Source organism: Marinobacter nanhaiticus D15-8W (assembly GCF_036511935.1).
Taxonomy (GTDB): domain Bacteria; phylum Pseudomonadota; class Gammaproteobacteria; order Pseudomonadales; family Oleiphilaceae; genus Marinobacter_A; species Marinobacter_A nanhaiticus.
This window is the reverse complement of sequence record NZ_AP028878.1, coordinates 575,347-633,017: the sequence shown is the minus strand read 5'-3', so window position 1 is coordinate 633,017 and position 57,671 is coordinate 575,347. Positions and strand designations below refer to the sequence as shown.

The 57,671-nt window shown below is 59.4% G+C and carries 50 protein-coding genes (2 of these 50 only partly in view); 22 read left to right on the top strand and 28 right to left on the bottom strand.

Annotation, left to right across the window (positions count from 1 at the left end; translation table 11 throughout):
• The 3 genes in view from fdhF to RE428_RS02790 are tightly spaced (each overlapping or abutting the next) and all read left to right on the top strand, a layout consistent with a single transcriptional unit that may run on beyond the window.
• A protein-coding gene (gene fdhF / locus RE428_RS02800) for a formate dehydrogenase subunit alpha (protein WP_040882276.1) crosses the window boundary here: on the top strand, positions 1-496 show its final stretch. It extends 2,393 nt beyond the left edge of the window; the window shows 496 of its 2,889 coding nt (coding positions 2,394-2,889); its start codon lies beyond the left edge, outside the window; the stop codon is at positions 494-496.
• Positions 471-1,349: a formate dehydrogenase accessory sulfurtransferase FdhD gene (gene fdhD / locus RE428_RS02795; RefSeq protein WP_040882278.1), complete on the top strand. Its 879-nt coding sequence runs from the start codon at positions 471-473 to the stop codon at positions 1,347-1,349. Before fdhF ends, fdhD begins: the two co-directional genes overlap by 26 nt.
• Entirely contained in the window at positions 1,346-1,576 is a 231-nt protein-coding gene (locus tag RE428_RS02790) for a formate dehydrogenase subunit delta (RefSeq protein WP_004579060.1), read from the top strand. The genes fdhD and RE428_RS02790 overlap by 4 nt, the downstream gene beginning before the upstream one ends.
• Here RE428_RS02790 and RE428_RS02785 read toward each other — a convergent pair.
• From RE428_RS02785 to RE428_RS02770, 4 genes are all read right to left on the bottom strand, one after another.
• Entirely contained in the window at positions 1,573-2,385 is an 813-nt protein-coding gene (locus RE428_RS02785) for a hypothetical protein (RefSeq protein ID WP_004579061.1), read from the bottom strand. The genes RE428_RS02790 and RE428_RS02785 overlap by 4 nt on opposite strands.
• Positions 2,386-2,521: 136 nt before the next feature.
• Positions 2,522-4,117: a solute:sodium symporter family transporter gene (locus RE428_RS02780; RefSeq protein WP_004579062.1), complete on the bottom strand. Its 1,596-nt coding sequence runs from the start codon at positions 4,115-4,117 to the stop codon at positions 2,522-2,524.
• A gap of 87 nt (positions 4,118-4,204) precedes the next feature.
• Entirely contained in the window at positions 4,205-5,230 is a 1,026-nt protein-coding gene (locus RE428_RS02775; RefSeq protein ID WP_004579063.1) for an SMP-30/gluconolactonase/LRE family protein, read from the bottom strand.
• A gap of 34 nt (positions 5,231-5,264) precedes the next feature.
• Positions 5,265-6,044: an IclR family transcriptional regulator gene (locus tag RE428_RS02770; RefSeq protein ID WP_004579064.1), complete on the bottom strand. Its 780-nt coding sequence runs from the start codon at positions 6,042-6,044 to the stop codon at positions 5,265-5,267.
• Positions 6,045-6,416: 372 nt separating this feature from the next.
• Between RE428_RS02770 and RE428_RS02765 the strand changes: the two genes are divergently transcribed.
• Genes RE428_RS02765 through RE428_RS02750 form a run of 4 tightly spaced genes read left to right on the top strand, consistent with a single transcriptional unit; the run spans position 6,417 to position 11,255 of the window.
• Positions 6,417-8,144, top strand: a complete 1,728-nt coding sequence (locus tag RE428_RS02765; RefSeq protein WP_004579065.1) for an IlvD/Edd family dehydratase — start codon at positions 6,417-6,419, stop codon at positions 8,142-8,144.
• Position 8,145: 1 nt separating this feature from the next.
• Complete coding sequence (locus RE428_RS02760; protein WP_004579066.1) at positions 8,146-9,084, top strand: 2-dehydro-3-deoxygalactonokinase; 939 nt, start codon at positions 8,146-8,148, stop codon at positions 9,082-9,084.
• Positions 9,085-9,099: 15 nt separating this feature from the next.
• Positions 9,100-9,735 (top strand): 2-dehydro-3-deoxy-6-phosphogalactonate aldolase, encoded by a 636-nt coding sequence (locus tag RE428_RS02755; RefSeq protein WP_004579067.1) that lies wholly within the window; start codon positions 9,100-9,102, stop codon positions 9,733-9,735.
• 41 nt (positions 9,736-9,776) lie between these two features.
• Positions 9,777-11,255, top strand: a complete 1,479-nt coding sequence (locus RE428_RS02750; protein WP_004579068.1) for a DUF3336 domain-containing protein — start codon at positions 9,777-9,779, stop codon at positions 11,253-11,255.
• Positions 11,256-11,297: 42 nt separating this feature from the next.
• Here the strand turns inward: RE428_RS02750 and RE428_RS02745 are convergent, their stop codons facing one another.
• Positions 11,298-11,750 (bottom strand): Hsp20/alpha crystallin family protein, encoded by a 453-nt coding sequence (locus RE428_RS02745; protein ID WP_004579069.1) that lies wholly within the window; start codon positions 11,748-11,750, stop codon positions 11,298-11,300.
• A gap of 163 nt (positions 11,751-11,913) precedes the next feature.
• On the opposite strand from RE428_RS02745, the gene RE428_RS02740 reads away from it, so the two are divergent.
• Complete coding sequence (locus RE428_RS02740; RefSeq protein WP_004579070.1) at positions 11,914-12,894, top strand: MBL fold metallo-hydrolase; 981 nt, start codon at positions 11,914-11,916, stop codon at positions 12,892-12,894.
• Positions 12,895-12,919: 25 nt separating this feature from the next.
• Here the strand turns inward: RE428_RS02740 and RE428_RS02735 are convergent, their stop codons facing one another.
• Positions 12,920-13,567 carry a phosphoribosyltransferase gene (locus RE428_RS02735; RefSeq protein WP_004579071.1) on the bottom strand — a complete coding sequence of 216 codons (648 nt, stop codon included), beginning with the start codon at positions 13,565-13,567 and terminating at the stop codon, positions 12,920-12,922.
• A gap of 224 nt (positions 13,568-13,791) precedes the next feature.
• On the opposite strand from RE428_RS02735, the gene RE428_RS02730 reads away from it, so the two are divergent.
• Complete coding sequence (locus RE428_RS02730; RefSeq protein ID WP_004579072.1) at positions 13,792-14,133, top strand: DUF805 domain-containing protein; 342 nt, start codon at positions 13,792-13,794, stop codon at positions 14,131-14,133.
• Positions 14,134-14,411: 278 nt separating this feature from the next.
• Here RE428_RS02730 and RE428_RS02725 read toward each other — a convergent pair whose 3' ends face one another.
• Positions 14,412-14,780 carry a gamma-glutamylcyclotransferase family protein gene (locus RE428_RS02725; RefSeq protein WP_004579073.1) on the bottom strand — a complete coding sequence of 123 codons (369 nt, stop codon included), beginning with the start codon at positions 14,778-14,780 and terminating at the stop codon, positions 14,412-14,414.
• Positions 14,781-15,022: 242 nt separating this feature from the next.
• Here RE428_RS02725 and RE428_RS02720 point away from each other — a divergent pair, with 242 nt between their 5' ends.
• The 8 genes from RE428_RS02720 (at position 15,023) to RE428_RS02685 (ending at position 27,116) form a co-directional block, all read left to right on the top strand.
• Positions 15,023-16,435 carry an alanine/glycine:cation symporter family protein gene (locus RE428_RS02720; protein WP_004579074.1) on the top strand — a complete coding sequence of 471 codons (1,413 nt, stop codon included), beginning with the start codon at positions 15,023-15,025 and terminating at the stop codon, positions 16,433-16,435.
• A gap of 140 nt (positions 16,436-16,575) precedes the next feature.
• On the top strand, positions 16,576-18,249 hold the full coding sequence (locus tag RE428_RS02715) for a VRR-NUC domain-containing protein (protein ID WP_004579075.1): 1,674 nt from the start codon (positions 16,576-16,578) through the stop codon (positions 18,247-18,249).
• Entirely contained in the window at positions 18,249-20,564 is a 2,316-nt protein-coding gene (locus tag RE428_RS02710) for an ATP-dependent DNA helicase (protein WP_004579076.1), read from the top strand. The genes RE428_RS02715 and RE428_RS02710 overlap by 1 nt, the downstream gene beginning before the upstream one ends.
• A gap of 401 nt (positions 20,565-20,965) precedes the next feature.
• Positions 20,966-22,426: an undecaprenyl-phosphate glucose phosphotransferase gene (locus tag RE428_RS02705; RefSeq protein ID WP_004579077.1), complete on the top strand. Its 1,461-nt coding sequence runs from the start codon at positions 20,966-20,968 to the stop codon at positions 22,424-22,426.
• A gap of 71 nt (positions 22,427-22,497) precedes the next feature.
• On the top strand, positions 22,498-23,781 hold the full coding sequence (locus RE428_RS02700) for a UDP-N-acetylglucosamine 1-carboxyvinyltransferase (protein WP_004579078.1): 1,284 nt from the start codon (positions 22,498-22,500) through the stop codon (positions 23,779-23,781).
• Between the two features lie 6 nt (positions 23,782-23,787).
• Complete coding sequence (murB, locus tag RE428_RS02695; protein ID WP_004579079.1) at positions 23,788-24,804, top strand: UDP-N-acetylmuramate dehydrogenase; 1,017 nt, start codon at positions 23,788-23,790, stop codon at positions 24,802-24,804.
• Positions 24,805-24,832: 28 nt separating this feature from the next.
• Positions 24,833-25,825, top strand: coding sequence for a glycosyltransferase (locus tag RE428_RS02690; protein WP_004579080.1), 993 nt, complete (start codon positions 24,833-24,835; stop codon positions 25,823-25,825).
• 133 nt (positions 25,826-25,958) lie between these two features.
• Positions 25,959-27,116 carry a porin family protein gene (locus tag RE428_RS02685; protein WP_004579081.1) on the top strand — a complete coding sequence of 386 codons (1,158 nt, stop codon included), beginning with the start codon at positions 25,959-25,961 and terminating at the stop codon, positions 27,114-27,116.
• A gap of 78 nt (positions 27,117-27,194) precedes the next feature.
• Here the strand turns inward: RE428_RS02685 and RE428_RS02680 are convergent, their stop codons facing one another.
• The 9 genes from RE428_RS02680 to RE428_RS02640 form a co-directional block, all read right to left on the bottom strand.
• Positions 27,195-28,685, bottom strand: coding sequence for a lipopolysaccharide biosynthesis protein (locus RE428_RS02680; protein ID WP_004579082.1), 1,491 nt, complete (start codon positions 28,683-28,685; stop codon positions 27,195-27,197).
• A gap of 97 nt (positions 28,686-28,782) precedes the next feature.
• Positions 28,783-29,544, bottom strand: coding sequence for a WecB/TagA/CpsF family glycosyltransferase (locus RE428_RS02675; protein WP_004579083.1), 762 nt, complete (start codon positions 29,542-29,544; stop codon positions 28,783-28,785).
• Complete coding sequence (locus tag RE428_RS02670; RefSeq protein WP_040882281.1) at positions 29,541-30,719, bottom strand: GumK N-terminal domain-containing glycosyltransferase; 1,179 nt, start codon at positions 30,717-30,719, stop codon at positions 29,541-29,543. Before RE428_RS02670 ends, RE428_RS02675 begins: the two co-directional genes overlap by 4 nt.
• Positions 30,720-30,763: 44 nt before the next feature.
• A complete protein-coding gene (locus RE428_RS02665) occupies positions 30,764-31,882 on the bottom strand; it encodes a glycoside hydrolase family 5 protein (RefSeq protein ID WP_004579085.1) in 1,119 nt (372 codons plus the stop codon).
• A 2-nt stretch (positions 31,883-31,884) separates the two neighbouring features.
• A complete protein-coding gene (locus RE428_RS02660) occupies positions 31,885-33,003 on the bottom strand; it encodes a glycosyltransferase family 4 protein (protein ID WP_004579086.1) in 1,119 nt (372 codons plus the stop codon).
• Positions 33,003-34,145: a polysaccharide biosynthesis protein GumE gene (locus RE428_RS02655; RefSeq protein WP_154660720.1), complete on the bottom strand. Its 1,143-nt coding sequence runs from the start codon at positions 34,143-34,145 to the stop codon at positions 33,003-33,005. The genes RE428_RS02660 and RE428_RS02655 overlap by 1 nt, the downstream gene beginning before the upstream one ends.
• A 183-nt stretch (positions 34,146-34,328) precedes the next feature.
• On the bottom strand, positions 34,329-35,219 hold the full coding sequence (locus tag RE428_RS02650) for a polysaccharide biosynthesis tyrosine autokinase (protein ID WP_004579088.1): 891 nt from the start codon (positions 35,217-35,219) through the stop codon (positions 34,329-34,331).
• Positions 35,220-35,236: 17 nt separating this feature from the next.
• Positions 35,237-36,595: a chain length determinant protein EpsF gene (gene epsF / locus RE428_RS02645; RefSeq protein WP_004579089.1), complete on the bottom strand. Its 1,359-nt coding sequence runs from the start codon at positions 36,593-36,595 to the stop codon at positions 35,237-35,239.
• Between the two features lie 158 nt (positions 36,596-36,753).
• Positions 36,754-37,566, bottom strand: coding sequence for an SLBB domain-containing protein (locus RE428_RS02640; RefSeq protein WP_040882820.1), 813 nt, complete (start codon positions 37,564-37,566; stop codon positions 36,754-36,756).
• Between the two features lie 961 nt (positions 37,567-38,527).
• Between RE428_RS02640 and RE428_RS02635 the strand changes: the two genes are divergently transcribed.
• Positions 38,528-39,310, top strand: coding sequence for an SDR family NAD(P)-dependent oxidoreductase (locus RE428_RS02635; protein ID WP_004579091.1), 783 nt, complete (start codon positions 38,528-38,530; stop codon positions 39,308-39,310).
• A 66-nt stretch (positions 39,311-39,376) separates the two neighbouring features.
• Entirely contained in the window at positions 39,377-40,321 is a 945-nt protein-coding gene (locus tag RE428_RS02630; protein WP_004579092.1) for a ketopantoate reductase family protein, read from the top strand.
• Between the two features lie 12 nt (positions 40,322-40,333).
• On the opposite strand, the gene RE428_RS02625 is transcribed toward RE428_RS02630, so the two are convergent.
• The 3 genes from RE428_RS02625 to RE428_RS02615 form a co-directional block, all read right to left on the bottom strand.
• On the bottom strand, positions 40,334-40,897 hold the full coding sequence (locus RE428_RS02625; RefSeq protein WP_004579093.1) for a nucleoside 2-deoxyribosyltransferase: 564 nt from the start codon (positions 40,895-40,897) through the stop codon (positions 40,334-40,336).
• 29 nt (positions 40,898-40,926) lie between these two features.
• The gene (locus RE428_RS02620; RefSeq protein WP_004579094.1) at positions 40,927-41,721 is read right to left on the bottom strand and encodes an SDR family oxidoreductase; all 795 of its coding nucleotides are present in this window, start codon (positions 41,719-41,721) and stop codon (positions 40,927-40,929) included.
• A 77-nt stretch (positions 41,722-41,798) separates the two neighbouring features.
• On the bottom strand, positions 41,799-42,197 hold the full coding sequence (locus RE428_RS02615) for a nuclear transport factor 2 family protein (protein WP_004579095.1): 399 nt from the start codon (positions 42,195-42,197) through the stop codon (positions 41,799-41,801).
• Positions 42,198-42,434: 237 nt separating this feature from the next.
• On the opposite strand from RE428_RS02615, the gene RE428_RS02610 reads away from it, so the two are divergent.
• A complete protein-coding gene (locus tag RE428_RS02610; protein WP_004579096.1) occupies positions 42,435-43,661 on the top strand; it encodes an amidohydrolase family protein in 1,227 nt (408 codons plus the stop codon).
• A gap of 29 nt (positions 43,662-43,690) precedes the next feature.
• Here the strand turns inward: RE428_RS02610 and RE428_RS02605 are convergent, their stop codons facing one another.
• A complete protein-coding gene (locus RE428_RS02605; protein WP_004579097.1) occupies positions 43,691-44,389 on the bottom strand; it encodes a GntR family transcriptional regulator in 699 nt (232 codons plus the stop codon).
• Between the two features lie 364 nt (positions 44,390-44,753).
• Between RE428_RS02605 and RE428_RS02600 the strand changes: the two genes are divergently transcribed.
• Complete coding sequence (locus tag RE428_RS02600; RefSeq protein WP_004579098.1) at positions 44,754-45,296, top strand: YaeQ family protein; 543 nt, start codon at positions 44,754-44,756, stop codon at positions 45,294-45,296.
• Positions 45,297-45,396: 100 nt separating this feature from the next.
• On the opposite strand, the gene RE428_RS02595 is transcribed toward RE428_RS02600, so the two are convergent.
• The 7 genes from RE428_RS02595 to RE428_RS02565 all read right to left on the bottom strand — a co-directional run bounded on the left by RE428_RS02595 (position 45,397) and on the right by RE428_RS02565 (position 53,484).
• The gene (locus RE428_RS02595) at positions 45,397-45,861 is read right to left on the bottom strand and encodes an META domain-containing protein (protein WP_004579099.1); all 465 of its coding nucleotides are present in this window, start codon (positions 45,859-45,861) and stop codon (positions 45,397-45,399) included.
• 59 nt (positions 45,862-45,920) lie between these two features.
• Entirely contained in the window at positions 45,921-46,193 is a 273-nt protein-coding gene (locus tag RE428_RS02590) for a YebG family protein (RefSeq protein ID WP_004579100.1), read from the bottom strand.
• 159 nt (positions 46,194-46,352) lie between these two features.
• Entirely contained in the window at positions 46,353-47,705 is a 1,353-nt protein-coding gene (locus RE428_RS02585; protein WP_004579101.1) for a sigma-54-dependent transcriptional regulator, read from the bottom strand.
• Positions 47,702-49,507: a sensor histidine kinase gene (locus RE428_RS02580; protein ID WP_004579102.1), complete on the bottom strand. Its 1,806-nt coding sequence runs from the start codon at positions 49,505-49,507 to the stop codon at positions 47,702-47,704. The genes RE428_RS02585 and RE428_RS02580 overlap by 4 nt, the downstream gene beginning before the upstream one ends.
• A 124-nt stretch (positions 49,508-49,631) precedes the next feature.
• Positions 49,632-51,827 (bottom strand): TRAP transporter permease, encoded by a 2,196-nt coding sequence (locus RE428_RS02575; protein WP_004579103.1) that lies wholly within the window; start codon positions 51,825-51,827, stop codon positions 49,632-49,634.
• 120 nt (positions 51,828-51,947) lie between these two features.
• Complete coding sequence (locus RE428_RS02570) at positions 51,948-52,925, bottom strand: TAXI family TRAP transporter solute-binding subunit (protein WP_040882822.1); 978 nt, start codon at positions 52,923-52,925, stop codon at positions 51,948-51,950.
• Positions 52,926-53,211: 286 nt separating this feature from the next.
• Positions 53,212-53,484, bottom strand: coding sequence for a hypothetical protein (locus RE428_RS02565; RefSeq protein ID WP_154660721.1), 273 nt, complete (start codon positions 53,482-53,484; stop codon positions 53,212-53,214).
• A 272-nt stretch (positions 53,485-53,756) separates the two neighbouring features.
• Here RE428_RS02565 and RE428_RS02560 point away from each other — a divergent pair, with 272 nt between their 5' ends.
• Positions 53,757-56,006 (top strand): NADP-dependent isocitrate dehydrogenase, encoded by a 2,250-nt coding sequence (locus tag RE428_RS02560; protein ID WP_004579105.1) that lies wholly within the window; start codon positions 53,757-53,759, stop codon positions 56,004-56,006.
• A gap of 484 nt (positions 56,007-56,490) precedes the next feature.
• Here the strand turns inward: RE428_RS02560 and RE428_RS02555 are convergent, their stop codons facing one another.
• Positions 56,491-57,671: the 3' portion of a PhoX family protein gene (locus RE428_RS02555; protein ID WP_004579106.1), read on the bottom strand. Its footprint extends 829 nt past the window's final position; 1,181 of the gene's 2,010 nt are visible here — the last part of the coding sequence; its start codon lies off the right edge, out of view — the gene reads right to left on this strand; it ends in the stop codon at positions 56,491-56,493.

Here is a 57,671-nt window from a genome sequence, read left to right as displayed (position 1 = left end):
GCATTTCGCCATCACCGATTACGTGGCCACCGAGGAGCGCACCAACCGGCGCTATCCATTGCTGCTCACCACTGGACGCATCCTCAGCCAGTACAACGTGGGCGCCCAGACCCGGCGGACCGAGAACAGCCAGTGGCATCATGAGGATGTATTGGAGATCCATCCCAGCGATGCGGAATTGCGCGGTATCAAGGAAGGCGACTGGTTGGGTATTACCAGCCGTGTCGGCCAGACAGTGTTACGCTGTAAGATAAGTGGTCGCATGCTGCCAGGGGTGGTCTACACGACATTCCACCATCCGGGCAGCGGTGCTAATGTGATCACTACGGATAACTCCGACTGGGCCACCAATTGTCCCGAGTACAAGGTGACCGCCGTACAGGTGGAAAAGGTCACCCAGCCCTCGGCATGGCAGAAGCACTTCCACCATTTCGACGAACTACAGCAGGCGTACCTTGAGCAAACCTCCGATGAATCAAACTTTGCGCTCAAGTGACCTGAACGCGGCCGCCGACAACGAGGCCGCGCCCTCGCCCCTGTTCCAGACCCGCGTCGACGAGCGCGGTACGGGACGGGCCAGCGAGGGAGATGACGTCGTCGCCGAGGAAATCCCGGTGGCCATGGTCTACAACGGCATCTCCCATGCCGTGATGATGGCCACCCCGGTGGACCTGGAGGATTTCGCGCTGGGCTTCAGTCTTTCCGAAACCATCGTCCGCAGCCTAGATGAAGTCTACGAACTCGAACTGGACTACGGCCCGGACGGCGTGACCGCAGAAATGACCATCGCCACCGAGCGCCTGTTCGCCCTCAAGGAACAGCGCCGCAATATGGCCGGCCGCACCGGCTGTGGTTTGTGCGGCACCGAGTCGCTCGCCCACGCGATCCGTAAAATACCGAAAGTTGGAGCCCACCCGGCGATCAGCGACCAAGCGATCCAGGCTGCGCTGACAGAGCTCAAGCAGCATCAACCTTTACAGGCGCAAACCGGCGCCACACACGCTGCCGCGTGGTGCGGCGTCGATGGGTCGATTATCGCCGTCCGCGAGGATGTGGGTCGACACAACGCCCTGGACAAACTGATAGGCCATCGCCGGCGCACCGGCAACACCTTCGAGAGTGGCTTTGCCCTGATTTCCAGCCGGGCCAGCTTCGAGATGGTCCAGAAGAGCGCCACGGTAGGCATTGGCTGCCTTGTCGCCGTATCCGCACCGACGGGACTGGCCATTCGAGAAGCCCGCAAGGCCGACATGAGCCTGATTGGATTCGCCCGTCCGGGGCGCCACGTGATCTACCACCAGGGTCAGACCACGCACATTGTCGAAGCAGTCCAGGAGAACAAGACGTGAGTGACCAACTGCACCACCTGATCAAGATGATCAACCAGATCAGCACCAACCTCGACCATGGCGACAAGCACAAGGCGGCCGAAGCGGTCGCGGCTCATATCAAGAAGTTCTGGGCGCGTAGTATGAAGCAGCAGATTATCGAGTATGAGGACATTGATGGGAGTGAGCTGAATCAGGTTTCCAGGTTGGCGGTGGCGCAGCTGAAGGAGTTGCGCCAGGCCAGCTAGTCAGCCCGCACATAAACCCAATTGGTCGCCACATCATCACAGACGATAACAGCACGTCCGGCCCAAGCGCACTCCTGTATGCGTTTTGGCAGCTCATCGGTCAGTCGCCCACTCACCGCCAGGTTCTGCTTGTCCTCTTTGAGATAGCGGAACGTTGATTCCATCCGTTCGGCAAAGTCGACCCCCTCTGTTTCATGGCGGTGAAAGCTATTGTAGAAGCGGGTGAAGCTCATGGTCGCACCGCCCAAACCAATCTCCACCATCTTGGCGATATAGCGGTCGTAGGCGTTCGAGAGGTATCGGCGCACAGCCGCTTCGTCGTTCAGGCCGCCCGAAAAGCTTTCCAGGGCCAATGTGTTTGATTCACCGAGTACGCCCTCCCCTAGTGCGCTATTGGGCTGGTTCGTGGCCAGTCGATAGATTCTGCCTGAGCAGAGAATGACCTTTCCCTTTAATACGCAGTTGTCCATGCCTGCTGGGGTCGGCGAGGTCTCGGGTACAGCCGTCTCTGGTTCGGGCTGGGATCGATGTTCGTCATCTGCGGTAGGGGCCATAGCGTTGGCAGCAGGTTTGGGTATTTCGATACCCAGACGCTGGGCGGGGCGTTTTAGTAGCAAGGCCTGGACTTGGGGGGCGTTGCGCCGAAAGTCCTCAAAGGAAGGCAGCGTGGTGCCACCGCCCTTGGCCTTGATTTCACAGTAGATTTGCTCGTAGTCGCCAGCCGGATGAGCAGGGCAGGCTGCATTCGCCGGGCCAACGAGACCAAGAAGGCTAACTAGGAAGATTGAGCGGCAGAGAACAGCGGGCATGGAGCAAACCATTAGGCAGACTTGGAGATGAACAGTAATTCAATTCGGCAAACCCCGGCAATGCACCCACCAGAAAACAAAAGGCGTCGCCGGTATGGCCGACGACGCCTTTTCAATGGACTACAGCGACTACTGGTTACCCCGCAAACGCCACATAGATCGAGATCACAAGAATCACCAGCACAATGCCTGACGGCACAGCGCCCTTCCACGGTGTCAGGTCGACCTGGCCGGCATCTTCATGGACCCATGCTGTGGGCCGCGGGCTGACCTTGCCGAGAATCAACATGATAGCTACAAGGATGACGAAGACGAGAGCAACAAAGTGGAAGTCATGGATTACGTCCAGCAGGCCGGTGAACGGCGGCACGAAGTAGACCAGGCCAATAATGGCGCAGCCGCCGATCAACGCGATCTTCGCACCGATGGCCGGAACGCGCTTGGACAGCAGGCCGACCAGCACCACCGCCAGGATGGGGATGAAGTACATCGCGTTCATCTTTTGCAGGTAACCGAACAGGCTGTCCTGACCCGCCAGCAGCGGCGCAATCGTCATCGCGGCAATAGCCATGATCCAGCCGAAGACCTTGCCCGATTTGACCACCTGCTCCTCAGTCGCGTTCTTGTTGATCACGCCCTTGTAGAGGTCAAGACTGAACAGCGTGGTGGTACTGTTCAGCGCGGAGTTGAAGGACGACAGGATCGCCCCAACCATGACGGCGGCGAAGAAGCCGGTCAGGTACGGCGGCAATACGTTGAACACCAGGTGGCCATAGGCTTCGTCGGCGCGGATGTCGTCACCGGCATAGAGATGGAAGGCGATAATACCTGGCAGCACCAGATAGAGCGGCCCGAGCAACTTGAACAGACCGGTCAGCAGAACGCCTTTCTGTCCTTCCGCCAGGGTCTTGGCAGCAAACGTCCGTTGGATGATCTGCTGGTTGGTCGTCCAGTAGAACAGGTTGATCAGCAGGACGCCGGTAAACAGTGTCGCGAACGGAACCTGTTGGTCACTGCCCCCTATGGAGTTTAGCTTATCCGGGTTCGCTTGCTTGAGCGCATCCCAACCGGCCATCACACCGTTGCCATCGCTCGCCGCCTGAAGGCCAAAGTAAACAATCACGAAACCGCCGATCAGCAGACCAATACCATTCAGGGTGTCCGAGAATGCAACCGTACGCAAACCACCGAACAGCGCATAGATCGAGCCGATAATGCCTACAACCCAGACTGTGCCCCAAAGCAGCGCCGTATCCGACTGGATACCCGTCAGCCCCGGCAGATCCAGCATACCCTGCAGACCCACTGCGCCCGAGTAGAGGATAATCGGCAGCAGGATCACCGCGTAGGCGATCAGGAAGATGATGTTACAGATCAACTGCGTCGTTGGATCGAAACGGATCCGCAACAACTGGGGCACGGTGGCAATCCCGCTTCGCAGGAAGCGCGGCAGGAAGAACAACGCCAGGGCGACCAGCGCGATAACCGCGACGATCTCCCACGCCATCACACTCAGCCCGTCGGTAAAGGCGGCGCCGTTGAGCCCGACCATCTGTTCGGTGGACAGGTTGGTCATCAGCAGCGAACCCGCAATGAACGGGAAGGTCAGGTTGCGCCCGGCCAGGAAGTAGCCCCGGGTGCTGCTATGGTCATCACTGCGGGTGTACCACCAGGTGACCAGTGCGACGAGGCCCGTAAAGAACAGGAACGAGATCAGGGTGAGGGCATGCATACATTGTCCTTGTTGATGCGTTGGCGAGCGTCTGGCAAAGCCCGTTCTGCGGCGAATCACTGCGTTGCTCGGTGCTCAGATACTCGTCTACCAGTAGGTATGCCTCGTATCTTGCGCTCCGTGCGCCTTGCGTTTCATCCACAGCCCGAACTTTGTCAGACGCTCGTTAGTTATTGGCACCGGGCGCGATAGCCGCAGACATAAGACGCGCCCTTCTGGGTGTATGTCAGCCGGCGAACGGAGAACAGGCCTGGCCGGTGACATCGGTTCGGGCCACAAGCAGGGCCCCATCCAACTCACCGCGTTCCGCCGAATCCAGGCCGAAGTGCGCGGTGGTGACATACAGGGTGCGCCGATCCTCCCCGCCGAATACACAGCTGCTGGGGCATCGGGCGGGTACATCGATAATGCGATCGATACGCCATCCGGCCGGTAACGGATAATGCAGCCGGCGCCCCAGCGGGCGTTCCAGAGGCAACCTTCCTCGTCCATCGCCGAGCCGTCCGGGTTGCCGTAGCCCTGGGTATCCGCAAAGACGCGGCGATTGGACGCATGCCCGCTATCCGCATCCCAGTCGTAGACCCAGATGACGCTCTTGAGGGTATCGGCGAAATACATCTGCTTGTGGTTCGGGCTCCACACCAGGCTGTTACTGATGCCGATCTCCGACTCCACCTGCCGCAGGCTCTGGTCGGTATCGATGCACCAAAGCATGCCGGTGCTCTTGTCGACGGGGAGGCTCTCGGCGTTAGGGCCGATATTGTTTTCCATGGAGGCCAGCCAGAAACGGCCACGGGGATCGACGCGGGCCTCGTTGGTACGGTTGCGGGGATGTTCTTCGGCCGGCTCGGCGACCGGGGTCAACCGGCTCGTCTCGGGATCGAGGTCGTAGGCACCGCGGCCTGTGGCCACCAGATAGTGCCCGTTGGTCCGCGGCACGATGGCGCTGACCGGCTGATCGAACGCCCAGCGACGAAGCCGGTCGGTATCGGGATGCCAGGCGTAGGCAATTTGCCCGGCGATATCCACCCAGAGTAGTTCCTGCTTTGCTCCGTCCCAGTGAGGCCCTTCGCCCAGGATGAAGCGGTCGTTGCTGATTGGCCGGAAGTTCATCCATTCCCCCTAACCGCGGTTGTTCTTGTATTGGTCAGCCCGCCGTTCGGCCCGGGCCGTCGTTGTTGGGCATGAAGCCCAGTTCCCGGGAAATTCCCCGGGCAATCTCCAAGACCAACGGCTGCAAGTCCTGCAGTCGCGTGTTCGTCATGCGCGAGGTCACCGAGGTGACGCTGATACCCGCCACCACATCACCGCGGAAATTGAAGATCGGCGCTGCCACACAGCGAATGCCCTCTTCGTGCTCTTCCATGTCCAGCGCGCAACCCCGTACCCGAATATCGGCCAACGCCTGGCGTAAAGCGCGGGCATCGGCAAGCGTATGCGCCGTATGCCGCTGGAAAGCCGTCTGGGCGATGATCTCGTCCTGCCGTTCGGGACTCAGGTAGGCCAGGATTGCCTTGCCTACGCCGGTACAGTACATCGGTCCGCGTTTGCCGATCGCCGAATACAGGCGCACGGTCTTCGGACTTTCCAGCTTATCGACGTAGATAATCTCATTACCGTCGACTACCGCCAGGTGCACGGTTTCGCCCGCCTCATGCAGCAGGCGCTGCATGTAATCCTTTGCCGCGCGCGGAATCTCCAGGCCTGACCAGGTTCTCTGGGCCAGCGTCAGCAGCCGGTAACCCGGCGTATAACGCTGCTCCTCCCGGTCATAGCGAACCAGGCCCTGTTCCAGCAGTGTGGTCAATAACCGATGAGCCGTCGATTTGGGCAGATTGAGGCTCGCCACCAGATCGGTGAACCGAACTGGCTCCGCGCTATCACAGACCGCCTCAAGCACTTGAATCGCCTTATCTATCGACGACATCCATACACTCCTTCCTGAAAACTACCAGATCGTTCCGATATGGAGGATTAAAGTTCCACAATATGGACCCATCATTTTGCCCAGGTCAAGGAAACGGGCTAATGTATCAACCTTGTTACAAAAGACCCCGCTTGACACCCGATCAAACTAAACATCAAACTGATCCATATGTGGAACTTGAGTTCCATAATATGGAACTTCATGCAGATCTTGTTGGTTCCCGCCAGATCATTACCGACCTGACCGCTACACTTGAAGTGAAGATATGACTTGAAGTGAAGACGTGGCCAGGCATCCGGTCAGAATGAGACATTCTGAACGATCAGCACCCATTTCAATAAGGGGCTTAAACCGAACACTGGAGAGAACGAGTTGAGCAGCAACAAAGACCGTAAGCTTCGCAGCCAGCAGTGGTACGGCAAGCTGGACCGCGACGGGTTTATCCACCGCAGCTGGATGAAGAGTCAGGGGTTCCCGGACCACGCGTTCGACGGTCGCCCGGTGATCGGGATCTGCAATACCTGGTCTGAGATCACCCCCTGCAACTCACACCTCCGCGACATTGCCGAATTCGTCAAGAGAGGCGTCTGGGAGGCCGGTGGCGTGCCGCTGGAATTCCCCGCCATGTCCCTCGGCGAAACCCAGATGCGCCCCACCGCCATGCTGTTCCGCAATTTGCTGAGCATGGAGGTAGAGGAATCGATCCGCGCCAACCCGCTGGACGGCGTGGTACTGCTGGGCGGTTGCGACAAGACCACGCCTGGCCAGGTGATGGGTGCGGCCAGCGTCAACCTGCCCACGGCGGTCATCTCTTCCGGCCCGATGCTTAACGGCAAGTACCGCGGCCGCGATATCGGCTCCGGTACCGACGTCTGGAAGTTCAGCGAACAGGTGCGCGCGGGCACCATGAGCCTGCCGGAATTCCTCAATGCGGAAAGCTGCATGTCCCGCAGCGTCGGCACCTGCATGACCATGGGCACCGCCTCCACCATGGCCTCGTTGATGGAAGCCATGGGCTTGGCCCTGCCTTTGAACGGTACGCTTCCCGCAGTGGATTCGCGGCGCCGCGTCCTTGCCCATCTCACGGGTAGGCGACTGGTCGAGATGGTCCACGAAGACCTGACGATCTCCAAAGTCCTCACCCGCGAAGCCTTCGAGAATGCCATCAAGGTAAACGCCGCCATCGGTGGCTCCACCAACGCCGTTGTTCATCTATTGGCCATGGCCGGAAGGCTGGGCGTCGACCTGACCCTGGAAGACTTCGATCGCCTGGGTCGGGAAATTCCGTTGCTGGTGAACCTGATGCCCTCGGGCAAGTACCTGATGGAAGACTTCCACTACAACGGCGGTGTACCGGTGGTACTGAAGCGTCTGTCGGACCAGTTACACCTCGACGCCCCGAGCATCTCAGGCGGCGCGATCGGCGAAGCGCTGGATGAGGTGGAATGCTTCGATGATGACGTCATTCGCCCGATGGACAATCCAGTCCGCCCGGCTGCCGGCATAGCCGTACTCAAGGGCAACCTCTGCCCCAACGGCGCCATTATCAAGCCTTCAGCCGCGAGTGAACCCTTACTCAAGCACCGTGGCAAAGCCGTGGTGTTCGAGACCATCGAGGACTTCAAGGCCCGCGTCGACGCTCCCGACCTGGATGTGGACGAAAACTCCATCCTGGTGCTCAAGGGCTGCGGCCCCAAGGGCTATCCGGGCATGCCCGAAGTCGGCAACATGCCGCTGCCACGTAAGCTGCTGGAGAAAGGCATCACCGATATGGTCCGCCTGTCAGATGCCCGAATGAGCGGCACCGCCTTCGGCACGGTCGTGCTGCACATCTCGCCGGAAGCCAACGAGGGCGGCCCGCTGGCCCTGGTCCGGAACGGCGACTGGATCGAACTGGATGTGGAAGCCCGCCAACTGCACCTGGATATCCCACCGGACGAACTGATCAAACGCCAGACCGAATGGGAAGCACCGGAAACGCCCCACGCCCGAGGCTACTATCGACTCTATATCGACCACGTGCTGCAGGCAGACCAAGGCGCGGACCTGGACTTCCTGGTCGGCGGCAGCGGTCACGTCGTGACGCGGGAGTCCCACTGATATGACCAGCGAGGGCATCGCGGACGGCAAACTGATCACCGTCGATTGGGGCACCAGCAATTTCCGCGCAGCGTTGCTCGACGCTTCTGGTGCGGCCCTTGATCGCATCCAGGCGCCGAAGGGTATGCTCCAACTGGAGAAGCCTGCGTTGGCCGCGACACTTACCGATCTGCTGGAACCCTGGCTCGCGACGCTACCCGATGCCCCTATCCTGATGGCCGGCATGATCGGTAGTGCCGATGGTCTGGTGGAGGTGCCCTATCTGGAATGTCCCGCGAGCCTCGACGATATTGCAGAGGCCTTGGCGCCCATTCCCGATCTTGAGCACGGCCGGCGCGGGTATATCGTACCGGGCCTGCGCGGGCGCTCGATCTCCGGCGCCCACGATGTCATGCGTGGTGAGGAAATACAGATCCTCGGCGCGCTCCAGCAAACAGATGCCGAGGCGCAAACAGTCTGCCTGCCAGGCACCCACTCCAAATGGGTGACGCTGGATGGGCGTAGAGTAACCGCCTTCAGCACCTGCATGACCGGCGATGTCTACGCCGCGCTATGCAGCCATACCCTGCTGAAGCGCTACGCCAACCAAGGCAGCCACGATCCGCAAGCCTTCCGCCAGGGCCTTGAGCACGCCGACCAGCCCGGCGGTTTACTACACCACCTCTTCAGCACGCGCACCGAAGTGTTGATTGGCGATATGCCGCCGAATGTTTCCGCTGCCTATCTGTCAGGCCTGCTCATTGGCTCGGAAGTCCGCGCCATGGTGGATGTGCTGAAGCCGCAAGGTACAGTCACGCTGATCGCAAACAGCCAGTTAACGGCCCTCTACGCCGAGGCCCTCGACATGCGAGGTATCGATACCCGGCGCGTGGACGGAGACACCGCGGCCACCACCGGCATGCATCATATCGCGCGCCGCGCCGACCTTATCCGGAACTGATCACAGGACACCACCATGCCGAGCACCGCGTTCACCCGTTACTTTGAAGAGATGCCCCTGGTCGCCATACTCCGCGGCATTCGCCCAGACGAAGCTATCGAACTGGGCAGCGAACTGATCGATGCCGGTTTCCGCCTGATCGAGGTTCCGCTGAACTCGCCCGATCCGTTCGGGAGCATCGCGGCGCTGGCCGAACGGTTTGGCGATCAGGCGCTGATCGGCGCCGGCACCGTAACCGGTGTCGACGACGTCGAGAAGCTCAAACACGCGGGCGGGCAATTGATGGTCATGCCCCACGCCGATCCGGAAATTATTAGCGCAGGTGTGGAGGCGGGCATGGACGTGCTGCCCGGCGTCATGACACCGACCGAAGCCTTCGGGGCGTTCAAGGCCGGCGCCGAAGCCCTGAAAATCTTTCCCGCAGAGCTGGTCGGCCCATCAGGAATCAAGGCCCTGCTTTCGGTGCTGCCTAGGGGAACAATCGTCGCACCCACCGGCGGCGTCACGCCGGACAACCTGGCGACCTTCGCCCATGCCGGCGCCAAAGGTTTTGGGCTGGGCTCAGGCCTCTACAAACCGGGGCAGGATGCGCGGTCACTGCGTGAAAATGCAGATGCCTACGTTTCCGCCTGGCGTCGACTGGGCACCTGACCCCCTACCTCAATCGCGTGGCTTGAGCTATCGTGTTCCTAATGAATACTAAAGCGAAAGTACGCAGACAGCTTAAACGCCAACTGGTCGAAGCCCAGTCCTTCGAGCAGTGGCGCGAGACCGCCGAAAAACTGGATGAGCTCGATGGCGTGCTCGATTGGCGCCAGGAAGGCGAGACGGAGATGCTGCACGAATCGCTGATCCGTGAGCATATCCAGTTGATGCGAAAGTACCGCCAGCAGGGCCAGACCGCGGCCCTGACCCGCGTGCTTCAGGAAAGCCTGTACCGCCACCTGGGCGAACTCTCCAACCCCGATCTCTACGCCGTCGCCCGCACGGGCACCAAGCTGGTGGTCTCCGAATTTCTCGCCGAAGTCCGTCTCGGGATGAACTACATCTGCGACCAGAAGCAACCACGGGTCTCCGCAGAGGAAAAACTGCAGATGTTCCGCCAGGCCGAGAAGGTCTTCGGTCACCCGGCCCTGATGCTCAGTGGTGGCGCCGCCTTCGGCATCTACCATCTTGGTGTCACCCGCGCGCTCTGGCGCCAGGACCTGCTGCCGGACGTCATCGCCGGCTCGAGCATGGGCGCCATCATCGCCGCAAGCGTGTGCAGCCGCAACGATACGGAACTGGAAGAATTCTTCGAGAACCCCGACCAGGTGCACCGGGATGCCCTGCGCTGGCTGTCGCTCGGCGAGATCCGGCGTAAAGGCTACGCCATGGATCAGACCCAGCTTCATGAACACATCCGCACCAACGTCGGCACCCGAAGCTTCCGGGAGGCCTTCGAGCATAGCGGTCGCACCCTGAACATCTCCGTATCGCCGACTCGTACAAGGCAGAAGCCGCGCCTGCTGAATGAATTGGCGTCACCGAACGTCACGATCGATTCCGCCGTGCTGGCCTCCTGTGCGGTGCCGGGCATCTTCCCTTCGGTGTCCTTGCAGGCCCGCGACCATTCCGGTGACGGTAAAGGCGAAACACCCTACATGCCCACCGAACGCTGGATCGATGGCAGCGTCCAGGGCGACCTGCCCCACATGCGCATGGCGCGCCTGCACAACGTCAACAAAACCATCGTCAGCCAGGCCAATCCGCACGTATTACCGTTCATCAGCCATCACTTTGAACGGGGTTACCGCGCCTCCCTGCGACAAGCCGCCTCGTCGATCGTCCATGCCCATGTGGCCACAATGCTAGAACTGACCCGTAACACCTGGTCGTCTTCCGTGGTTCGCCCCTTGATCGAACAGGCTCACGCCATGGCCACCCAGTCCTATCTGGGAGACATCAACATCCAGTTCCCGTTCAAACCGACGCTCTACCGCAAGGTACTCGCCAATCCCACCGACGCCGACCTGGACATGTACATCCGTATCGGCGAACAGGCCACCTGGCCGATGATGGCGATGGTTGAAGATCAGACGCTGATCAGTCGGACGTTCAAGGAATGTATCGAAAGGTTGAAAGAACGTGCTGGAAGGGAGCGGTATCAGGCGGAGAAGGCGGCTTCGTGAGAAACAGCGCCCGGGCGGAGTTAGTCGCTCCGCCCGGGCGTATCAGGCTTCAACCTCGATACGCTTGGCGCCCTTGGCTTCAGCCTTGGGCACATGAATTTCCAGTACGCCATTTACTGCGCGGGCTTTCACCTGGTCTTCGTCCGTGGATTTAGGTAGGGCTATGCGGCGGAAAAATGATCCGCTGAAGCGCTCAACGCGGTGGAAACCGTTCTCTTCTGTCTTCTTCTCGTCCTGCCTTTCGCCCTTAATGGTCAACACCCCGGACTCCAGGGAAACCTCAATCTGCTTGGGATCGACGCCCGGAAGATCCGCACGGACAATATACTCCTTCTCCTCTTCCTTGATATCGACAGCCGGCGTCCAGTTTGCCGCCAGCCCGGAGGCTTCGCCTTCCTCAAACGGCCACCCCAGGCCGCGATCGCCAAATAGACGATTAATCTCATCCTGAAAACTGGCCAAAACAGAACCACGATGCGGAATCAGTGAACTCATGATCTTGCCTCCTTGTGTGACCGGCTCTCGCCGAAAAAACACCTTGCTTACAAAATATCCTATGCTCCCCGATGCCGTGGACCTTGATCCAGATCAGGAATTTGGGAGGATGGGAATCGGGAAACCCACCGCGTCGGCAGGCGCTTGAAACCAGGGGAATATCATGCGCTTCACTTTCCTCGGCACCTCAGCCGGCACCCCAACCAAGATCCGCAATGTCACCGCCCTCGCCTTGCAGCACGGCGGGCCCCGGGGTTGGTATCTGATCGATTGCGGCGAAGGCACCCAGCACCAGTTGCTGCATACGCGGCATTCGCTGGTCCAGTTGCGAGCGATCTTTATTACCCATGTTCATGGGGATCATGCGTTTGGACTGCCCGGTCTGTTAGCCAGCGCGTCAATGTCCGGCCGGACGGAGCCATTGCCATTGATCGCACCGGCGCCGATTCGGGCGTTTGTGGAAACGGCGCTGGCGGCCTGCGATTCCCAATTGGGCTATGAACTGGCGTTTTTCGAGTGGGGCGCGGCGGATTTGGTCTGGTCGGATGCGTATGTGGAGGTGACGACCGCACCATTGTCCCATCGGGTGCCTTGCGTGGCCTTTCGATTTACGGAGAAGAACCTGGAGCGCAAGCTGCTCACTGACCAGTTGGAATTCGACGATGTGGAGCCCGGACCGGCGTGGGGTGAACTCCAGCGCGGGCGTGACGTGGTTCTGAACGACGGCCGCGTGCTCAAGAGCGACGCCTACACGGCGATTACCCGCGAGCCCCGGTGTATTGTGGTCGGTGGTGATAACGATTCGCCGGAACTGCTACGCGAGACCTGTCTCGACGCTCACGTACTGATCCACGAATCCACCTACACCCAGGCGGTCTCCAACCGGGTAGGACCGGCACCGCAGCACAGCTCGGCCGAACAGGTCGCGCGCTTCGCGGAATCCGTGAGGCTGCCCAACCTGGTCCTTACCCACTTCAGCTCGCGCTACCAACTCTCCCACCACGGTGCGCCACATATCGATGAGATCGAGTTCGAAGCCGGCAGGTTTTACAAGGGCAACCTCTGGCTGGCCCGGGATTTCGACGACTATGAGCTGGGTAAGGACTTGATCCTGAGGCGTATCACCCCCGACGACGAGGAATAATCCCTGGGGGCGCAATTCCATCCAGCTATGGCCGCCGGGCGCGTGCGAGGATCCCAATGACTTCGTCGTCGCTGACCTGCGCGAAATCCTGGTACCACAGCCCTACGCCACGGAAATCCCTCGGTTCCAACGGGCAAACGAAGTCATCGGTGATCCCACGCATGCTGTCCGCGCTATCCCGCGCTGCGACGGGCACGGCTACCGTAATTCGCGAAGGCTTTTGGCGACGCACGGATTCGATCACGGCACGCATGGTAGCACCGGTGGCCAAACCATCGTCGATCAGGATGACCTGGCGTCCGTCGAAACTCGGCTGTTGACGACCTTCCCGATATTCCCTCGCCCGCCGATCCAGGGTTTCCTGCTCACGGGCAGCGACCTGCTCGATGTCGGCATCGCTGATCCGCAAGGCGCTAATCAGGTCATGGTTGAGGTAGCGGGTACCGTCTTCGGTCAGCGCGCCCATGGCGACTTCAGGCTGGCCGGGCACGCCCAGCTTGCGTACGTTGAACACGTCCAGTTCGAGATTCAGGCGATTGCCCACTTCCGCCGCGACCGGCAGCCCGCCGCGGGGGAGCCCGAGGACCAGGGCATTGTCTTCGAGGGTGAGTTCTTCCAGCTTGTCAGCCAGTTGTTGTCCCGCGTCTATCCGATTCTTGAACACCTTGCTCATGGCTCGGCCCTCCCTGTGATCGATGGATACGACAGGAACAAAGACAGCGTAACATTGATGGCGCAGAATCCGAGCCCGATAACGTATGGATCAGACAACATCTGTAACAAATCGAGACATAAGGAAGGGTGTCAGCCTGCTACTCTTCCTTTCTCCGCCAGGGAGGCTGGCGGTTAACGAGGGACTCGGCAAGATGCCGAACAACAGCATACAGAGGATGCAACGTGGAACACTTCATCGACGCTTTTCGTAATTTTGCCAACTTCTCGGGCCGCGCAAGCCGTACCCAGTACTGGATGTTCTTCCTGGTCTATTTCATTGCCCTGATCGTGCTCACCGTATTGGACGTCGTGGTTGGCACGATGGTTATTTCCACGTTGTTCTCGCTTGCGGTCCTGATCCCCAGCATCAGCATCGCCGCACGGCGCCTACACGACACCGGAAAATCCGGTTGGTGGCAGTTGGTGGCGCTGATCCCGCTGATCGGCTGGATCATCCTGATCGTGATGCTCGCCCAGCCTAGCCAGGGTGAAAACGCTTACGGCGCGCAGCCGGCTACCGCCTGAGCGCGTTCCGAAAGCGCCTACAGCGTAAAGCCCCTATCCAGGGGCTTTCTTTTGGTTCCTCGCACTTAAGCGGGAATCCGCGTAACGGCAAGCCATTCCGGGAATGGGCAGCCCTGCGGGCTGCTCCGAAACTGAAGCGTCGGCTACATTTTTCAGATAACTCGAGCATGTAGCAGATGCTTCAGCTTCTGAGGCGCCGAAGGCGCCCGCGGTCTTACGACTCGTGCGGATGACTCCCGGCTCCCTGTCACGCTAATCCGCGATGAACCTTTCTTTTCCTACCAGCCACCCCGCACAATCCGCCGAAACCCCTTCACCGGCAGGTTATACAGATAGACCCACGCCGGCCCATGGCGGGTGCCCACTTCCTTGCGATCGTAAACGCTACGCTCCGGCGATCGGGGGATATGCTCCTCCAACTGATCCAGCCGATTCAGACCTCGCGGCGTGACCGCATAGACCTCCACCTCGACCCCCTGGGATTTTTCCATTCGCGCCGCCGGGCAAGGTCCGAGATCGTAGAGCGTGATCGTCACCAACCGATCCGTGCCCAGATAGCGTGCGCCTTTCAGGAAGCCATGGTTGGAGCGCCCACGCTTGAGCGTGCCATAGACCGCAACCCGGTGGGGATGAAGATTGAATGCCATCGCAACGCCCTAACTGATGAAATTCAGCAGGATGATCATGCCATTGGCAGCTATGCTGAATAAAGCATGTGTTCTATGGGCTTAGGCCCGATCCCTCTAACATTGCCGGAGCCAGACAGGTAGTCCACCAAGGCATAACGGAACGCTGAGGTGAGCGCATTACACTGGCGGCATTGGCAGGGAGCCTCCCGGAAGCTTCCCACATTCACCCGGTATCGCGGCAGGGCCGCTGGAGATACTGCATGACCGCAATTGTCGATTTCCTCAATTCCATTCTTTGGGGCTACGTCCTCGTATACGGCCTTCTGGCCGTGGGCGTGTTTTTCACCCTCCGGCTGGGGTTCCTCCAATTCCTCAAATTCGGCGAAATGATCCGCGCTATTCGTGGCTCTCGGGAAAGCGATGTGCATGGAATTTCGCCCTTCCAGGCGCTGTGTACCAGCCTGGCTTCCCGCGTCGGGACCGGTAACCTCGCCGGCGTGGCGGTCGCTCTCTACCTCGGCGGGGCGGGCGCGATCTTCTGGATGTGGATGGTGGCGCTGGTGGGGATGGCCACCGGCTATGCGGAAAGCACCCTGGCCCAGCTCTACAAGGTCCGTGATGGCAAGGGCCAGTACCGCGGTGGACCAGCGGTCTACATGTCGAAGGGGCTGAAGGCGCCCTGGGCCGGAGGGATATTCGCCGTCTGTTTGATCCTCTCTTTCGGTCTGGTGTTCAACGCGGTACAGGCAAACTCGATTGCAGACGCGATGGAAGGCGCCTTTGGCGTTCCCAAGCTGGGCGTGGGCATCGTGGTGGCCGTGTTTGCCGGCATCGTTATCTTTGGCGGTCTGCGAAAGGTCGTTCGTTTTGCCGAATTCGTCGTGCCGTTTATGGCCGGCGCCTATGTGCTGATGGCGCTGTTCGTGATGATCCTGCATTACGACGAGGTCCCCGGTGTGATCATGACCATTATCAGAAGCGCGTTCGGCCTTGAAGAAGCCGGCGGCGGCGTAGCCGGCTCCGTTACCGCCGCCATGCTCAATGGGATCAAACGGGGGCTGTTCTCCAATGAGGCGGGCATGGGCTCGGCGCCCAATATCGCCGCCACGGCTACTCCAGCGCCGCACCATCCTTCTTCCCAGGGTCTGGTGCAGGCCTTCGGCGTGTTCGTGGACACCCTGGTAATCTGTACCGCCACCGCCGTCATGATCCTGCTTTCGGGTGTACTCGACCCTGAGTCCGGCGTGACCGGCACGGAATTGACGCAGCAGGCTCTGGAAGCCCATGTGGGTCCGTTCGGCGGCTACTTCATTGCGATTGCCATCCTGTTCTTTGCCTTCACATCCATCGTCGCCAACTATACCTATGCCGAAAACGCCATGATCTACCTGGGGGGCAGCAGCGATCTTTGGATCACGCTGTTGCGATTTTCGGCCTTGGGCATGGTGATTTGGGGCAGCTACGAAGCCGTGGTCACGGTCTTCAATACGGCCGATGCGTCGATGGGCCTGATGGCTACCGTCAACCTGATTGCCATCGTGATGCTTTCCGGCACCGTCGTGAAGCTGACCAAGGACTACATGGCCCAGCGCAAGGCCGGTGACGTGCCACACTTCAAAGGCAAGGACTACCCGGAACTGGCGGATAAGATCGACACCTCGATCTGGCGCTAGAAAAAACGCAGTATTCCGGTAACCATAAACCCCTTGCAACTTACCTTCAGGGCCGCCAATCTACAGGCAGGATATGGGCGGCCCTGATGCCCACTCCGCATTGCCCACCACGATTCCCGAACGAATACCCAACACTGTTGATGATACCGCGTCCCCAAACCGCTTCGCTGGACGATCCACTCTACTACCTGCGCAATTTCGAAACGGTAGTGAACTGGGTCCGCCAGCATCACAGCGATCTGCTGCTTGCGGATGAGCTGGCCCTGATCGATGGATTCATTCAGCTGGCCCAGCCGGCACGAGCCCTACTGGTACGCCTGGTGATGCGCACGGGCGAGCTGTTCCGCGAAAGCCGGCTGAATTACGCAGAGCTCGGCTGCCCGGTGGCCGACGCATTGGACGAACTTGAGGAGGCTGGCTGGGTTGAAGCGGACCCGACCCTGGATGTCGCCGCGCTTTTCCATGTCCTGACCGCCCCGGAATGCAGAACTGCACTCGCCAAGGCGCTGAGCGAAGCCGGGCTGCCCCGTTCGGCTAGCAAGCGCGCGATGCTCGAACATTTCCTGGAGGCCAATCCGGAGCCTCGGCGATTCTCCGAATGGTGGCCCGATGCGGATGACCGTCTGGTCGCCCTGAATCAAATGCCGCTGTTCGATCGCATTCGGCTGATGTTCTTCGGCAACCTGCGTCAAAGCTGGTCGGATTTTGTGTTGGTGGAGCTGGGCCATCACAGCTACGAACCGGTGCCGTTTACGCCGGATTCCCGGGCTTTCCAGAGCCGCAATGACGTGGATCGCTACCTGCAGATGCAGAGCTGTCGCGAGCGGCTCGACCAAGGGGAATCACCGGCTGCCATCTGGCCGGACGTGCCCGCCGCAGATACTTGCAATCCCTGGCTGGAGAGCCGTAGGGGACGGCTACTGCTGGAACTGGGTCGCCAGGCCGAACGCAGCGGCGATCCAGAACTGGCCTTGGCGGCCTGGGACGAAAGCCAGCATCGCGAAGCGCGACTCCGGCAGCTGCGATTGATGGAGCGCCAGAAGCGTTTCGAGGATGCCTGGTCGATCGCCAACGAAGCATTGGAAGCCCCGCGCGGCGACGGAGAACTCAGGGGCCTCGAGCGCCTGACCCGTCGTTTGGCGAAAAAGCTCGAATACGACGCCCCACCCGTGTCGGCCCGACCGAAGATCCCCGAGTTCACCCTGCAGCTGCCGCACCCCGGGCTCCACTCGGTGGAATGGGCGGCCCTCGAGCATCTGGGCACCGAAGAGACACCCGTCTGCTACGTGGAGAATACCCTGCTCAACGGCCTGTTTGGCTTGCTGTGCTGGCCGGCACTCTACGCGCCCCTGCCCGGCGCCTTCTTCCATCCGTTCCACATGGCGCCGGCGGATCTGCATCGGGAGGATTTCGTGGAACGCCGTCAGGACCTGTTCGACACCTGCCTCGCCACCCTGGACAGCGACGACTACAAGCACCGGATCCGTCAGGCCTGGCGTGAGAAGCAGGGCATCAACTCGCCTTTCGTTATCTGGCCAGTACTGACTGAGGACTTGCTGGAGATGGCGTTGCACTGCATTCCCGCAACCCACCTCAAGCTGATTTTCCAACGCCTGCTGCGGGACCTGAAGGAGCATCGCAGCGGCTTGCCGGACCTGATCCAATTCCGGCCCGCCGAGCAGGGCTACGAGATGATCGAGGTGAAGGGCCCTGGCGATCGACTGCAGGATCACCAGAAGCGCTGGCTGGAATTCTGCCTCGATCATGGTATCGCAGTTTCAGTGTGCTACGTGCGCTGGCTGGAGAGCCGCTGATGCGCGTTGCCGTGCGTACCCTCTGCGAGTTCGCCGCCCGCCGCGGCGACCTGGACCACCGCTACACCCCGGCGCCGAGTTCCGAGGAAGGCATTGCCGGCCACGGCAAGGTCCAGGCCCGACGGGGACCAGACTACCAGCGGGAATTTGCCCTCGCCGGCGAATGTGCCGGCCTGCAACTCAGCGGTCGCGCAGACGGCTACGCCCCCCTGGCCAACCGTATTGAGGAAATCAAAACCCATCGCGGCGACCTGGCGCGAATCTCCGAACCCCAACGGGCCCTGCATCGTGCGCAGCTGCGCGCGTACGGCGCGCTTCACTGCCATACCACAGGCAAGGACAGCGTCGAACTGGCTCTGGTTTACTTCGATGTCGGCAAGGAGAAGGAAACCGTTATCAAGGAATCCGCCTCGGCGGACAGCCTGTGGCAGGAGCTGACCGAACTCTGTGAAGCCTACCGCCAATGGGCACAGCAGGAAGAAAGCCATCGGCGCCAGCGGAACCAGGCGCTTATAGCGCTGAAGTTCCCCTACGGCAATTTTCGTGTCGGCCAACGCCAATTGTCGGAGACGGTCTACAAGAACAGCCTGCGCGGAGAGACGCTGATGGTCCAGGCGCCAACCGGACTGGGCAAGACACTCGGCACGTTGTTTCCTGCCTTGATGGCCATGCCCAAGGCCGGACAGGACCGTCTCTTCTATCTGACGACCCGAAACCCCGGTCGCCGGCTGGCTTTGGACAGCCTGCAGCAACTGCGTGATGCTCAGACCAACGCTCTACCACTACGCATCCTGGAACTGAGTGCCAAGGATCATGCCTGCGAGCAGCCCGACAAGGCCTGCCACGGCGAGTCCTGCCCGTTGGCCCAGGGTTTCTTCGACCGCCTGCCGGCGGCGCGCCAGGCGGCAGCCGATTTCGAGGGCATCCTCACACGCGAGGCCCTGAGCCGTATCGCCGCTGAACATACGCTCTGCCCGTACTTCCTGGCCCAGGAAATGGCCCGCTGGAGTGACCTGGTGGTCGGGGATGTGAATCGCATGTTCGACCAGCATGCCCTGCTGCACGGGCTGACACGCCAGAACGAGTGGAACATCAGCCTGCTGGTGGACGAGGCCCACAACCTGGTCGACCGGGCCCGGGGTATGTACTCGGTTACCCTACGTCAGTCCCGCCTGTTGCAGGTGCGGCGTCAGGCACCCGCGGAACTCAAGGGCCCGATGAACCGGGTCGCCAGCCAGTGGCGGGCGTTGATCCGAGACGCCCTTCCCGAAGAACAGACAAGCGATCGGGACCAGACCCAGTTTCTCGACTCAATCCCCAAGGCGCTCTTGCCCAGCCTGAACCTGCTGGTTTCCGCAATCACCGATTACCTGACCGAACAGCCGCCGGACCTGGCCCTGCAGGAACTGATGTTCGAATGCCTGGCCTTCACACGCCTGGCCGAGGTCTTCGGCGACCATTCCCTGTGTGAGTTGCGAACCGGCGGGCGCGGCAAGGCGGCCCTGACCATCCAGAACCTGATTCCGGCGGACTTCCTCAAGCCTCGCTTCGAAGCCGCAGGCAGCACGCTGCTGTTCTCCGCAACACTAAGCCCGGGCGTTTACCACCGGGACCTGCTCGGCTTGCCGGACAGCACTTGCTGGCAAGCCATCGAGAGTCCCTTCAGCGCCAGGCAATTGCAGGTGCAGTTCGCTCGCCATGTGAGCACCCGACGTCAGCACCGCGATTCTTCCCTGGAACCGATTGCGCAGATCATCACTCAGCAGTATCGCCAGCAACCGGGAAACTACCTGGCTTACTTCAGCAGTTTTGCCTATCTGAAAGCGGCCATGGACGCACTCCAGGCAAGAGCTGCCGATATACCAGTCTGGCAGCAGCACCCGGACATGGGGTATGAGGAGAGAAACAACTTTCTCGATCGGTTTACTGCAGACAGTCGTGGCGTGGGTTTTGCCGTGCTGGGCGGCGCTTTTGGCGAAGGCATCGACCTACCCGGCAAACGCCTGATCGGTGCCTTCGTCGCGACCTTGGGTCTGCCGCCGTTCGACGCCTGGCACGATATCCTCAAGCAACGCCTGCACGACCGTTTTGGCGCTGGCTACGAATACACCTATCTCTATCCCGGCCTGCAGAAAGTGACCCAGGCCGCCGGCCGTGTCATTCGCACCCCCGAAGACAGGGGCGTTATCTGGCTGATCGACGATCGTTACAGCCAGCCGCAAGTCCGTTCGTTGCTTCCACAATGGTGGTTTGAGGACATGACAAACAAAGATGCCAACTCAAATCCGGCGCCAAATCATCTACACAAGAAATAATTGAACACACCATGTGCAATTAATATGTACGCATTAAAGACAAGCCTTCACCATCGATAGAATAAAACTACTACATACGAACAAAACCGAATTAAACATCGGATCTACCCGCAAGGATCAAAACAACACTCAAGTAATTGATTTTAAATAATTATTTCTAAAAATGAATTAAAAATAATATTAATAGAAGCATTAAACTTAAAACACAAATAATGAAATAACACTGAATTTCGCGAAACTATCAAACTCCTGCAACAGAGCGCACCGAAACTGGGCAACAGGGCTTATTTAGTACACCCCTGAAACACTGCTTTTTCCTAAGGTTTTGTTTTGTTGAAAATATTTTTTTGGCAGGTTGCTTGCATTATCTCATGAGCAGCTTTCGGCAAAGGAGTGTGCCAGTGGACTGGAATTCGGCTACAGAGGACAGCATTCGAGCCGCGTCGGCGTTTTCGCCTGTGCTCAAACGACCCAAACGTTTATTGCAGAACCACGATAATCTTCTTCACTACATCCAGATCGGCCTGAGTATCGTCATCTCCGTTGCGGTGATGTTTGCTCTGGCGTGGTGGCGGGATGGCGGCGTTATCCTTGAACACTATCGGACATTGGCGCTGATTGCCGGCCTGCTGATCCTGGTGGTCTACGAGTGGCGCGGCGTGTTCCGACGCTTCTCCGGCCGCATAGACACCTGCCTGCGTCTGGCCCGGTCATGGCTGCTGGTCGTGGCGCTCACCGTGGTCGCCACCTTCGTGACAAAGACCGGTGAGGACTTCTCCCGCATGGTCATTATCAGCTGGGCAGCCGCCGGTTACCTCGCCCAGGTGCTGGCCTACCAGATTTCCTTCAAGCTTTCCGAACGTTATCGCTACACCCGGCGGCAGCCCATTCGGGCCGTGGTACTCGGTTCCTACTGGCTGGCGGAACACCTGGTGGAAAGCATTACCAGCAATGCCTGGATGCCGGACCGTGTTATCGGTGTGGTGGACGACAACAAGGAAGGTCTCGACCGCTGGGTCCGCGACCCCGTGCCCTACCTGGGTGACTTCGACGAACTGCTGCAGATTCTGCAGTCGAACAACATCACCCGGGTCTACATTGCCCTACCTATCACCTGTTCGGCGACGATCGAAGAAGCCTGTCGCAAGCTGGCCGACGTACCCGTGGATGTGGTCTGGGTGCCGGATATCTTTGCCATGCGGCTACTCAACCACTCGGTCAAGGAACTCAACGGCCTGCCGCTGATCTCGCTTTCGGAAAGCCCTTTGGTCTCCCAATCCCAGGCGCTGGCCAAGAGCATGATCGACAAGACCGTCGCCCTGCTGGCGCTGACGCTGTTGAGCCCGCTGATGATCGCGATCGCCTACCTGGTGTGGCAGTCCTCGCCCGGCCCGGTGATCTTCAAGCAGAAGCGCCATGGCTGGGATGGAAAGGTGATCGAAGTGTGGAAATTCCGATCGATGTACATGCACTTCGACAAGCGGGTGAAACAGGCCACCCAGAATGACGACCGTATCACCCGGATAGGCCGCTTCATCCGCCGCACCAGCATCGACGAGCTGCCACAGCTGTTCAATGTGCTGCAGGGGACCATGTCCCTCGTCGGGCCCCGCCCTCACGCGATCGAACACAACGACCTCTACACCAACAAGATCCAGTCCTACATGCTGCGCCACCGGATCAAGCCGGGGATGACCGGGCTGGCCCAGGTCAACGGCCTGCGCGGCGAGACGGATACCCTGGAAAAGATGCTGCGCCGGGTGGAACTCGACCTGGAGTACATCAACACCTGGTCCATCTGGTCCGACATCAAGATCCTCATAAAGACGCCCTTCTCGCTGTTCTCCAAAACAGCCTATTGATGTGGCACATGCATTGGCCTTGGATGCCCGAGCGGCACAGGCTCCCAGGAATTCCAAACCAAGGAGAAGGAATGTCCATGAAATACGACATGATTGTTGAAGGCGGCCAGGTTCCTTCGGGCAAGGTCAAGGTCAGCGGGGCGAAGAACTCTGCCACACGTTTGCTGGCGGCCTCCATGCTGGCTGAAGAGCCCGTGCGTATCCGTAACTTCCCCACCCAGTTGGTGGATGTCGTGGAGAAGATCCGCTTCATGCGGGAACTGGGCGCCAAGGTCGAGGCCGACGATGAGCGAGAGTTCGTGGAGATAAGGACACCGAGCCTGTCCTATGAATCCATCGACAACTATGACCTTCCTATCAGAACCACCTACCTGCTAACCGCCAGCCAGATCGTGCGCAATGGTACCGCACGCATCCCTTATCCGGGCGGTTGCAAGATCGGCTCACGCGGCTATGACCTGCATATGATGGTCTGGAAAGACCTGGGGTGCGACGTCAAGGAAGAAGCCGACTACATTGAAATCAACGGTTCGTTCAAAGGCGGGGCAATCGACTTCCCTATTTCCACTGTCGGGGGTACCGAAAATGCTCTGATGTGCGCCTCGGTGGCGACCGGCACCACTGAGATCCGCAACGCCTATATCACTCCTGAAGTCGAGGACCTGATCGACATGCTGGGCCAGATGGGCGCCCACATCGAGAACTATGGCAACAGCCTGATTCGGGTGAAAGGCGTGGGAGGCCCCATGCGCGGTGCATCCTTTGCCGTCATGCCCGACCGGATAGAGGCGCTTACCTGGATTGTTTTCGCAGCGATGACCGGCGGCAACGTGTTCGTCGAGGGCGTGCCGTTCAAACACATGAAGGTCCCATTATTGCACCTGGAAGAAGCGGGGATCGATCTTTACCGCAATTCGGACTCGGTGTTCATATCCGGCGAATGTATTCGCCAGGGTATTCAACCGTTCGAGCTCGCGTGCGGGACCCACCCGGGCGTTATCTCTGACATGCAGTCCTTCTATGTGCTGTTGGGTATGAAAGCCAACGGCATCTCCCGCACATTTGATTACCGTTATCCCGAGCGCATCGCCTACGCCCGCGAACTGAGCCGCTTCAGCGAAGACGCCATCTCGTGTGAGCCGGGCAAGATCACGACGCACGGTATCGCCAGGCTGAAAGGCGCTGACGTGTCCTCCACCGACCTGCGCGGTAGCATGGCCCTCGTGATGGCCGCCTTCTGCGCCGATGGCCAGAGCCGGATCAAGGATGTGCATATGGCGATGCGAGGCTATAACGGCCTTATCGACAAGCTCAAGACCCTGGGCGTTCACGCGTCGCTGATCGAAGCAGAGTAGCGGCGCATGGAGACGATTGCCCAAGCATCATCTGACTTGAGGTCTGCGGTGGCTACCCTGCAGTCGATCCTGCCCGGCGCTGTCCATGAACAGGTGGACCTGTCGGCCCTCAGCCGATGGCGTGTCGGAGGAGTAGCAGACTGCATCGTGGCGCCACGAACGGTGGATGAAGTCCGCAAGCTAATGACCTTTGTCAACGAAGCCGGCCTTCCGTACGTGGTGATCGGTTCCAGCTCGAATCTCATGTTTGCGGACGAAGGGCTGCGGGTTCTCGGCATCCATTTTGGTGCCGCGTTCGCCTCGATGCGTATCGATGGCGACAGCGTCTGGAGCCAGGCCGGCGTATGGGTACCCGAGTTCGCTCGTCAGGTCGCCCGGGCCGGACTTACTGGTGCCGAACATGTGTGCGGTATACCGGGTACCCTGGGCGGTTTGATCTACATGAATGGCGGCAGCCAGCGTAAGGGCATTGGCGACAATATCGTTGAAGTCACGACGATGACGCCCGAGGGCGAATTACGGTACTACGACCAATCGTCGTGTACCTTTGCCTACCGTGCGTCGCGCTTCCAGGGCACCCACGAAATCATCCTCGAAGCCCGCTTTCAGTTCGACCACTCAGGTGAGTCAGAAGCGATACGCCGGTCGATGCTTACCATCCTGCGCCAACGCCGACAGAAATTCCCCCGCAAACTGCCAAACTGCGGGTCCGTGTTCGTGAGCAACCCTGCCATGTATGACGAGTATGGTCCGCCTGGCGCGGTCATCGAAAAGTGTGGGCTAAAAGGCATGAAGCACGGCGGCGCACAGATCTCCCCCCTGCATGCCAATTTCATCGTCAACAACGGCAAGGCCACGGCCAGCGATCTCCTCTATCTCATCAACAAGGTTCGGGATACCGTCAAACAGCACACGGGCTACGACATGCCAGCCGAAGTCAGGTACCTGACACCGGAGGGCGAGCTCACCCCGGCCCACCTGAAAGCCGAGCAGATGTTCCAGCAAGCGGCCTTCGGCCACTGATCAACAGGCACTAAAAGAGAACGCAGATATGGCGCACGTTTCAGTCGTCTCGGTGTTTTACAACCGTTCAAAATGGGTCAAGGAAACAGCCGAGAGTTTGCAGAACCAGACCTATGACGACTACGAGATCCTGTTGGTGGACGATGGCTCGACTGACGACACGCTCGAACAGCTCAAACAGTTCGAGGATCACCGGACGCGTGTCATTACGGCTCCGAACCAGGGCTTCGTCAACGCGATCAACAATGCAATCGACCAGGCGTCCGGCGACTATATTGCGATCCATGGGAGCGGCGATACCGCCTTGCCCGACCGGCTACGACTGCAAAGCCAGCTTCTGGACACGCGGCCGGATGTCGGTGTCGTCGGCTGTCACTCCGAGATTGTGACACTGCAAAGCAGCCGTCCGCCTTTCGTCACGGGTTCATCCTTTGACGGCGACGCGCGGGAACATTTGCTCAAGCACAATCCCTTTCACCATGGCGAAGTCATGTTCCGCCGCGATCTCTTCTACAAAGTAGGCAAGTACCGGCCGTTCTTCGTATGCGCCCAGGACCGGGACCTCTGGTGCCGCCTGAGTTACCATACGAAGTTCGTGGTACTGGACGATGTGCTCTATCGCAAGTATGCCAAGATGCCCGGCTCCGTCTCAGCCGATCCGCATCGTCTTTTGCTGCAACGCTACCTGTCGGATTTCGCGGTCTTTTGCCACAGCGAATGCCTGGACGGTCGCACCGATCCCCTGGACCGCTACGGACTCCAGGGCGCATTGACCAAACCGCCCAGCCGCGAACTGTCCAAGTCCCTCTTCCTGATCGGCAGCCGCTTTGCCGCCGATGGCGACCTCGACAACGCCAGGACCTTTTACCGGCATGCCTACCAGGAGTCTGGCTATCTACCCGCCCGTGTGTTGCTGTTCGTGTCCCAGTCCCTGCCCCAGCTCCTCCTCTGGGCCAGTACGACGTACAGGCGCCTGCTACGGCTCACCCAGAAACGGACGGCGGCGGATAGCAAACCCTAGGGCGTGTCGATAGGCACCCTCCAGGGTGTTGTTGCCAAACGCACGCCGACATCATTTTTTCACGTTTTCGGGCCGCCCCCGGCTATCGCACATCACGAGCGTTCGCCGGGGTACCTCAACAATAAGGGTCAGAATGAGATCTCATACGTTTTCGCAGCTCACACTTCTTCTCTGTTGCGCGACCCAGGCGGTTGCAGCCACGGATGTCGAAGAGGACAACTTCAATGTGAATGCAGGCCTCAACCATACCTGGGACAGCAACTATAACCGGGAGCCCGGTTCATCCTCCGAGCAGATTACCCGCGGCAGTGTGGGCGCGGCTTACAACAAGACGTTCAGTCGTCAAACGCTGAGCGCCAGCGTAGGGGCGGCGCGCTATCGGCATAAACGGCGTGACTTTCTCGACGCCTCCCTCTACAGGGGGGGCTTGGGTTGGAATGGTTTCATAGGTTCACGTCTCAAATTCGATCTGGGCTGGGACTACCGGGACCGCCTCGCCGAACGTATCGACTTTGTAGGCAAGGACATTATCAACCGGGACGAAAAGCGCGCCACACTGAAATACCAGGTCTACACCGGCTGGGCATTGGTCGGTGGCGTCCGGGACGCGGAGCAGACGCACTCCAACGATGATCGCGAATCCCTCGATTACGAGGAGCAGGACTACAACGCGGGCATCCAGTTCCAGTCCGGCCGCGGGTCGACCGTGACGCTGCGATACACCGATGGCGAGCGCAACTATCTCAACCAGGAAAGTGGCGGGTTGCCCGAAGTCGACGAGAATCTCGACTACGACTACCAGCGTGTTGCGTTCGAAACTGAATGGCAGATGACCGGCAAAACCATGCTGACGGGCAACATCGGCTACTTCAATCGGGACGGTGAGGTCAACACGGACTCGGGCCTGGAAACCAGCATCCAGACCGACTGGCAAGCCACCGAAAAAACCGCATTCATGTTTCTGTACGGCTATGAACAACCCGCCGTCGGGGAAGATTCCACCAACCCCAGTGAAGTGAATCGTGTCGCGCTATCGATGACCTGGGACTGGACCGCAAAGATTACCCTGGAAACCGGCGTGCGGGCAGCATTCCAGGAGTTCGACGATAGTTTTGGTCGAACGCCGAGGGATGAAGAGCTCTACAGCTGGACCCCTTTGATCCTGGACTATGCTTTCACCGACACCATCAGCGTCCGCTTCAATAGCAACTGGCAGCAACGGGATTCCCCCATCGACGACCGCAACTACACCGCACGGATATTCTCGTTGGGCCTTGTGGGCAACTTCTAGAAGTCCACTGGAGCGCCTTCCCCGGACGGGCTGTGCCACGCCACCCTCCGGGACCTGCCCTTTTCCATTTATGTGTTGTCAGGTCGTGCCCAGCAACCGCTGAAGAACCTGAGCCACGGGTTTGACCTTCGCCGGCAACATGTCTGCACCTTCGTCGAGGAAGTTGCTCGTCTCCTGTTTGAAGGCCGTGGCCATCAGCAACAGGTAGAAAACGATACCGGCCAGGCACATCATGGGCACGCTGAAATAGGTGGGCACATCGCCCGGCACGGCCATGCCGACGCCCATAACCAGCAACATCATCATTATCGAAGCAGTGAATGCAGGCCCTACAGCCTTCAGCACACCCATAGGACTCTGCCCCATCATTCGCCTGAACAGCCTCAGGTAGAACACCAGTACGATGTAATTACGGGCGGAAAAACCGACTGCGGCGGCGGTTAATCCCAGAGGTACGGTGCTCAGACCCAACACACCGTTTATGGCCAGCATAACACCCGCAAGGTTCATCACTTGGCGCGAATGGCCCTTTGCCGTCAGTGCATCCTTGATGTGAAACCCGACCACCATTGGCGGGATGCCCAATGCGAGAATGGTCATGAGTTGCCCGCTGGTCTCCCATTTCTGCCCAAAGACGAGCACGATGAAATCCGGTGCAATGGCCGCGGCACCGAAAAAGATGGGAAAGGTCATATAGGCACTCATGCGGATAACCCGCATGGTTGCGTGAGCCATGGTTGGCGTATCGGGCAGGCGCGACAGGGCCGACAGCAGGGTGTGCTCGAAGGGTTTGAGAACAATGTCCTGCAGGATGTAGAGGGCGCGGCCACCCACTTTGAATAATCCCAAAGCGGCCGGACCAATGAGGATACCGACAAGCAGTTCGTAAACCTTCGAACTCACCGTTCCCATAAGCTGCGCGGCCAGCAAAGGCGACGAAAAGCGCATCAGTTTCCTCGCATGGCCCGCCGAGAAGGTAAGACTCGGACGCCATCGGGCCATCCAGATGGTTGTCAAAGAGACCAACCCGAGATTGACCACCTGCTGCGCCACCAGTGCCCAGACGCCATACCCGGCAAATGCCATGTAGACCCCGACCACGCCTGAAATCAGGCTACTGAAAACGGTTCGGGCGGCGATGATACGGAAGGCAAAGCTGCGCTTCAGCTTACCCTCGTGTACGGCCTTCACTCCCTCCAGGAACAGGAGCAGGCATAACACCTGCAGGATGGGGCCGGCGGCAGGATCATAGAAAGCCTCCACCAGCGGTACGCCGATGAAATAGAACAATGCCGCCGTCAGGGTGGCAAAAATCAGGTTCAGGTAGAAGCAGGTTGAGGCGAAGGTCTCGCCGCATTCCGGATCCTGCACGATCGCCTTGCCCAGGCCGGCATTGGCAATCAGCTTACCGATGTCTACCAGTATCAGGGTGAAGGCAACCAACCCAATCTCCGCCGGGGTCAGCAGCCGTGAAATCACAACAAAGACGACAAAGCTTGTAATACTGGTGCCCGTAGCACCGATACTCATCCATATCGTGCTGTACCCCAGCCGCTTTTTCAGATCCATGGTTCCCTTACCATCAACAAGACTGACCTTCCCACGTGCCCATCAAACATTCCCTAAGCTTGGTTTAGGGCAAAAGAAACCGACTCTGCCGTCAGTTTCACCCCGACGGCCTCTCAAGCTTGGCAGGGCGGTGGCGACTACAGCGCGCTAGGAAGATCAGCATGTCGAGGGTATAACGGCGTAACAGCCGGGTCGGTTCGAGGCTCAGGCGGTATGCCCACTCCAGGCGCATACGGCGGATCAACAACGGTGCCCGCGGCTTATCTCCCGCCAGGAAGTCCAGCAACGCGCCGACACCTATCAGCAACCGGGCATCAAGCCTGTCGCGATGCTCCAGGATCCATTGTTCCTGCAGCGGGTTACCCATGGCCACCAACACCACGTTCGCGCCTGACGCATTCATTTCACCGATGATCGCGTCGCTATCCCGGTTGTAGCCGTCGCACGTGCCGACCACCTGCACGTTCGATTCACGCAGCTTTTCGGCGGCCTGCTCGGCAATACCGGGCTTGCTGCCATAGAGAAAGACACGCCAGGGCTGATCGCTGGAGTTTGCATTTTCAGCCAGCAGGGCCGGCGTAAAATCCGTGCCGTTAAGGTTCTCGGGGTAGCGGCGACGGTGCACCAGCCAACTGGCAAGATCCATTGCGATGCCGTCATTCACCATGATCACATCGGGCCCGTTCAACGCGTCCCGAATGGGTTCGCACTTATTGATCAGGTTACTGTTGACGTAAAACAGCGCGACCTGCCTGCCTGCATCGACATCTGTATAGATCCTCTGGACCAGGCCATCAAAGGTCAGCGCCTTCACGTTTAGCCCGCCTAACGGGAGCATCTCATCACCTACCGCGGTCATATCGGGGCTCCTTCCCGGATGCGTGTATCGTCATAGTCCTGTGGCTGCAGGACACGGTCGGTAACGGCCTTCCAGTCCAGGTGCTTGCGTGACGACCGATGGGGCGCATCCAATGCCTGCAGGATTGCCTTCTCAATCGACGCATCGTCCCCGGGCGTATAGCCGATCCGGGTGTCGTAATCACCCACCACGGCCCAGGGACAAACCGCGGGCAACTCGAGAAAGTCGTACTGGATCAGCTTCATCGACGTATCCGCGAGGTAGTCGGGTACCTGGGAGGATCGATAGGGGGCTATGCCGAAGGTGGCGTGCTTGAGATAGCGAATCGTGTCCCGGTGCGGCATTTCGTCGTAGACCGTCACGTTGGCCCCGTATTCCTCCCGCGCCGGTTGACCACAGCCGATAATATGGAAATGGATATCAGGAAAGCGTTTGGACGCGTAGATAAAGAAGTCCGGGTCAAACAACATCGACCCCACCGACACTGCATGCGTGCCGGAACCGTAGGGCGACTCTCCTGCCGCCTCGACCAGGGAGTGGTCGATACCATGCGGGATAAAACAGAGATTGGGCCCAGAAGGCATCGCTTTAGCCAGGGCCTTCGACGGCAGACGAATGGTGGTCATTTGCGGTGCGATACGCTGGAAGGTGCGCTTCACATAGTCCGCGACATTGATGGTGTCCAGATCATCAGAGGCGATATAGACCGTCTCGGCCGACGGGTTGATGCGCTTGGCAAGGTCGAAGAAGATCGGCGCGATGCCGCTCTCGAAGATGATCACATCAGCTTCGGCCATCCACTGGCGCAGGGTCTTGCCGGCGGCGCCAACGTACCAGCTAAACATCACGCTCTCGGCAGGTCGCAGCAACGGTCTGCGCGTATTGATGGGATGAAGCAGGGTCTTCCAGAGGAAGCAGTCCACCCCCTCATGCTGCTCGACCCGGTTTGCCTGAGCGTCCAGCGACAGCCGTGGGTCACCGGTATAACGAGACAGGCGGCTATAACGCAGGGAAAAGAATCGCGCGCGTCCCCGGCGTGCCAGTTCCTCGGTAATAAAGTGAATGTTGGCCTTTCGCGGCGAACGATAATCGTGGGCAGACAGCACCAGATAGGTGGGCCGGCTGTCATCGACCCCAGCGGCCCGCGCATCCCCCACATCTTGTCCTTCAGGCATACGCCTCGCCATCGTCGTCATTACCTCGTCCTTCCTTTGCGTCATCAGTTGCCATCCACCTCTAGGTCCTGGGGTGGCATCGGACAGTCCGTTCGACCGCCTTCAGGGCATCTGTTCGCCTCCAGGAAAGGTTCGACCACATCCATTTGCGCCGAGTCCTGACCATCCTGAGGTGCGATGGACAGGAAGTAGTCACCCCACCAGGCGCCACCGGCCCAGTAGGTCCAGCCACGCCAGACGTTGGTGTTACCCATCAGGCTGAGCATGCGCTCCAGGGAAGCCAGGCACTGCTCGGACGCCGGCACGCCGAACTCGCCCAGGAAAAGCTGCTGGCCGTTGGTCTGCGCCCACTGCTCGATGGACTCGAACATCGGGTTGAAATGGTCGGGCGGATGACAGACTTCCTTGGTGCCGGAATAGTACTCGTCGGCGTACTGATGGACCTCGAGAACCGTACGATCAAGGGGGTCTCGCAAGTCGGCGAACGCCTGGGCATTACTAGTTCCGGAAAACGTCTTATTCCACTCGTGAACGCCGCTCCAGCGGCCTCCTGCAACAAATATCAACTGCTTGGCCTGTGCATCACGAAGCGCTGTGACCGTGCTTTGTGCAATGTCGCTCCAGGTGGCGATTTCGAGTTTGAACGGCTCATTCATCAGATCGAGCGCGAGATACTCGGGATCACCCAGCTCGTCCGCAATCTTGAGCCAGAGGTCATGAAAGGCATCCACGGGGACGTCTGACGACCCGATGGGATTGCCGTTATACAGACCGTAGTTATGGATATCGAGGATGAGGCAGATCCCCCTGTCCCTGGCCAGGCCGAGCGTCTTGCTGATTGCGTTCATCTCCTGGTCGTTCAGTTCGGCGTATAGCTCACGCTGCACGCGTTCCCAACGGACCGGCAGACGAATCGCGTTCACGCCCTTTTTCGCGTAGTAGTCGATTTCGCTGGCACTGGGGTAGGTGTAGTCCTGGTACATCACTCCAGGACGCTTCTTGCTATTGAATTCGGCGCCGGCGAGATTGACGCCGCGCAGGTTACCAGCGTCCAGGCACGCCGCTGCAGCCTGCCCCACGCTGGCCAATAAGGTCAGTCCAGCCAGGAGTGCGAGCGCGCCGCGACGCCGGTTCGTCTGCGTTTTCCGTGCTTGCCCATCCATAGTCAGCCATCCAGTTGTCGGTAAATGTCGAAGTAATCATTGGCGATGCGATGCCAGCTGTAGCGATCGGCAAAGGCCATCGCATGACGACGGCGCTCGGCAGCGGCCGCTTGCCCCTGATCATGCAATTCAAGAAGGTTCCGGGCTCCGTCGCCAGGTCGGGAGCGCTCCACGATCAGGCCGATATGGCTCTCGTCCACCAGTCGCTGGAACGGGGGAATGCCGTTCAGAACCGGTGTAAGGCCAGCGCTCATGGCCTCGATCGCCGCAAGACCGAATCCCTCGTGGCGGGACAGGCACAGGAAATAGCTGGCCTCGCCTATCAATGCCCGCAGGCGCTCGTTGGTTGGGTTGGGCTCGATCCGGACAGCATCCGCCTGCCCGCGTTCAGCGGCCGCCTTTTGCAATGCCTGTATCGAATAGTCGTATTCGCGCCCCGCAACGATCAGTGTCCAGCCCGGGTCCCTTTCGTTGAGCGCCTGGACGAAGTCAAGCGATTCCATCAGGCCCTTGTTGGACGACCACCGCCCAAAGTAGATCAGCGTCTTGCGCAGGTCGGGACTGGCGCTCTGGGCATATTTTGCAGTATCCACACCGTTCTCGATCACCTTCAGACGCGAAGGCGTGACCACCTGCCGAAACATCTGGCCGTCATTCTCGCTGGTGGCAATGATGCGTTCGTAGGCAGTGGACGATGCGCGTGTAATCGTCTGGAACCAAAGTTGTTTGAGCCGGCTGGCAAAGTCGGTGTGAAAAAAACCACCATGGGTCGAGAGCAACAGCGGACGGCGATGGATCCACTTGGTCGCCGCGAGAAAGTCGTAGAAGAAGTCGACGCCATGCACATGGACGGCGTCTGCCTTGCGGATTTCCTGCAGGATGCGTGGACACACCGGATAGCGGGTCGAGCCGAAGTACGGCAAACGCGTCACCTGGATGCCGTCGATCTCCTCCTCTTTGGGCAAGGCGTTTTCACCCTGTCGAAAAAGCCGGTCCAGGGTAATAACGCGCGGCTGCACCCCGGTCTGGGCCAGTTGGTTGACCGCAATGTTGCGAACGACATCCTCCATACCGCCAATCGAAGGCAGGTACTGACGAACGACATGGGTAACATTGACCATCAGGCACGAACCCCTTTCTTACCGGGAGCCGGAGCAACCACAGGCAACCTCCTTTTCAACGATTTCTCGGACGTTTCCGGCAAGCGGGCCGGGTCCCGCATTACGATGCCAAACAGGAACCAGACAACCCCCGCCGTCTTGAGGGCAAACAGCGAGCTGCCGCTGACGCAGAGAATGAGCGAGGCATAGACGCCGATATAACAGCGGAAGCGGCGAGCCTGGTCGTCCGGCGCAGGAATCAGCCAGAACACGAACCAAAGCACCATGACCAGCACCAGACCGAACTTGGAGAAGGAATAGGCGTAGCCCTGGTCCGGGAAGCCCCCGTTGTGGCCGAAGCCGAGCAGATTCGCCACGTTGAACTCGACCAGGCTGCGACCGCTGGAGGCAAGCCGTCCGATATAGTCGTCGCCGTAGACGCCGTTCCAGAACATCCCGATCGCCACCAGCATCGCCAGTATGCCGATCGGCATGAGGAACGGCAGGTAGTTGGCCCATCCCACCAGGGCGAAACGGGCAAACAGGAGGAAGGACACGCTCAGCAGGGCGAAGCGGGAGTCGGCCAGCACGATCAATACCACCGCGGCGCCCACGAAGATGAGCGTGTCACGCAGCTGGCTCTTGTCCTTGGCCAGCCCCCAGGCCGCAACAATCGTTGCGAAGTTGCCCAGCGATACGGGTTCGAGAAAGACCGAAGACACGCGATGACTGTCCAGCAACCCGGGTAGCAGCGTGCGGCCGATGCCTGGCGGACGGATACCATTCATCTGCAGGCGGCTGTCCCGCTGATACTCGGTTATCTCTTCCAGGCTACCCGTACTGACGTAGTAGGAGAAGATATTGAAAATCCGGGTATAGACATCCAGCGCCAGCAGTTCAAAAAAAGCGAAGAACAGCACCACCCCGACAATAATCCTGAGCGCCTTGTCGGCCTGAGCCGGGCTTCCAACGTTTCGACCCGCCCAGTAAAAGCACAGGGGAATCAGCAAATCTCGGAAAGCCTTGAGATCCAACCCTCCGCGCAACAACGCCTGCAGGCAAAGGAAGGCGCCGCTGAATGCCGCGAGGATCATCACACCCGGCAGGACTCTCGGTATCAGGAGCGGCAGGCAGGCCACCAGGATGAGGAACTCGGAGGCCATTATCATTGCCCTGGAAACGGGAAAGCCGAACGTATTTAGCGCGCACAAAGCCGCCTGATAAAACACAGTCGCGCCGACCACCAGAAGGATCAGCTGCAACTGCCTGGATTCATTAACGGCTTTCTGAAGCAATCGAATCCCTCCGACGCCAATCGCCGATCCTCATGGCCGACGACTAGCGGTTTACTGAGAAAGCGTTACGCCCAACAGTTCGACGCCCACTTCCTGCAGGCGACGACTGGCCACATCGAGACGGCGCATCGAAGTAACATGCTCTTTGGCGACGATCAGGGCCGCTCCAGCGCGGTTGGCTACCAGTTGTGCATCCAGGCTGGTACCCAGGGAGGGTGTGTTGACGAGCACCACATCGAACTGCTCCGCGAGCTTGGCCGTCAGGGTGCGGTAGCGCTTATTGGCCAGCAGTTCCTGTGGGTTGGGTGCTGGCGTACCCGCGTTAAGGAGCCAGAGCGATTCCAAAGGAGAGCATAACTGCGGTCGAAAGTTGGCTCGCGAGGCCAGGATGTCCGACAGACCATGGCGGTTGGGCAGCCCGAACAGGCCGTGAAGCGAGGGCTGTCGCAGGTTGCAGTCCACAAGCAGTGTCCGAGCGCCCAGCTGGGAAAATACGATCGCAAGGTTGGCGACCAGCTTTCCCCCTTCATCGGCGCCGTCGATGCTGACCAGCGGCAGAATACGCTTCTCCGGCCGATCGAAATAACGCAACATCAGTTCGCTGCGTAGCCCACGTAATGCTTCCGCCCTCGGGCTCTGCGGACGCAGGGCGGCGGTCAGCGAGCGATCGAGATCCGTGTTTGACAATGGCGCAACCGGATACGAAAACTGCTCTGCCAACGCCATCCTGACATCGTCAGGGGTCACCAGGCGCAGGGCCACGGCGGCCTCACCGAACCGGAGACCTCGCTCCTCCTGAAGCCTGGCCACACGGTCGACATCATCCGCCGATAATTTGCCGTTTTCATAGAGCAGCCGCCCGATCTGGCCACTCTTGGCCAAAGCGCGCGAGGTCGTTGACGCGTCGTTACTACCAACGACAGGCGGGGCATATTCGGTCATCCTTTTACCTCCTCGGCTTATGCCCAGCGTTTGCGTTCATTAGGCAGGTACGCCAGTACAGGGAGCCCCAGCATCTCTTCCAGATCAGCACGGCCACGAACCCTGCGATTGAAGAGTTCAAGCATCAACGCCAACCCGATCCCGGCGAGTACGCCAAGAGCCGCCGCAATGACCAGGTTGAGTTTAACGTTTGGTCCCGACGGCAGAGAGGGCGCAATCGCTTCGTTCAGCACGGCGATATTCGACTCTGCCAGACGACTTTCCAGACGATTTGCAGAGGCCTGGTTAGCCGCCGCGCGGTAGGCTTCCTGCGCGGTGGACACCTCCTGCTGCAGAAAAGCGAGCTCGTCCCGTTGGGAGGTTAACTCAAGAACCTTCTGCTTCTGCTCGGCCACGGCCTGAGCCAGTTCCTTTTCGCGGCTTGAGGACAACGCAGCCTCGGATTCGATGCTATTGCCGACGACTGCCGTCTCTTCGGCGATGCGCGAGCGCAAGGTGAGCACCTCTGCCCGCGCCTGGATGTATTGGGGATGGTTTACGCCGAGACTGGTGGACAATTCCTCAAGGTTAGCCTCTGCTGCGGCGAGGTCCGAACGAAGCTGCTGCAAGACGGGGTTGTTCAATACGTCTGAACTCGCCCTTCGCCAGTTCTCGCTTTGACTGTTGTTCTGACGGGCCTGATCCTGCAGACGCTGCCCCTGGGCGGCAACCAGCATAGAAGACAACTCACGCAGGCGGCTGTTTTCTACATCGAGACGCTCGTCGACGGCGACGATACCGTGTTCCTTCTGGTAAGAGGACAACGACTGACGAGCCTCCTGCAGGTTACCGCGCAATACGTCCAACTGCCCGTCATACCATTCGGTGAATCGACGCGCTGGTTCGGTACGCAGTTCGAGACTGGCGTGGATATATGCTCCTGCGACGGCATTGGCCAGCATGGCGGCGAATTCAGGACTCTCGCTATCGACGCTTATCTTGACGACACTGCTATCGCTTCCCGGCGATGCCTTTACGTTTTGCATGACATAGCCGGCGACCAGCTGCTCAGGCTCATTCTGGGCTAGCGCCTCCTCGCTGAACTGTTGCCGCGCCAACGCCTTTTCCTCGTCGCTCAGCAACGACCACACGCGGTTGGCCACGTTGCGGCTGGTGATGACGTTGACCTGGGTCGCCAGGTAGCCTTTGTCAGCAGGCAGGTACTGACCGCTTAGGGGGTCCTTGGGTTTGTCATCGATAATGAGTTCGGTCGATGCCGTGTAGCTTTTCGGCAGCATGACGGAAATCGCCAACGCCGCCGCAACGCAGAGTGCAAAGCAAACGAAGATAAGCTTCCACCGGGCCAGTAGAACGCGGAAAAAAGTATCGAAGGTCATGGGTTTGACGCCTCCTCCCCAGGCCGGCTGTGATCGCATGCCTCGGGAAATCCAGTGCTGTTGCGGCCCGGCTGCTGCCCCGATAAGGATTTCGGAGCCGGGACATCACCCAATCGTCTTGATCGCTTGTTCATCGTTCATCCCTGTGGAGCAGGCAATTAAAAAAGGCTTTCCTTGACGAAAAGAACGTCACCATCCTGGATCGGTTCATAGAGTTCGGCATCGTGCTCTTCGACGCCACCACCCTTCTGCTGACGATAAAGGACTACCGAGTCCTTACTGGCGCGCTGGTTCATGCCACCACTGATCGTTAATGCCTGCATGACGTTGAGAGGACGGTCGATAGCATAGGTACCTGGGTTGCGCACCTGACCGTTTACGTAGAACTGGTCCATCAAGGGGACATATAGCGTGTCGCCGTTTGACAGGCGGACGGTCTCCCGATCTTCAGCCTGACTGTCCAGCAACTCACGGAGATAGTATTCGCGACGTGACTGGTCGCCATCCTTGTCGACACGGACGAGGACAATGCGCTCGCTACCCCCCTGATTGATACCGCCAGCCATCGCCAGGGCTTCAGTCAGCGTCGTCGGGCCGCGCAAGGTGATACGTCCAGGCTGGTTAACCTGGCCAAGAACGGCAACCGATTGGCTGTTGTACTCGGTCACCAGGAGGTTTACGTGGGCATTTTGCAGATAGCCGCCCACCTCCAGGCGTTTCGCGATGACCCGCGCTGCCATTCGTGCGGTCATGCCGGCGATCTCTACCGAGCCAAGAAGCGGCATGGCCACGGTGCCATCGACACCGATTTCAGCTTCTGTGGTCAGGTCTTCCTGACCGTAGACATTGACGCTGACCCTGTCCCCCGGGCCCAGCGTATAGGCGTCGTCTTCCTGGGCCTGCAAGGGCCCGGAGACCATCAGCATCATTGAACAGAGCAAAACGGTGAGAGAGCGCAAATACACTTCCATTTGAAGACTATCCTGTTCCGACTGCGACATTGAGACCGCAAGGCCGCCTTCCAGAACCATTGCCATGCCTGCCGTAGTCATACGGCCCGGCATTCAATCGCTCAAGTTAGACCTTGCAAGAAAAGGCCCAATTCGGAGGAAAATAACGACCTTTTCCGTGTTGCAGTTCTACGGGTCTCGCGACCAACGGGGCCGCCAATACCCATCTCACCGCTTATCGAAACAGGGCAACCGCTCTCTGCACCAATAGCAGCCAGCCGATACCGTTATCGCCCTATAGCCGGGCATTTCCTCGCTTGGCCTGTTCACGCCGAACCTGGAGACCCACGCCAAAACTCCATCCAAACAGAACAATATTTCGGCTGGATGACGTAGTTCACCGCGTCAGCCTCAGGCCGACGCCGCCGACAGTGGACGCCATTTAGAACTAAACATTACGTCTTTTGCAGTGCATTCTTCCGCTACACAAGGATCAATGCCAAGTCTTAGGCAATGTCATACGTTAATTTCTGTCGGAGGAAAAACCTATGCTTTACAATTCCTTAGGCGCTTTCAAATCAAGGTCCGGCGCGATACTTGCGTACCTGCCCTTTCTTGAAGGTTGAATGCGAATTAACAAATGCTCATCAAGGCCGGTGTAGAGGCTTTCGGGTCGTTGCGCGGCCCTGACCTACCCGGTCAGGATGACAACGGCATGAGGTAGGCGATGTAAATATTGCGCGGATCCCAGAGACCGGATTTGGTTTTAATCTTAACCGTAACCATGAAGGCCGCCACTTATAGCGTCTGCCCCCGGCAGGAGGCTTTCCATCCCGCTGGCGCCTTGCCTGACCAAGATCAATAGTAAAATTGACCTATTCCGCAGAACGAGAGACGATACCGCAAAACAATATCCAAGATGCCAAATGCGATACAACAAGATCCAGACACACGGATCAGACAAGACCAGCAGGAAGGCCTTATGAAAATCAAAGACGCCGTCGCACTAATCACCGGATCCTCCTCCGGCATCGGTGCCGCCATCGCCCGCACCCTGGCCGAACAGGGCTGCCATGTCGTGATCACTTACAGCCGCAATCAGTCCGGCGCCGAAGCCGTGTCCGAGGATTGCCGGAATCTTGGGGTAAAGGCCTTGGTTCTCCAGGCTGATGTGGCCCAGGATGCGGACTGCCGCAACCTGGTGAAAGCCACCCTCGACCAATTCGGCCAACTGGATATCCTGGTGAACAACGCCGGCACCACCAAGTTCTGCAACCATGCGGATCTGGAGGGTCTCGACAAGCAGGACTTCCTGGATCTCTATGCCGTGAACACCATCGGTCCCTACCAGATGACCCGAGCCGCCGAGCCGGCGCTGCGGGCCCGGAGGACTGCCCACGTGATCAACATGGCCTCCATAGCCGGTCTGTCTGGCATTGGCAGCTCTATTGCCTATGCCGCTTCCAAGGGTGCCCTTGTTACCATGACCCGATCCCTGGCCCGCGTCCTGGGTCCGGAAATCCGCGTCAATGCTGTCTGCCCGGGCTTTGTCCAAGGCGAATGGCTAGAGAAGGGACTGGGTGAAGAGGCCTACGCCAAGCTACTCAGCCGCACCAAGGCCGCGGCGCCATTGCAGGATACCGCCACCCCGGAATCCGTCGCTCAGGTGGTTCTTGGGCTGCTGATCGGTGGCGATCTGACAACCGGCGAAACCGTCCTTATCGACGGCGGCGCCCATCTCGGGCCTGCACCCGGGCGTCGCTAACCGGCAAACACGTATTTCCCTGCCGGGCTCTGCCCGGCATCGCACCCCTCAAGGAGCCCCTTTCTTATGTCAGCAGATAAACCCAGTATTCTGATCGTCGGCGCCGGTGCCATCGGCAGCTTTTACGGCGCCATCCTCAAGCGTGCCGGCTGCGCGGTCAGTGTGGTGCTGCGTTCGGAGTACGAAGCGGTGGTCGAGAACGGCATCCTGATCGAGAGTGACCTGGGCGACCTGTCCTACCGCCCGGACCACGTCTACCGCGATGGCGACACGCCCGAGTCGACGCCGGATTACCTGATCCTCTGCGTCAAGGTGCTACCGGGTGTGGATCGAGCGGAACTGATCCGGCCCTGGATGGGCGACAACACGCGCATTGTACTGATCGAGAACGGGCTGGATATCGAGCGCGCGATCGCCGATGCATTTCCTGCCAACCCCATCGTCAGTTGCCTGGCCTTTATTGCCGTCAGTCGGGTGGGTCCGGGGCAGGTGCATCACAAGGCTTACGGACGCCTGGTGATGGGCCGTTACCCGGAGGGCATCGACGACAACGCCCGCGACCTGGCAGACCTGTTTATAGAAGGCGGCATCAAGATCGACCTGACCGAACAGGTGGTCGGTGAACGCTGGCGCAAATGCCTCTGGAACACCCCGTTCAATCCGCTGTCGGTCCTCGCGGGCGGCGCCGACACGGCGACCATCCTGGACACCGAAGGTGGCGAGGATCTGATCCGCACCATGACCGAGGAAGTGCTGGCCGTAGCCGAAGCCGATGGCTACCCCATGTCAGCGGATCTGATCGACAAAAATATCGCAGGCACCCGCAAGATGCCGCCCTACAAGAACAGCATGGCGCTGGACCATATCAACGGCCGGCCCATCGAACTGGATGCGGTACTGGGGAATGTCGTGGCCATTGCCGATCAGCACGGCGTAGCCGTACCGCACCTAAAGACCATGCTGGTCGCCCTGCGCATGCGGGAAAAGCTGAAGGCGGCTGAAGGCCAGTAGGCGTCTGCGCAGTTATCCCATCTGCGAACGTAGGTGGCGGACCGCACGCCGGAAGAGTTCCTCGTCGAAGAAGTCTTCCGGCGCAAAACCGGTGGCCGGGTAGGCACGCTCGCCCTGTACCAGCGTGCCACCATGTCGAGCCAGGCCGCAATCGAGCATCAGGTTGTCGCACAGGCCAAAAGGTTCGATGGCGGCGCCGTTTGCATCCACTTCCGCTTCGCTCTCCACCCGCTTGTTGTAGGGCACATTGCAGACCGAAAAGCCCACGGAGGGCTTGCCTCGGGCCAGCATGTAACCCAGCTCGTAGATGGTGCCTGCGTCCGCGCTGGGTCCGCGGAATGGGGTGAGGTTGGCAATCAACGCCGTTGCGCGATCCATCAACGTCTGGTTGGCATCGTAGATGACCTGGGCGGGATTGGCGGCGCGTTCCAGGTCCAGCGCGTTGTCGGACGGCGACAGTCCCTCGAAGCCGAACTCTGCCAGTACCGCCTTCTTGCTGCCATCAATGTGGATGCGAAGGTCTTCCGGAAAGAACACTTCCGGGCCCGCCAGATAGACGCTGGGCTGATCGCTCATACGCTCGGCTCTCCTACTCTCTCCGCCGACTAATTCCGCGCCTTAGTCAACTTGAACAGGACCTCTGGCGCGATTCGCTTGACCCAGAGTGCGGCCATCTCCTTGCCCTTACCCACCGGAATCTCCCGCTTCCGGGCCTTAAGGGCATTGAAGACCACCTCGGCACATTCGTCCACGTCCATACCACCGGCGATGTCGTCGTCCACCTTGCCGAAGGCTTTACCGTCGGCCGCCAGGGCATTGCGGGAAATATCGGTCCTAATGAACCCGGGAACAATGGTCGACACGTGGATACCGTCGTCTTCCACCTCCGCCCGCAGCGCATCAAAGAAGCCCATTACCGCATGTTTGGCGGCGCAGTAGCCCGTCCGCTGGGGCACGCCCACCTTGCCGGCCACGCTGGCGGTCACGGCAATATGACCGTCACGCCTCTCCAGCATATGTGGCAGAACCGCCTTGGTCAGGGCAATCTGGCCCATGACATCAACGTCCATCAGCTTGCGGTAGACCGCCATGTCCGTGTCCTTGCACAGGGAGCGCTGGGACACACCCGCGTTATTGACCAGCAGGTCAATCGTGCCAAAGGTGTCCAGCACCGTTTGAACGGCGCCGGGTAGCGCATCCCAGTCCGTTACATCCAATGGCAGGATCAGGATTTGATCCCTATCGAGGCCCGCATCGGTACAGCGGTCGGCCACCCGCTTGAGTTCGTTCTCCCGGCGGGCGGATAGGACCAGGTTTGTGCCGTCCCGGGCAAACCGCGCCGCCAGCGCCTCGCCGATACCAGAGGACGCGCCGGTAATCCAAACAGTCTGGGTAGGCATGTAAGCTCCTTATTGGTTGTGCTTCTTGTTAAGCCGCCTGCCCGTCAATTTACATGACAGTTTCCGGTTTACCCATATCAGACACGATTGATCCCCGGCTCCAGAATCCACTCAGCGCTGTCGTTCCATACATCCATGCGGGTGATCTTGCCGTCACGGACCTCGAAACGGTCGAGGTAGCGGTTACCTGAAAATGAACGGCCATCCGGCCATTCGCCGTAAAGCGTGCCGGTAGAGTAGACGACGGCATGATCATCTCGCTCCATCCAGTCGAACGTGCCCAACTGCTTTTTCACCCAGGCGTAGCGGGCTGCGTTAAAGGCGGTAATTGCCTGCGCATCGGGCATTTCGCGGCCACCCGTGAACGTAATCTTCACATCCGGTGCCATAAAGGTCGCGGCCTGTTCCGGGTCCGGCGCCATGGAGGCCGCCAGAAATTCCCTAACTACAGTGACGGCGTTTGGTGTGGTTTCCATGTTCGTTCCTCGCAGTAGTCATCACGTCCTGTTCAATTTTTGCGCTCATTCGGTGCAAGGCACACCAAAACGGCGCAGCGTGGCCGCTCAACGCTGTGAGGAAGCCTCTGTTTGAGCAAATTAGAGCATGGCCCCCGTTTTGCTAGCAACCTGTATATAAACGCTAGCACCTCGAGCACCAGCGGAACGGTGCAATGATTCCGAATTTGAAGCCGTCTACCTGGGGGAGCACGTCGCATGAATCAGTTGATCCTGAAAAAACTGCGACTGCCCGACGCTACGGAGACCATCATCGACTGCCTCATCGAGGATGGCTTCTTCGTGGAACGCCTGTCGCCTCGATCCGCGGCGCCGCAGCAGATAGATCTGGCTGGCCGACTGATCCTGCCCGGGTTGATCGAAACCCATATCCATCTGGACAAAGCCTGCATCATGGATCGCTGCCGGCTGTCGGAAGGGACCCTGGCGGAGGCGATCAGCCAGACCAGCCAGGCCAAGGCCGCGTTCACTGAAGACGATGTCTATGCCCGCGGGGTCCGGGTGCTGGAGCAGGCTATCGCTCACGGGACGACGCTGATGCGCACCCATGTCGAAATCGATCCCGGTATCGGGTTGACGGGCTTCGAGGCCATCAAGCGATTGAGGAAGGACTATGCCTGGGCGGTGGACTTGGAGATCTGTGTCTTTCCCCAGGAAGGGCTGCTGAACAATCCGGGGACCGAAGAGCTACTTTGTCAGGCTCTTGAGAATGGCGCCACCGTACTGGGCGGCTGCCCGTACATGGACAGCGACCCCGAAGGCCAGATTCGCCGGCTGTTTGAACTGGCTCGGCATTATGACTGCGACCTGGATCTACATCTGGATTTCGATTTGAATCCGGAGGGCCTCACTGTCCCGGAAGTGATCCGCTGCACCCGTGAAAACAACTGGGGCGGACGAGTGACGATTGGCCACGCGACCAAACTGTCGGCACTGTGCCCGGACCACTTCAACGCGCTGGCCCTCGACCTGGCGGAAGCCGGTGTCCAGGTCACGGCCCTGCCGGCCACCGATTTGTTCCTGACCGGCCGCGACGCCACTCGTGACATTCCCCGGGGTGTGGCCCCACTGGCGCGCCTACACCGCTGCGGGGTGACCTGTTCACTGTCCACCAACAACGTGGGTAACCCGTTTACACCGTTCGGCGACGTATCGCTTATTCGCCAGGCCAACCTCTACGCCAACATTGCCCATCTGGGAACGACAGAGGATATGCTGAAATGCCTGGGCTGGATTTCCAGTGAGTCGGCGCGACTCTTGGGGCGAATGGATTACGGGCTGGCGCCGGGTTGTCGGGCCGACTTTATCGTATTGGATGCGCAAACGCCGGCGGAGGTGATCGCCGGAATCCAGCAACCACTGATGGGGTTCAAGGGCGGGAGACAAACGTTCGAAAGGCAGCCGCCGAAGCTGCTTAGCCCTTGAAAGAGTTCTGGTGCAGGAATCAGGGCAAGCTAGCCGATCGAAGCCAGCGCTTCCTTCAAATTGACTTCGGGCGCCGCCTCATCATCAAGCGCCAACTCGCTTTCCAGATGATCAAGGTGATAACGCATCCGTGCGACCGCAAGATCGTTATCGCCCTTGCTCAACGCATCGAGGATTTCGCCGTGTTCGTCATGCTGGCAGGACGGCACATCGTTGCGCTGGTATAGGGCGACAATCAGGGAACTGCGCACCATCAGGTTCTCGAGGATATCCACCAGCACTTCGTTGCCAGACACTTCGCCCAGCATGCGGTGGAACTCGCTGAGCTCCCGCACGATGGCGCGGCGATCACTGGCCCGGGTCGCCTCGCGCTCGGCGGCCATATGGGCATCGATACGTTTGCGGTGCTGCTCGATCTTGACGGGCGTAATGGCCTCGACCACGCCACGTTCGATGGCGCGGCGAGCCGCAAAGATATCCCGCGCTTCCCGTGCTGAGGGCTGGGACACGTGTGCGCCCCGATTGGGCTCAATGGTGACGATTTTCTGGAGAGCCAGCCGTTGCAGGGCCGACTGGACATGGTTGCGGTTGGCTTTGAGTGTGTCGACAATCTGCGCCTCGATCAGCCGCGTCCCCGGCGGTAGCCGATGCTGGGCAATTGCTCGGGCCAGCACATCCATAATACGCTGGACTTCTTTCTGCTTGCTCGTGCCCTGACTCGCTGCCATTCGATACCTTTCCCTGTGCGTTCAATGCGGCCAATACCAGCACACGCGCCAGCCAATGATACCTACGGTGCCGAGTCGGAGTTCGCCCAGCCCGCTCATCGAGGCGAGGTGCGCTAGCGATTACAATGCATTTGATTATCGCTGTCGGGAAAACCCCTTGCAATGTCTGGGCATGGAGAACTTTAGGCTAAGTTTAGTGTGCTCTCTCCAGCCAGTAAGCACACGCTCGCGTTAGGCACCCCTGCTAGCTTTCCGTCCGTCGATTCGTACCTTTTGGTTTTCCGCTTTACGTCCTCACCGCCTTGCCCGAGAATAGCTTGCGCCTCCTGGACTGCCCACAACCACGCCCCGAACGAGCATCGCAATGGCCCTGAAATCCACTGTATTCAAAGCCCACCTCAACGTTGCGGACATGGATCGCAATTACTACGCCGACCATACGCTGACCCTGGCACGTCACCCGTCGGAAACGGACGAGCGGATGATGCTGCGATTGCTCGCCTTTATCCTCTATGCGGACGAAGCCTTGCAGTTTACCAAGGGGCTAAGCACTGACGACGAGCCCGACCTCTGGCAGAAGAGCCTGAGCGGCGAGATCGAACTGTGGATCGAGCTGGGTACGCCAGACGACAATCGCATCCGCAAGGCCTGCGCCCACGCCGACCAGGTGGTGCTTTTCGCCTACGGCGGACGTGCCGTATCGGCCTGGTGGGACAAGGTACACGGTAAAGTGGCGCGGTTCGACAACCTGCGTATTTTCGAAGTAAACCCGAAGGATTGTGATGCCCTGGCCGGGCTGGCGAACCGTTCCATGACCCTGCAATGCAACGTGCAGGATGGGCAGGTCAGCCTGGGGGATGGTGAAGGATTGGTGGTGGTCGAGCCCCTACCGCTCTACCCGGCCTGAGTTTGTCCTTACGACCGCACGACTCGCCCGAGCCTGTTTCTGGGAAGCCAGGCCTTCCCGGACTCCCTGTCCGAACGACGTGTTCGCAACCTGACCGGACCTACTCGTCTCGGCGCTTCTCACCAGTGAACGCTTCGAAGACCGCCAGGATCTGCCCCTCTTCATTGAGCAGCACCAAATGGTTCTCTTCCATTTCGGCCCCCATGGTTTTCTTCATGGCGATCAGGAAGGGCGTTTCGTAATTGCCTTCCGGGCAGGGTTCGCGGGTCGACGCCATTTCCTTGAAGCGGAAGTTGCCGTCCACCATACCGTAGGTCCCCCTCAACCGGTTGCACCCCGTGGAGCCACTGACGCGACCGTCGTCGAGAAAGATGATGAACGGTGTTTCCCGCACGGTCGCCACTTTCACCGGCTTGCCACCCACGTGCTGGAGTTGCCAGAAGGTATTGGTAAAACTCACTTCCCGCTTCATTTCAGCGCTGTCTTCCTCGGGCACGGTGGTACAGGCCGTTACGCCCCAAAGGCAGAAAGCGACAATGATGAGTGAGCGCAGACAGACATTCATGTTGGCAATCCCTTGTTGTTCGGGGTCTCTGCTCCTCCAGCGACGGCTAACGGCGGCTGCTATTCGGCGTCTTCGTTCAACAGCTCCGGCTTTTTCAGTGCCTTTTGGAACAGATCCCGCTCTTCGGCAATGGCCAGGGCGCATTGCTCTGCCAGTTCGTCCGGCAGATTGTCCACCCGGCGTTGGAGGAATACCATAATTTCTTCCGACAGTTCGAGCATCTTGTCCCGCGCGTCTGCTTCCGCCTTGGTGGTGAAAAGCATCTTGTCGGGGTTCTTCAGTGCCATGTCCTGCCCGTCCCTATCGGAAAAGTATAAAGCCGTTACAGCCATACCGCGTTTCTCCTGTTGTTTCTATCGATATCGTCGCTATCGATAATGTAGCCACGATCGATGAAGCCGCTACCGATGACGTAGCGTTCAGCGAATCAGATCGCCGGGAAGGATAGCATCAAATACTGTATATAAAAACAGTACCGCAAAGAACCTTATTTATTCACGGAATTCCGCCTTGTCGAGGCCGTGCTTCTTCATCTTGTCATAGAGGGTTTTCCGCGCAATTCCGAGCTGGACCATGGTGTCCTTGAGGCTGCCCTGGCAGGCGTTCAGCGCGCTGATAATGGCCGAGCGCTCGAACGCGTCCATCATCTCGCCCAGGGTCCTGCGACCTGAAACATCCTCTCCAACCGCGACCCCGGTTTCGTCAAGGGCAACTGGACCTAGAAGCACGTAGCGTTCCGCCAGGTTACGCAACTCACGCACATTGCCAGGCCAGTTATGCTGCATCAGTCGCGCCGCCTGGCCGGCGTCCAGCGGCACACTCTCACGATCGTAACGGGCGGCTGCAATCAGCACGAAGTGATGGAACAGCAGCGGGATATCTTCCTTGCGTTCGCGCAGGGCCGGGATATCCACTTTCACCACGTTGAGACGGTAATAAAGGTCGGCGCGAAATTCGCCCTCGTCGCTGAGCTTCTTCAGGTCGGACTTGGTGGCGGCGATTACGCGCACATCCACGTCGAGCGGCGTATTGCTGCCCAGTCGTTCCACCTTGCGCTCCTCCAGAACCCGCAATAGCTTGACTTGCAGTGCCAGAGGCATGCTTTCCACCTCGTCCAGGAACAGCGTGCCCTTGTCTGCATGCTCGACCTTGCCAATGCGACGCTTGTCGGCACCGGTGAAGGCCCCCGGTTCGTGGCCGAAAAGTTCGCTCTCGATCAGGTTCTCCGGTACCGCCCCGCAGTTGATGGCTACGAAATTGTGGGCACTGCGGGGACTGTTCTCGTGAATATAGCGCGCCAGCGCGTCCTTACCGGAACCGGTTTCCCCGAACAGCAGGATGTTGGCCGAGATGTCCAGGATCGGGTCGATGGTGGCGATCACCCGCTGCATCGCCGGCGAGTCGCCGAGGATGCGTGGGCCTGGGCGGGTGAGCTGTCGCAACTGGGCTTTCAGTTGCCGGTTTTCCAGGGCCAGGTGGCGCTTTTCCAGGGCGTGGCGCAGCAACTCGATCAACTCGTCATGATCGAACGGCTTCTCGATAAAGTCGTAGGCGCCGCGCTGCATGGCGGATACCGCAGTACTGATATCCCCCTGGCCGGTCAGGATAATGACCGGGATCGAGTCGTCGATATCGCGCACGCGGTCCAGCAATTCCAGCCCATCCATCCCGGGCATGTTGTAGTCGCACAGCACCACACCCTCGTAGTCCGGGCTGATGGCAGTCAGGCCACTGGCGCCGTCGGCAAAACTCACCATGGTCAGATCTTCCAGTGCCAGGGTCTGGGCCATGGCCTGACGAATCGGCTCGTCATCATCGATAAAGATTACCGCGGGGTCGCTCATTCCGCTGTCTCCCGTTTGCTGAGGGTCACGATAAATTCGGCGCCGGCATCATCGCTGCGGTTATGGCCGGTCAGTCGTCCGCCCAGGGCGTCCACGATCTGGCGGGAGATGGACAGCCCAAGGCCTAACCCCTGTTTCATGGATTTGGTCGTAAAGAAAGGCTCGAATACCTGCTCTGAATTCGCCGGCAGTCCCGGCCCATTGTCCCGGATACGGCACTGCCACCAACCGTCCTGCTCCCGGATGTCGATAAGGATCTGCGGATCGTCCCGTCCCTCGACGGCCTGGATGGCGTTTGCGATCAGGTTCACCAGCACCTGCTCGATACGGATCATGTCGCCGTGGCACATCACGGGGTTATCGGGACGCTGCCAGTCGATGGCGACACCTTCGCTACTCTCCTGCGCAGTAATGATCTTCAGGGCGGCATCGACAGGCTGGCGCAAATCCACAGAAGACGGCGGTCCTTCGGACTTGCGGGCAAACACTTTGAACTGCCGGGTCAACTCCGCCATCTTGTCGCACAGATGCCCGATCTCCAGCAGGTTGGCGTCCACCATGGCACTCTCGCCCCGTTCCAGGAACCGACGACTATTGCGCGCGTAGGCCTGGATCGCAGTCAGGGGCTGGTTCATCTCATGGTTGAGGCCTGCGGACATTTGCCCCAGCACCGCCAGTTTAGCCGCCTGTATCAGTTCCTGCTGGGTTTCCTTGAGCTCGGTCTGGGCCTCTTCCCGATGACGGATTTCTTCCAGAAGTTTGCGGTTTGAGCTCTCGAGGTCCGCCGTACGCTCGGCCACACGACGCTCCAGCACGACGCCCCGTTGCGCCAGCTCCGCCTCGCGTTTATAGCGCTCGCGCAGGTAGAGCCAGGTCAGGAAACAGCCAAGAAAAATCACGAAACCGGCAATCAGGAACTGCAACCGGATCCATACCACCTGCTGGGTTTCGATCATCACCTGCAGCGTCCAGTCCAGTTGCGGCAACGGCATGCGAATACTCAGGTATTCCTGATCGATGCCGTGCTCCTCGACGCGCATCAGCATGGATCGGTCGGACACGCCAAGCGGACGTCCCAGTCTCACGAAATCGATTGGTGTAAGCGCCCGCTCGGGATAACGCAGATTGGGTTTGGGGCTGACCGTCCGAGGCTCGAAGTCCCGGTAGAGCCACTCGTCGCGGCTGGCCAGGAAGCTGATACCTTCGTCGTCGAGCACCACCATTTCCGCATGATTGAGGGCTACCGGCCGCTGCCACTGGGATTCGAGGTCGTTCACCTGCACCTTCACGGCAATTACCCCGAGGATGCGCCCGCGATCGGATTTCACCGGATGGGAAAAGTACAGGCCGCGAATGTCGGACGTCGTACCCAGTGCGAAGTAGATAGCCGTATCGCCGGTACGCATGGCGTCCTGGAAATAGGGACGGAAATCGAAGATGCGGCCTATGAAGCTGTCGTCCCGCTGGTAGTTGTTGGCGGCAATGGTGAAGCCGGTACTGTCCATCAGGTAGACGTCGGAACTGCCGACAATCTGCGCCATCTTCTTCATTTCCTCGTTGGCCTGGAGCACCAGCAGCTCATCGGATGGCTTGCGCAGGACCGACTCCATCAACGGATGCTCGGCCATCAGCTCCGGGATAGGACGATAGCGATTGAGTTCATTGGCAACGAGTTGGCTATAGCGGAAGGCTTCTTCCAGGCTTTCCTTTTCCAGGGTGCGGTAACCGGCCCAGCTTCCCAGCAGCCAACAACAGGCCATCGTCGCCAGGAAAAGAAGGGCAGCCCAGAATCGGTACGTCATGGATGCTTGTTCCTGGAATACGTCGTTATAACGGGGAACAAGCCTAACCTTGCGGAGAAAGCGGAACAACCAGCCGAATGTAACCGGCTGGTTGTTCCGTTCGCACGTCGACCGGGTTTCGGGTTTAGGAGGCCCGAACCGGTTCGCCATGGCTGGGTCCGCGCTGTTTCTGCATCAGGTAGACCACAACCGCGACAGCGATACCCGCGAGGTCGGTATAGAGGCCACCTTCGATCATCAGCAGGGCTGCTGCGATCAGGATGATGCGCGTGAACCACGGCGCCGTGCTGCGGAAGATCCAGCCGATCACGCCACCTGAAAGCAGGTAGACGCCGAAGGTCGCGGTGATGAGCGCGCGAGCGATCTGCCAGACGCTGGCATCCATCAGCAGTGCACTGTTGTAGAAGAACATGAACGGCACCACGAAGGCGGCCAGACCAATGCGGAACGACGCCACCGACGTTTCCATCGCATTGGCGCCGGATATGCCTGCTGCAGCATAGGACGCCAGGGCCACCGGCGGTGTGATCGCCGAAACCACCGCAAAGTAGAACACGAAGAAGTGTGCCGTCAGCGGTTCTATCCCCATTTCCACCAGACCTGGCGCCACGACTGACGCGGCAACCGCGTAGGCGGCCGTGGTCGGCATACCCATGCCCAGCAGGATGGAGATAAACATCGCGAAGACCAGGGCCAGCAGCTGATTGGCCTCAGCCACGCCCAACAGCAGCGAGGAGAAACGCGCGCCGACACCGGTCAGCGAGATGACACCAACAATGACACCCGCACAGGCACAGACCACGATGATCTGGATTGACATGATCCCCGCCAGATCGAGCGCCCTGAGAATCGCCCGGATACCCATCTTGTTCGGCGAGATCCAGCTTACGACCGCCGCGGAAACGGTGGCTAGCGTACCGGCGCGGATCACCGAGTAACCCATGAATAGCGCATAGATCAGGATGATGATGGGGATAAACAGGTAAACCTGCTTGATCAGACGACCCAGGCGCGGTAGTTCGTCCTGGCGCATACCACGCATGCCCAGGCGGGCCGCCTCGAAGTCCACCATGAAGTAGACCGACGCAAAGTACAGGATGGCCGGGATGATCGCCGCGATGGCAATCTCGGTATACGGGATACCGGTGATCTCTGCCATGATGAACGCGCCCGCGCCCATGATCGGCGGCATGATCTGACCACCGGTAGAGGCTGCGGCTTCAACCGCGCCAGCGGTCTGCTTCTTGTAGCCCACCTTCTTCATCAGTGGGATCGTCAGCGAACCGGTGGACACGACGTTACCGGCACTGGTGCCGTTGATCATACCCATCAGACCGGAGGCAAAGATCGCCACCTTGGCAGGACCGCCACGGGAACGGCCGGCGGCAGCAAAGGCAAAGTTGACGAAGTAATCACCCACCTTCGACGCCTGCAGGAATGCCGCAAAGATGATGAACAGGATGATGTAAGTGGAGGACACCGCCGTCGTCGGACCAAGCACGCCCGCGTCGGTGTATACCTGACTGAAGAAACGCTGCACGGAAAGGCCCGGATAACCCAGGAAGCCTGGCAGATAGGGGCCAGCGAACACGTAAGCGAGGAACACTAGGGCAATGACCACCAGTGCCATCCCGGCCACGCGGCGCGTCATTTCCATGATCAGTGCGGTGCCGGCAATGGCGGCGAAAGAAATACCGATTGGCGCGAAGGAGGTACCGGTGCTCATACGCATGGAGGTGTTGTACACCTCAAGGAAGTAGACCGCACTGGCGACCGCACAAATGGATAGCACCACGTCAGGAAGGCTGAAGACGGCACGTCCACGTACATGGAACCAGCTCACGACGATACCCAGACCGGTCGCAGCCAGCAGGGGCCAGCCGAAATGCCAGGTCTCGATTTCCGGCGGGATACGCATGGTCCCGGCGTTGATCATCTGGTGGATGTTGAAGGTCTGGTACAGCGCGTAAAGCGCCGGCAGCAGGGCCACCACGGAGAGCCATGTCGTCCAGCGGTTACGGGCGGCGCCTTCCGTTTCAGATACGAATCGGGCGCCGGCGTATAGGGTGAAGCCGAGAATCAGCGCGCCGCAGACGTGGACGATACGGAACGACCAGGTCTCCAGCGGAGCAATGTTCAATGTGTAAAGGTGGAATGCCGAGTAGGCAATGGCCATCGCCGTAACGGCCTGCAGCACCCAACCGGTAAACAGTCGGCGATTGGACTCGACCGGCTCTTCGTCAACATCGTGGGCAAGGATATGATCCTCGTCCTCAGTCACGGTCGGAGCCTGATCATGCTTATGGTTTTCACTAGTCATGGTACACCCTGATCCCGAATAGGATTCTGGCCAGCAGGGCGCCGGCCATTGGTCAGAACGGGAGCCGGGGGCCGGCTCCCTTACTTCTGTTTAGGCTAAAGTGGCGAGATCGCGTGAGGATTACTTGATCTGGCTGTCTTCGATCTTGAAGCCGTTCTCGTTGAACCAGCGAGCCGCACCCGGATGCCAGGGCAGAACGTTGTTCTTGCTGTAGTTCTCGGGAACGGAAGACTTGGCTGCCTTGTGGATACCAACCATCTTGTCGTTGTTTTCCATCGTCAGCTTGGTCATCTCGTAGACGAAATCTTCAGACACATCGCAGTTGGCGATGGAGAAGTTCCACATGGAGACAACACGGGAGTCCTCTTCAAGCGACTTGTAGGTGCTGGCCGGAATGATGAACTCGGAGACCGGGAAGCTGTTGATGATCTTCTCGGCTTCCGCGTCGGTCAGGCCAATGATGTTGACGTCGGTCTGGACTTCCAGCTGGCTAACCGCCGGAATGGGGATACCGGCCGCGAAGGCGACGACATCGATCAGGCCGTCCTGGAGCTGAGTGCCCAGGTCTGCCCAGCTGCCGTTACGGCGCTCGTATTCCACACCCAGGGTATCCATCATTTTCGGGAAGTAGGTATCGGAGGTGGAGCCCGCCGGACCGAAGCCGATCTTGGCGCCGTCAGGAATATCGGAGATGGATTCGATACCGGAATCAGCAAGGGCGGTTACAGAGAACGGCGTCTGGTACATCGGGAACATGGCACAGACGTTGTCCATCTTCATACCCGGAGCCAGCGGACTGTTGCCATCGATGGACTCGCGCGCAGGGCCGAGGGTCGTCAGGCCGAACTTCAGGTCACCAGTGTGAACCAGGGCCATGTTCTGCATCGGGCCGCCGGTGATTTCCGCACCGCCGGACACGCCCAGGTTTTCAGCAACGAAATTGGCCCAGCCAGAACCATAGGCGAAGTAGGTGCCGCCCTGACTGGCGGTGCCGACGGTGAAGCTTTCCGGCCAGTCGGAACGATCCTGGGCGGAAACGGAACCGGAAACGATCAGGGTTGAGGCGAACGCAGCCGCCATGAGGGATTGGGCTTTCATCATTAGTTGTGCTCCCTTTCTTTGTCTTTGTTGTCTGCTTATTAGCCTTCGAAGGCGCTAGACTCGAAACCTGTGAGCAAGCAGCGGGCCAGGTCCGTAAAAACCGCAACATGACTGATCCCGCATCTGTGCCGATCCTGGGATCACCCCCCAAATGGGTGGAACCCCATACACAAGGAAAAGCGCAATGGGTACAACCCCACCCATTGAGCGTAGCAGAGGTTGATCCGGGCAAAGGCTATGGCGGCAATTTATCGGACGGCCGCCCACGTACTTTTGTTTTTAGCTACAATAGGTTCGGGTCGCGATCGCCAATGTCGGCTACCGCACCCCTCTCCTGCAGCCGCGCTACTGCAATCGGGTAGTTCCACGGCTGACTCGCAGTATCATCGCTTCGCAGCGTATCGCTCAGCGGCACATAGGTCTCACAAAGCGGTTGTCTGGCAACACCAGCGTCCTGCAGACCATCGCGACGAAAGCGAACGCTGACTACAGGGACGTAATCCCGACGGGCACGATGACCCGATGTGGCAAAGCGTCTTGCTATTTGTGACGCCATTGCCTACATATACGTTTGGCTACTAGATCCAGCCAAAAGTGAACAAATCGACGGCGAATATGGTACCAATGGGGGTGGTCTTTTTAGGGAGTCTCTGAAAACGCCCTGACGGCGTCCGTTCTCCAGGACTTTTTCAGCGGTTCCTTGGTACGACTATCCTTAGCACGACCTGTAGCACGATTCTCTATCTTGAGTGCTATCACGGGATGCGGCCCAAAAGGCGGCATCTGAACCATCCGTCCTGATCCACAACGACGACCTGAAGACGACAAATGACTGCATCCAAATCCAAAATCATCTATACGCTGACTGACGAAGCCCCTGCGCTGGCAACCCGTTCTCTCCTGCCGATACTGGAGACCTTTGCAGCCCCGGCGGGCATTGAATTCGAAACCAGCGACATTTCCCTGGCAGCCCGTATCCTCGCGGCATTCCCGGATTACCTGAACGACGACCAGAAGGTACCGGACCATCTCGCCGAACTCGGTGAATACACCAGCAACCCGCACGCAAACATCATCAAGTTGCCGAATATCAGTGCCTCCATTCCGCAACTGCGCGCAGCCATCAAGGAGCTGAACAAGCAGGGTTACAAGGTTCCCGAGTACAAGGAGAACCCGGAGACCGACGAGGAGAAGGACGCCAAGGCCCGCTACGCGAAGGTCCTCGGCAGCGCCGTCAACCCGGTCCTGCGCGAAGGCAACTCCGACCGCCGAGCCCCGGCCGCAGTCAAGGCGTTCGCCCGCAAATACCCGCATAGCATGGGCGAATGGAGCCCGGCCTCGCGCACCCACGTCGCCCACATGCGTGGCGGCGACTTCTACTCCAGCGAACAGTCGCTGACCCTGGACAAGGCCACCACCGCCAACATCGTCTTCGAGAACGGCAAGGGTGAGCAGACGGTACTCAAGTCGGACCTGGCGCTGCAGGAAGGCGAAGTGGTCGATGGCATGTTCATGAGCTGCAAGGCTCTACGCAAGTTTTTCGACGAGGCGATCGAGGACTGCCAGAACACCGGTGTCATGTTCTCGCTGCACGTGAAGGCCACCATGATGAAGATCTCCCACCCGATCGTGTTCGGGCATGCGGTGAAGATCTTCTACAAGGACCTGTTCGAAAAGTATGGCGACCTGTTCAATGAAATCGGCGTCAACCCGAACAACGGCCTCTCGTCCGTTATCGAGAAGATCAAGCAACTGCCGGAATCCAAGCAGGAAGAAATTCAGGAATCCCTGCACGCCTGCTACGAGCACCGGCCTGAAATCGCTATGGTTGATTCCGTCAAGGGCATCACCAACCTGCACGTACCGAGCGACGTCATTGTCGACGCCTCCATGCCAGCCATGATCCGTAACTCCGGCAAGATGTGGGCCCGCGACGGCAAATTGAAGGACACCAAGGCCGTCATGCCGGAGTCCACCTACGCCACCATCTATCAGGAAGCGATCAACTTCTGTAAGACTCACGGCGCCTTCGACCCGACCAAGATGGGTACCGTGCCGAACGTGGGCCTGATGGCTCAGAAGGCCGAAGAATACGGTTCACACGACAAGACCTTTGAAATCCCCGAGGACGGCGTTATCCGTATCGTCGATGCCGACGGCAAGGTTTTGACCGAGCACAAGGTCGAGAAAGGCGACATCTGGCGTGCCTGCCAGACCAAGGACCTGCCGATCCGCGACTGGGTCAAGCTGGCCGTCAACCGCGCCCGCGCGACCGGCATGCCGGCCGTCTTCTGGCTGGACGACGAGCGTCCCCACGACGTGCAGCTGATCAAGAAGGTCAAGACCTACCTGGAAGAGCACGACACCGAAGGCCTGGATATCCGCATCATGTCTCCGGTCCGCGCCATCCGCTGGACCATGGAACGCCTGATTCGCGGCCTCGACACCATCTCAGTGACCGGCAACGTACTGCGTGACTACCTCACCGACCTGTTCCCGATCCTGGAGCTGGGTACCAGCGCCAAGATGCTGTCCATCGTTCCGCTGCTCAACGGTGGCGGTCTGTACGAGACCGGTGCCGGCGGTTCAGCGCCCAAGCACGTGCAACAGCTGCTTGAAGAGAACCACCTGCGCTGGGACTCCTTGGGCGAGTTCTTGGCCATCGCAGTATCCCTGGATGAGCTGGGCGAGAAGGAAGACAACGCTCGCGCCCGCCTGCTGGGCCAGACCCTGGACAAGGCCACCGAGCGCCTGCTGGAGAACAACCAGTCCCCGTCCCGCGTTACCGGCGAGCTGGACAACCGGGGCAGCCATTTCCACCTGGCACGCTACTGGGCGGAAGAGCTGTCCAAGCAGGACGAGGACCCGAAGCTGCGCGACTTCTTCGCCAACCTGTCCAAGGAGCTGGAAGCTAACAAGGACAAGATCCTGGAAGAGATGAGCGTTATCCAGGGCCATCCGGCGGACATCGGCGGCTACTACCATCCGCCGGCGGACAAGGTCTGCAAGATCATGCAGCCCAGCGAGACGCTGAACGGCATTCTCGACAAAGCACGGGAAGCGGCCAAGAACTCTTGATCGCTGCCCGTAAGTAAAGAAGCCCGGTCGGGGAAACCTGACCGGGCTTTTTTTGTGCCCGCAATGCGCTGGACCAGGCAACTCCGAGAATGTAGCGGATGCTTTAGAGGGTGTTGCAAAAGCTTGCGGCTTTAAGCCTCTCTCCCCTCGCGGGAGAGAGGTTTGGAGAGAGGTTTGGAGAGAGGGGGACGAGGCAAAGCCTCGCTCGAAGTCGGCTCTGGCAACGATGAGCGCCTGACGGCGCTACCCCCTCTCCCCGGCCCTCTCCCGCGAAGGGGAGAGGGAGTCTATGATGGTACTTTTGGAGTACGGGCCCTTTTATAACACCCTCTTCAGCTTCCGAGCAGGCCAACGGCCTGCCCTGGCTCTTAGAGTGGCACCTGACCTCCGGCAGGCTCTCGCCCGCTCCGAAGCTAAAGACTTCGGCTACACTGGACGGAGCCAGCCCACGACGCTTTCGACTTAACGATCCAAACGGCAAAGCTCAACTGCCAATCACCCCACCATCGTCCTTGGTCACCAGCATCGTCGACGACCTCGGCCGGGTCTTGCCATCGGAAGCCGGGAAGCTGCCGCCGGGATGTTGAATATTGACCCACATGGCACGCCCGTCCGGGGTCGTCGTCACGCCGGAGACCTCGCATCCGCGCGGACCGACCAGGAAGCGTTTGACCTCTCGCGTCGCCGGGTCGGCACAGAGCATCTGGTTGGTGCCCATTTGGGCATTTTCGGGATCGGCATCACTGTAGTCGGTCTGGATCCATAGCCGGCCCTGGGGATCGAACCAGAGACCGTCCGGTGAAGAAAAGATATCCCCGTCTATAGTGCCGGTCAGGTTATCGGGACTGTCCGCGCTGGGCCTGTCGCCGGCCAACAGGAAGATCTCCCAGGTAAAGCCAGTGGCGTCCAGCCGACCGCCATTTTCCCGCCAGCGAAGGATCTGGCCGTGCAGATTGTTGGGCCGGGGGTTGGCGGCATTGACTGGCTGATCCGGCTTGCTGCCGCGGTGCTTGTTGTTGGTGAGGGTGACGTAGACATCCTTGGAATGCGGATGAACGGCCACCCACTCCGGTCGGTCCATGGGCGTCGCGCCCAATACATCTGCCGCAGCGCGGGCGTTGACCAGCACATCCTGTTGCGTGACGAACCCGTTTTGGGCCGTCAAACCGCCATTGCCCTGCTGCAGCGCCCGCCAATCGCCGCTGCCATCTTCGCGGAAGACGGCAACATACAGCGTGCCCTCATCGAGCAGCTTGTCATTACCTGCCTTGTCGCCATCCCGATAACGGCCGGCGGGCACATACTTGTAGACATACTCGCCCCGGGTATCGTCGCCGGAATAGACCGCCATCGTGCCATCGTCATCGACCGCCACCGTGGCACACTCGCGTATCAGCCGGCCCATGGCTGTGCACTTGCGTGGCTGGCTTTGCGGGTCAAATGGATCGATCTCCACCACCCAGCCGAAGCGGTTGGGCTCGTTGACGTGGCCCTGCTGCGGTTGGTCGTTCACCGGCGTGGCATCGAAGCGCGTGTCCACGGCTTCCCAGGCGTAAATCTCGCTGTTGTTGCCAGTCCCGACGCCGTAACGCTTATGACTGGCCCGGCTCTCGTGATCCACCCTGTCCCGGTTAACGAAATAGTTTGACCAGTTCTCTTCACAGG

Coding starts and splice junctions, on each gene's coding strand:
- fdhD (WP_040882278.1), top strand. CDS start 471: ATGAATCAAACTTTGCGCTCAAGTGACCTGAACGCGGCCGCCGACAAC.
- RE428_RS02785 (WP_004579061.1), bottom strand. CDS start 2,385: ATGCCCGCTGTTCTCTGCCGCTCAATCTTCCTAGTTAGCCTTCTTGGT.
- RE428_RS02780 (WP_004579062.1), bottom strand. CDS start 4,117: ATGCATGCCCTCACCCTGATCTCGTTCCTGTTCTTTACGGGCCTCGTC.
- RE428_RS02775 (WP_004579063.1), bottom strand. CDS start 5,230: ATGAACTTCCGGCCAATCAGCAACGACCGCTTCATCCTGGGCGAAGGG.
- RE428_RS02770 (WP_004579064.1), bottom strand. CDS start 6,044: ATGTCGTCGATAGATAAGGCGATTCAAGTGCTTGAGGCGGTCTGTGAT.
- RE428_RS02760 (WP_004579066.1), top strand. CDS start 8,146: ATGACCAGCGAGGGCATCGCGGACGGCAAACTGATCACCGTCGATTGG.
- RE428_RS02755 (WP_004579067.1), top strand. CDS start 9,100: ATGCCGAGCACCGCGTTCACCCGTTACTTTGAAGAGATGCCCCTGGTC.
- RE428_RS02750 (WP_004579068.1), top strand. CDS start 9,777: ATGAATACTAAAGCGAAAGTACGCAGACAGCTTAAACGCCAACTGGTC.
- RE428_RS02745 (WP_004579069.1), bottom strand. CDS start 11,750: ATGAGTTCACTGATTCCGCATCGTGGTTCTGTTTTGGCCAGTTTTCAG.
- RE428_RS02740 (WP_004579070.1), top strand. CDS start 11,914: ATGCGCTTCACTTTCCTCGGCACCTCAGCCGGCACCCCAACCAAGATC.
- RE428_RS02735 (WP_004579071.1), bottom strand. CDS start 13,567: ATGAGCAAGGTGTTCAAGAATCGGATAGACGCGGGACAACAACTGGCT.
- RE428_RS02725 (WP_004579073.1), bottom strand. CDS start 14,780: ATGGCATTCAATCTTCATCCCCACCGGGTTGCGGTCTATGGCACGCTC.
- RE428_RS02720 (WP_004579074.1), top strand. CDS start 15,023: ATGACCGCAATTGTCGATTTCCTCAATTCCATTCTTTGGGGCTACGTC.
- RE428_RS02715 (WP_004579075.1), top strand. CDS start 16,576: ATGATACCGCGTCCCCAAACCGCTTCGCTGGACGATCCACTCTACTAC.
- RE428_RS02710 (WP_004579076.1), top strand. CDS start 18,249: ATGCGCGTTGCCGTGCGTACCCTCTGCGAGTTCGCCGCCCGCCGCGGC.
- RE428_RS02700 (WP_004579078.1), top strand. CDS start 22,498: ATGTCCATGAAATACGACATGATTGTTGAAGGCGGCCAGGTTCCTTCG.
- murB (WP_004579079.1), top strand. CDS start 23,788: ATGGAGACGATTGCCCAAGCATCATCTGACTTGAGGTCTGCGGTGGCT.
- RE428_RS02690 (WP_004579080.1), top strand. CDS start 24,833: ATGGCGCACGTTTCAGTCGTCTCGGTGTTTTACAACCGTTCAAAATGG.
- RE428_RS02685 (WP_004579081.1), top strand. CDS start 25,959: ATGAGATCTCATACGTTTTCGCAGCTCACACTTCTTCTCTGTTGCGCG.
- RE428_RS02680 (WP_004579082.1), bottom strand. CDS start 28,685: ATGGATCTGAAAAAGCGGCTGGGGTACAGCACGATATGGATGAGTATC.
- RE428_RS02675 (WP_004579083.1), bottom strand. CDS start 29,544: ATGACCGCGGTAGGTGATGAGATGCTCCCGTTAGGCGGGCTAAACGTG.
- RE428_RS02670 (WP_040882281.1), bottom strand. CDS start 30,719: ATGCCTGAAGGACAAGATGTGGGGGATGCGCGGGCCGCTGGGGTCGAT.
- RE428_RS02665 (WP_004579085.1), bottom strand. CDS start 31,882: ATGGATGGGCAAGCACGGAAAACGCAGACGAACCGGCGTCGCGGCGCG.
- RE428_RS02660 (WP_004579086.1), bottom strand. CDS start 33,003: ATGGTCAATGTTACCCATGTCGTTCGTCAGTACCTGCCTTCGATTGGC.
- RE428_RS02655 (WP_154660720.1), bottom strand. CDS start 34,145: ATGGCCTCCGAGTTCCTCATCCTGGTGGCCTGCCTGCCGCTCCTGATA.
- RE428_RS02650 (WP_004579088.1), bottom strand. CDS start 35,219: ATGACCGAATATGCCCCGCCTGTCGTTGGTAGTAACGACGCGTCAACG.
- epsF (WP_004579089.1), bottom strand. CDS start 36,595: ATGACCTTCGATACTTTTTTCCGCGTTCTACTGGCCCGGTGGAAGCTT.
- RE428_RS02640 (WP_040882820.1), bottom strand. CDS start 37,566: ATGGAAGTGTATTTGCGCTCTCTCACCGTTTTGCTCTGTTCAATGATG.
- RE428_RS02635 (WP_004579091.1), top strand. CDS start 38,528: ATGAAAATCAAAGACGCCGTCGCACTAATCACCGGATCCTCCTCCGGC.
- RE428_RS02630 (WP_004579092.1), top strand. CDS start 39,377: ATGTCAGCAGATAAACCCAGTATTCTGATCGTCGGCGCCGGTGCCATC.
- RE428_RS02625 (WP_004579093.1), bottom strand. CDS start 40,897: ATGAGCGATCAGCCCAGCGTCTATCTGGCGGGCCCGGAAGTGTTCTTT.
- RE428_RS02620 (WP_004579094.1), bottom strand. CDS start 41,721: ATGCCTACCCAGACTGTTTGGATTACCGGCGCGTCCTCTGGTATCGGC.
- RE428_RS02615 (WP_004579095.1), bottom strand. CDS start 42,197: ATGGAAACCACACCAAACGCCGTCACTGTAGTTAGGGAATTTCTGGCG.
- RE428_RS02610 (WP_004579096.1), top strand. CDS start 42,435: ATGAATCAGTTGATCCTGAAAAAACTGCGACTGCCCGACGCTACGGAG.
- RE428_RS02605 (WP_004579097.1), bottom strand. CDS start 44,389: ATGGCAGCGAGTCAGGGCACGAGCAAGCAGAAAGAAGTCCAGCGTATT.
- RE428_RS02600 (WP_004579098.1), top strand. CDS start 44,754: ATGGCCCTGAAATCCACTGTATTCAAAGCCCACCTCAACGTTGCGGAC.
- RE428_RS02595 (WP_004579099.1), bottom strand. CDS start 45,861: ATGAATGTCTGTCTGCGCTCACTCATCATTGTCGCTTTCTGCCTTTGG.
- RE428_RS02590 (WP_004579100.1), bottom strand. CDS start 46,193: ATGGCTGTAACGGCTTTATACTTTTCCGATAGGGACGGGCAGGACATG.
- RE428_RS02585 (WP_004579101.1), bottom strand. CDS start 47,705: ATGAGCGACCCCGCGGTAATCTTTATCGATGATGACGAGCCGATTCGT.
- RE428_RS02580 (WP_004579102.1), bottom strand. CDS start 49,507: ATGACGTACCGATTCTGGGCTGCCCTTCTTTTCCTGGCGACGATGGCC.
- RE428_RS02575 (WP_004579103.1), bottom strand. CDS start 51,827: ATGACTAGTGAAAACCATAAGCATGATCAGGCTCCGACCGTGACTGAG.
- RE428_RS02570 (WP_040882822.1), bottom strand. CDS start 52,925: ATGAAAGCCCAATCCCTCATGGCGGCTGCGTTCGCCTCAACCCTGATC.
- RE428_RS02565 (WP_154660721.1), bottom strand. CDS start 53,484: ATGGCGTCACAAATAGCAAGACGCTTTGCCACATCGGGTCATCGTGCC.
- RE428_RS02560 (WP_004579105.1), top strand. CDS start 53,757: ATGACTGCATCCAAATCCAAAATCATCTATACGCTGACTGACGAAGCC.